The sequence below is a fragment of the Pseudomonas sp. NPDC096950 genome, from assembly GCF_044762525.1.
In the GTDB taxonomy this organism is placed as follows: Bacteria; Pseudomonadota; Gammaproteobacteria; order Pseudomonadales; family Pseudomonadaceae; genus Aquipseudomonas.
In genome coordinates this window covers 1-56170 of sequence record NZ_JBIWEL010000023.1, presented here as the reverse complement: position 1 = coordinate 56170, position 56170 = coordinate 1, and the positions used below count along the sequence as shown (strand labels likewise).

Below are 56170 nucleotides of genomic sequence, written 5' to 3'. Positions count from 1 at the left end.
TCTCCAACGATCCGTTGCTGCAAGGCCGGTTGTTTTCCTACACCGACACGCAAATCAGCCGACTCGGCGGGCCGAATTTCCACGAAATCCCGATCAACCGCCCGGTAGCTCCGTTCCACAACGGCCAGCGGGATGCGTTGCACCGCACCACCATCGACAAGGGTCGCGCGTCCTACGAGCCGAACTCGATTGACGGCGGCTGGCCGAAAGAAACGCCACCGGCGGCGCAGGATGGTGGTTTCGAGACGTATCCGGAGCGCATCGATGCGAACAAGATCCGTCAGCGCAGCGAGTCGTTTGGCGATCACTTTTCCCAAGCGCGGCTGTTCTTCAAGAGCATGAGCAAGCACGAGCAGGAACACATCATCGCGGCTTACAGCTTTGAGCTCGGTAAGGTTGATCGGTTGTGGATTCGTGAACGGCAGGTCAATGAGATCCTCGCCAACATCGACCTGGAACTGGCCAAGCGCGTAGCGCAGAACCTGGGGCTGCCGGCACCGAAGGCCGGCACGGTTGAAGTGCGTAAAACCTCGCTGGATCACTCCCCTGCCTTGAGTCAGGCCAACTTGCTACCCGAGAACATCAAGACGCGGAAAGTCGCGATTCTTGCGGCCAACGGCGTCGATGGCGCAGCGATTGATGCGCTGAAGAAAGCACTGGCCGCCGAGGGTGCCCACGCGAAACTGCTCGGACCGACGTCCGCGCCGGTCACGACGGCCGATGGCAAGTCACTGCCGGTGGATGCGTCGATGGAAGGCTTGCCGTCGGTGGCGTTCGATGCGGTGTTCGTGCCGGGTGGCGCGGCGTCGATCAAGGCGTTGAGCACCGATGGCGTGGCGCTGCATTATGTGCTGGAAGCGTACAAGCACCTGAAGGCGATCGCGTTGCATGGCGAGGCCAAGCAGTTGCTGGATGTGTTGAAACTGGAGGCGGATGCAGGGTTGATCGTTGGCGCGGATGCCAAGTTGTTCAAGGCGTTCTTTGCGGCGATTGGGCAGCATCGGGTTTGGGATCGGGAGCCTAAGGCCAAGGCGATTCCGGCTTAAGCCTTTTAGCGATCAGAAGGACGCCTTCGCGAACAAGCCCGCTCCACATTTGGAATGCATTTCAAATGTGGGAGCGGGCTTGCTCGCGAAGCTTTTCAGGGCTTACGCGGACTTAAAATCATCTGTGCAGGTATGTTGCGCAGAATATGCTTTTCCAGCGTCAGGTCGAACTCCGAATCCAGCTTCTTCACCCGTTTGGTCAGCAATGTGGCCAGCCAAGGGTAATCCTGGGTACGAGGGACCTGAAGGCTCACTTCACACCGGTAATTCACCACATCGGTGGCGATAGCATCCAGTTGCTTGCGAAGTTTCCCCATATCGTTGATGTTCAGCGCAATCGTCGTACTTTCAGCCGTTGGATCGATCACCTTCGCCCTCGGCCTGGCTTCGGCAGCCATCAGCGCTGCTTCGGCTTTATCCAGCTCTGCCTTACGGGCATTGACGATGGCGTTGTTGACTCCACCGGTCAGCGCTGGCGCCTTGGGCATCAACGCCCGGGCGCGGCTCAGCGCGGTGGCGGCAGCGTTTACGTCACCTTTTTGCAGCACGATCTGGCTGCGCTGCAGATAGGCTTCGGCCAGTTGCCGCTGGTATTGCACGAGGGATGGGTCGTTGGGCGACTCAGCCTGCAAGGCTGCCAATTGGTCTTCGGCGGTGGCCAACTCGCTGCTGGCCAGGTTTTGTTCCAGTTGTGCGATGGCCGTGGCCCGTGCATCGGGGACCTCAAGGGCCGCCGGTGGCGAGCTTTGGCAAGCGCCCAGCAGCAGAGAAAATGCGACAAGGAGCAGATAACGGGAGGCGAACGGCTTCATTCCTGCGACTCTCTATTTGCGCAAAAAACGAGCAAGTCTACACCCCTCGACGGGGCAGGACAAAACTCAGCAGAAACAGCGCGGCCGCCGTCACCACAATCGACGGGCCCGCCGGGGTGTCCTTGAACCATGACAACGCCAGCCCGCCACACACCGCGAGCATGCCCAGCAGGCTCGCGCCCAGTGCCATCTGCTCCGGCGAGCGGGCGTGACGTTGTGCCGCAGCCGCCGGGATGATCAACAGCGAAGTAATCAGCAACACACCGACAATTTTCATCGCCACGGCGATCACCACGGCGATCAGCAGCATCAGGGTCAGGCGTAACGCCGCCACCGGCAAGCCTTCCACCGTGGCCAACTCTTCGTGCACGGTGATCGCCAGCAAGGGGCGCCACAACGATACCAGCAACCCCAGCACCGCCGCGCTGCCGCCGAGGATCCAGGCCAGATCGGTCGGGCTGATCGCCAGCAGGTCGCCGAACAGATAGGCCATCAGGTCGATCCGCACTTCATGCATGAAGCTTAGTACCACCAGGCCCAGCGAGAGCGTGCTCGGTGCGAGAATTCCCAACAGCGTGTCGGACGCCAGCGGCTGACGCTGCTGCAAGGTCACCAGCAACACCGCCAGCAGCAAGCAGCCAACGGTGACGGCCACCGTGGGGCTGACATCCAGCAAGAAGCCCAAAGCCACGCCCAGCAACGCAGCGTGGGACAGGGTGTCGCCGAAATAAGCCATGCGGCGCCAGACCACGAATGAACCCAACGGGCCCGCGACCAGGGCCAGGGCCAGACCTGCAAGCAGGGCGTAGAGCAGAAAATCAGCCATGCTTGCAGCTATCTCCGTGAACGTGAGGTTTGGCCGACGGGGCCGCGCTGACCACCGAGCCATGCAGGTCATGGGCGTGGTCATGATGATGGTGATAAATCGCCAGGCTTTGTGCGTTCTTTCCGAACAGCTCGACGAAAGCCGGATCGCCGCTGACGTGTTCCGGGTGCCCGGAGCAGCAGACGTGGCGATTCAGGCAAACCACCTGGTCGGTGGTGCTCATTACCAGGTGCAGATCGTGGGAAACCATCAACACGCCGCAACCGTGACGGTCCCGCAGGCGCGTGATCAAGCTGTACAACTCGGCCTGGCCGGCCACATCGACGCCTTGTACCGGTTCGTCGAGCACCAGCAGTTCCGGCTCACGCAACAGTGCCCGGGCCAGCAGCACACGCTGCATTTCACCGCCGGAAACACTTTGCACCGGGCTGTCGATCACCTGTTCGGCGCCGACTTCCTTGAGTGCCGCCAAGGCCCGCGCCCGATCTACGCCCGGCACCAGGCGCAGGAAGCGCAGCACTGACAGCGGCAGGGTCGGATCGACGTGGAGTTTTTGCGGCATGTAACCAACGCGCAGCTTCGGTTTGCGCCAGACACTGCCGCTGTCCGGCTTCAACAGGCCAAGGACCGCGCGCACCAGGGTGGTTTTGCCCGCACCGTTGGGGCCGATCAGGGTCACGATTTGCCCCGGCTCGACACTCAAATCGATGTTTTCCAGCACGCTTTGCCCGGCAAACGTGACGGCGACCTGTTCCAGACGGATCAGCGCGTTGCTCATCAAGCCCCCTGGCAACCCGAGCAGAGCCCGACCACTTCAACGGTCTGGGCTTCCACGACAAATCCGACATCCTTGGCGCTGATTACAATCGCGTCGCTGATGGATTTCTGTTCCAGCTCGATGGCGGCGTGGCATTCGCGGCAGATCAGGAACTGGCCTTGGTGGGCGTGTTCGGGGTGATTGCAGCCGACGAAGGCGTTCAGCGAGGAGATGCGATGCACGAGGCCGTTTTCCAGCAGGAAATCCAGCGCGCGGTACACGGTCGGCGGCGCGGCGCGACGACCATCCTGCTCGCTGAGCACTGCCAGAATGTCGTAGGCACCCAGCGGTTTATGGCTTTGCCACACCAGTTCCAGCACCCGCCGGCGCAAGGCGGTCAGGCGCAGGCCTTGACGTGCGCACAGGGCATCGGCCTCTGACAATGCGCTATGCACGCAATGGGAGTGGTCGTGGGGACGGCTGGCAATCGGTGTTTTAGGCATGAGCGGCGACGAGTTTTGTGAGAGACGTTATTATGTTACCCGTTCTCGCCTCTTCGAGTGGTCATCGTGTCCCGACTTTTTTCTATCTTTGTCGCATTTGTCGCAAGTTTCCTGCTGATCGGATCGGCCCACGCCGAAGTCAAAGTGCTCACCAGCATCAAGCCGCTACAGCTGATTGCAGCTGCGGTGCAGGACGGCGTGGCGATTCCGGAAGTGCTGCTGCCGCCGGGTGCTTCGCCGCATAACTATGCGCTGCGCCCGTCCGACGTACGGAAGGTGCAGTCTGTGGACCTGGTGTACTGGATCGGTCCGGACATGGAAGGTTTCCTGCCCCGCGTGCTGAAAGGTCGTACGCTGCCAACCGTGGCCGTGCAGGACCTGCCGGGGATGAAACTGCGGCATTTCGCCGAAGATAGTCAGTCACACGCCGAAGATGCCGACGAACATGACCATGATCACCGCCCTGGCACTTTGGACGCGCATTTGTGGCTGTCGCCGGTCAATGCGCGGGTGATCGCCACGAAAATGGCTGCGGACCTGAGTGTTGCCGATCCCGAAAACGCCCCGCGCTATCAGAGCAATCTCAAGGCGTTCGATGAACGTCTGGATGCCTTGGACCTGCGCTTGAAGGCTCGTCTGGCGGGCATCGCGGGCAAACCTTATTTCGTATTCCACGAAGCGTTCGATTACTTCGAAGACGCCTACGGCTTGAAGCACACGGGCGTGTTCAGCGTTGCGGCCGAAGTGCAGCCGGGCGCCCAGCATGTCGCGGCGATGCGTACACGTTTGCAGGAAGTCGGCAAGACTTGTGTGTTCAGCGAGCCACCGCTGCGCCCGCGCCTGGCGGAAACCCTGGTGGCCGGCCTGCCGGTGAAACTGGCGGAGCTGGATGCGTTGGGCGGGTACACCCCGGCGACTGCCAAAGGGTATGAGCAGGTGTTTGAGAAGTTGGGGAATGATTTGGCGGGGTGTCTGGAGTCGTTGTGACCCGGACATTGGCGTTGCCCCTATTCGCGAGCAAGCCCGCTCCCACAAGGACGCATTAACCCTGTGGGAGCGGGCTTGCTCGCGAAGCCTTTAAAGGGCGAAAGGCAACGGCGTACTGACCTTCTGCCGCTGCGCCAGGCGCTGCTGGAACTCCATCGGGTCGTGAATCAACACGTCCTGCCCGGCGAACGACTCCGCCGCAATCAACCGCGACAGCCAAAACCGCACACACGCCACCCGCAGCATGGTCGGCCACAGCTCGGCCTCGGCAGCGGTGAATGGCCGCAGCGCCGCATACGCGCCCAACAAGGCCCGGGCTCGCGGACCGTCGATCACGCCTTGTTCGTCGGAACACCAGTCATTCAAGGCAATCGCCACGTCGTACAACATCGGGCCCGAACAGGCGTTGTAGAAGTCGATCAACCCGGTCAGGTGGGTGCCTTCGAACATCGCGTTGTCACGGAACAGGTCGGCGTGGATGTTGGCTCGTGGCAGCGCCAGAATTTTCGTCTTCTGCTGTGTGATTTCGTCCAATGCCCGTTGCAGCAGGTCGCTTTGCTCGGCATTCAGGTGCGAAAGCAACTGCGTGCCCTCCTCCAGCATCCAGTCCAGTCCGCGGTCAGTCTTGCGCTTGATCATGTTGGCCTGGGTCGCCAGATGCAGGTGGCCGAGCAGTTCGCCTACCTGGGCGCAATGCTGGGCGTTGGCGTCCTTGATGTGCTTGCCGGCCAGGCGTGGCTGCAACAGCGCCGGTTTGCCGGCCAGTTCACGCAAGGCCACGCCGTCGGTGGTGCGCAATGCGTACGGCACCGGCAGGTCGGCCTCATGCAGTACGTCCAGCAGTTCGATGAAGAACGGCATCTCCTGAACCGGTCCACGCTCGACCAAGGTCAGGACGAACTCACCCTGCTCCAGGCTGATAAAGAAATTGGTGTTTTCGCTACCGGCGGCAATCCCCTGGAAATCGAGCAGGCGGCCGAGCCCGTATGGGGCGAGAAAGGTTTCCAGCTCGGGCCGAGCCAGGGGGGTAAACACAGACATGGTTAAAAACTGCTCAGTTCGGGCGCCGCTATTAAAGCGGCGCCGATTAAAGTTAAGAAACTACTTCCAGGTAAAGATTTCCCACGCAGGAATCAGCATATCCGGCTGATCCGAGCGGATGTAATTCGCATCGGTCCCGTCCGCGCGCACCAGGAAATACGGAGGCCCAACCTTCGGCGTGACCTTGATGGCGTAAGTAAACCCGCCTTTCTTGTATTCCTGAATGACCTTGTCGCCTTCCGTGTGCGTGTTAATGGTGACTTCCGGCTCCGCCGACGGCGCGTCATCCGCCGCCATGACAGCCAATGGAACGGTTGCAAACAACCCAGCCAGCAACAGGCGATTTAGTGTGCGCATGATAACCTTGTCCCTTTGTCGTCAACGGTCCCGCTATTCTAGCGCCGGACCCGCCGAAAAGGTTGATCGTGCTCATGAGCCAAGCCCCCCTCGTCCTGGTGGACGGTTCTTCTTACCTGTACCGCGCCTTTCACGCGCTGCCACCGCTGACCACTTCCAAAGGCCTGCCGACCGGCGCGGTCAAGGGTGTGTTGAACATGCTCAAGAGTCTGCGCAAGCAGTACCCGGACAGCCCGTTCGCCGTGGTGTTCGACGCCAAGGGTGGGACCTTTCGCGATGACATGTACGCCGAATACAAGGCCAACCGCCCGAGCATGCCCGACGACATGCGCGTGCAGATCGAGCCGCTGCACCAGAGCGTAATCGCCCTGGGCTTCCCGTTGTTGTGCGTCGAAGGCGTCGAGGCCGATGACGTGATCGGCACCCTGGCCCGCAGCAGCGCGGCCGCTGACCGCCCGGTGGTGATCTCCACCGGCGACAAGGACATGGCGCAACTGGTCGATGGCCACATTACCTTGGTCAATACCATGACCGGTAGCGCGCTGGACGTGGAGGGCGTGAAGGAGAAATTCGGCGTCGCTCCCGAGCAGATCATCGATTATCTGGCGCTGATGGGCGATTCGTCCGACAACATTCCGGGCGTTCCGGGTATCGGTCCGAAGACCGCGTCTGGCCTTTTGGTAGGCGTGAATGGCGGTTTGACCGAGCTCTACGCGCAGCTCGACATCGTTCCAACCTTGCCGATTCGCGGCGCCAAGACCCTGCCGGCCAAGCTCGAAGAGCACAAGGAGATGGCATTCCTCTCCTATAAGCTCGCGACCATCAAGATCGACGTGCCGCTGGACATTGGCCTCGATGACCTGCAAATGGGCCAGCCGGATCACGACAAACTCGCCGAGCTCTACACCCTGCTGGAGTTCAAGAGCTGGTTCGAAGACAACCAGCGCGATGCCAAGCGCTCCGGCCAGGAAGTCGTCGCGCCTGTCGCTGAAGTAGCGGCCGTCGCGGCTGAACTCAAGTACACAACCATTCTCACCCAGGCGGATTTCGATCTCTGGTTGCAGAAGCTGAACGACGCCAAACTGTTCGCCTTCGATACCGAAACCACCGGTATCGATGCGCAACAGGCAAAACTGGTGGGCCTGTCGTTCGCGGTTCAGGCCAACGAAGCGGCCTACATCCCACTGACTCACTCCTACATGGGCGTGCCCGAACAGTTGGACCGCGACACCGTATTGCGGGCGCTGAAACCGATCCTCGAAGACCCGAGCAAGCTCAAGGTCGGCCAGCACGCCAAGTTCGACATGAACATCCTGGCCAACTGCGCCATCGGCGGTGATCAGAGTTGCGGCATCACGGTGCAGGGCATCGCCTTCGACACCATGCTCGAATCCTACGTGCTGGACTCCACCGCGACCCGCCACGACATGGACAGCCTGGCGCTCAAGTACCTGAATCACACCACCACCGGTTTTACCGATATCGCCGGCAAGGGCGCCAAGCAGCTGACATTCGACCAGATCGCCCTGGAACTGGCCGGGCCTTACGCCGCCGAAGACGCCGATGTAACTTTGCGTCTGCATCAGACCTTGCAGGCAAAGCTCAACGCGATTCCAAGCTTGAGCAAGGTCTTGAGCGAAATCGAAATGCCGTTGGTGCCGGTGCTGGCCCGGATCGAACGCCAGGGCGCGCTGGTCGATGCCGAGCTGCTGGGCATTCAGAGCGTCGAGCTGGGCAAGAAAATGGTCGAGCTGGAGCGTGAGGCGTATGCCATCGCCGGCGAAGAATTCAACCTCGGTTCGCCGAAGCAATTGGGCGCGATCCTGTACGAAAAGCTCGGCCTGCCCGTCCTTAGCAAAACCGCCAAGGGCCAGGCTTCAACCGCCGAAGCCGTGCTGGCGGAACTGGCCGACCAGGATTTCACGCTGCCCAAAGTACTGATGCAGTACCGCTCAATGAGCAAGCTGAAAAGCACTTATACCGATCGCTTGCCGGAGCAGATCAACCCGCGCACCCAGCGGATTCACACCTCGTATCACCAGGCTGTTGCGGCCACCGGTCGTTTGTCGTCCAGTGATCCAAACCTGCAGAACATCCCGATTCGTACCGCCGAAGGCCGGCGGATTCGTCAGGCATTCGTGGCGCCGAAAGGCTACAAACTGCTGGCGGCGGACTACTCGCAGATTGAACTGCGGATCATGGCGCACCTGGCCAAGGACGAAGGCTTGCTGCACGCCTTCCGCAACGACCTGGACGTGCACAAAGCCACGGCGGCCGAGGTCTTCGGGGTTGAACTGACAGAGGTCACCACCGACCAGCGGCGCAGCGCCAAGGCGATCAACTTCGGCCTGATCTACGGCATGAGCGCATTTGGCCTGGCCAAGCAGATCGGCGTCGATCGCAAGCAGTCCCAGGCGTACATCGACCGATATTTCGCCCGTTACCCCGGCGTGCTGGAGTACATGGAGCGCACCCGCACCCAGGCCGCCGAGCAGGGCTTCGTCGAAACCATTTTCGGTCGTCGCCTGTACCTGCCGGAGATCAACGCGAAAAACCCGGCCCTGCGCAAAGGTGCCGAACGCACCGCGATCAACGCCCCGATGCAAGGCACCGCGGCCGACATCATCAAGAAAGCCATGGTGGCGGTGGATAACTGGCTGACGTCGTCAGGCCTGGACGCCAAAGTCATCCTGCAGGTACACGATGAACTGGTGCTAGAAGTGCGTGAGGACCTGGTCGACCAGGTGCGTGAAGAAATTCGCGCGCACATGAGCAACGCCGTGAAGCTGGACGTGCCGTTGCTGGTCGAAGTCGGGGTCGGCAATAACTGGGATGAGGCTCACTGAGCCGTCTGAAAGACGACTTCTGCTGCGGCATAGTGCCGCGGCAGAAGGGCGAAGGGCGCTTAGTTCGAAAAATGCGCTGGGTTATTCCAAAGGCATTTGAAAAATTTCTGAACTAATCTGGTGAACTGCCACTCAGAGTTACTGAATGGCTGGTGAAGCCCTTCAATGCTCCTATGTTGTGTTAAGTGTTGGCAGATATCTGGACCCCGCCCTAGCGGTCCGGAACTTGAACCCCGGAACTTCCCCCTCCCCATACGAAGTCCGGGGTTTTTTTTGCCTGTAGAAAAGTCCTATTCAGCACTCGGGGCAATCTCAGCGCCCTTGTCCGCCAATTCCATCCAGCCTGCCAATACAGTGTAGGCGTCTTCCAGGCCCATGCGTTTTGGCGCCGAGAACAACTGGATGCTGATCGCATCACCCCAACCTTTACGAATATCCGCCTGCACCTTGAGCAGGACGTTTTTCGCCGCGCCGTAGGTCAGCTTGTCTGCTTTGGTCAGCAAAATGTGCATCGGCATGCCAGCGGCGACCGCCCAATCGAGCATCAGCAAGTCGAAGTCGGTCATTGGATGACGGATGTCCATCATCAGAATCAGACCTTTCAAACTCTCGCGACCGCCCAGATAAGCTTCCAGGTGACGCTGCCAGTGCAGCTTCAATGGAATAGGGACTTTTGCATAACCGTAGCCCGGCAGGTCGACCAGACGCCGATCATCGTCTAGCTTGAAGAAGTTCAACAACTGCGTGCGACCCGGAGTTTTCGAGGTCCGCGCCAGGCTGGCGTGAGTCAGGGTGTTCAGCGCGCTGGATTTACCGGCGTTGGAACGCCCGGCGAAGGCTACTTCAAAGCCTTCGTCGTCCGGACATTGGTCGACTTTGGCAGCGCTGAGCATGAAGGTGGACTGTTGGCACAGGCCGAGGATGGGGTTCTTGAGTTGCATGGGATTTCCGATGTGGGCGGCGCCGGGAATGGACGCGGCAAGCGGTGTCGTTTCCGTTTCAGTAGCGCCAGTATATAATGCCGCAGATTTTGTGTGCGCTTTGTCCCAGCGTAGGATGAAGTTCACGAGAGCGATTGACCTTGATTGCGCATTAGAACGCAGAACGCTCTCTACCCTGAAAAGGTCGTTTTATGACGAAATGGCTGCTAGCTGCCGGTGTCTTGATGCCGCTTTACAGCGCTCAGGCTACACAGGATCCGGAAGCTGTGTACAACCGTGTTTGTGGTGCCTGTCATTCCGGCCAACTACCCATGGCGCCTCAAAAGGGCGATCAGGAAGCTTGGACGCCGAGGTTGGCGAAAGGTATGGAGACGCTGGTGCAACACGTGACCCAGGGTTTCAAGGCGATGCCGCCGCGTGGTTTGTGCATGGACTGCAGTGCCGAGGATTACCAAGCCATCATCCACTGGATGAGCGAGTAAACCCGGCCCATAACTCTTTAACCCTTAGCCGTAGTTGGATTAGCTGATGAACAAATTGATCGTGAGTCTGCTGTTGACCGTGGGGATCTCCGGCGTTGCCCATGCTGCAGGTGATGCAACAGCTGGCCAGGCGAAAGCCGCAGTCTGTGGCGCCTGTCATGGCCCGGATGGCAATAGCATGGCGCCTAACTTTCCGAAACTGGCAGGTCAGGGCGAGCGTTATTTGAACAAGCAGTTGCACGACATCAAGTCCGGCAAACGCACGGTACTCGAAATGACCGGCCTGCTGACCAACCTGAGCGATCAGGACCTGGCCGATATCGCCGCCTACTTCGCCAGCCAGAAAGGCAGCGTTGGCGCCGCCGACCCTAAAGTCGTGGCTCGCGGTGAAGCACTGTTCCGTGGCGGCGACCTGGCCAAGGGCCTGCCCGCCTGCACCGGCTGCCATTCGCCAAATGGCGCGGGTAACGCAGCAGCCGGCTTCCCGCACCTGGGTGGCCAGCACGCTCAATATGTGGCCAAGCAACTGACCGATTTCCGCAAGGAAGAAGGTGGCCGCAGCAACGACGGCGACACCAAAACCATGCAGACCATCGCCAAACGCCTGAGCGACGAAGACATCGCAGCGGTGTCCAGCTACATTCAAGGCCTGCACTAAGACTGGTAAATCGGGCGTTACGCGAGGCGTACATCTCCTGCAACGTTAACGCTCTATTAATCCGTCGCAGCAAGTATAAAAAGGGTGGCTCAGGCCGCCCTTTTTTGTGGCCGCTGCCGTTACACTACAGAACTCAAGCCCGCCAGGACCTGTCTGAAAACAGGTCGCGCGAGGCGACCTAATTTGTCCAGGAGTAAAGCATGCGTAATCTGATCATCAGCGCCGCACTCGTCGCTGCCAGCCTGTTCGGCATGAACGTCCAGGCCGCCGAAGCACCCGCGGCGCCTTACGTCGAACTGACCAACCCGGTTCCAGTGGCTGTCCCAGGCAAGATCGAAGTCGTGGAGCTGTTCTGGTACGGCTGCCCGCACTGCTACGCTTTTGAGCCTGTGATCAATCCGTGGGTTGAGAAACTGCCTTCCGACGTCAACTTCGTGCGTATTCCAGCCATGTTCGGCGGCCCTTGGGACGCTCACGGCCAGATGTTCCTGACCCTGGAAGCCATGGGCGTCGAGAACAAGGTTCACGCGGCAGTCTTCAACGCGATCCAGAAAGAACACAAACGCCTGACCGATCCGCAAGAAATGGCCGAATTCCTCGCCACCCAAGGCGTCGACAAGGACAAGTTCCTGGCCACCTTCAACTCCTTCGCCATCAAGGGCAAGATTGTCCAGGCCAAAGAGCTGGCGAAGAAGTACGAAATCTCCGGCGTTCCAACCATGATCGTCAACGGCAAGTATCGCTTTGACGTGGGTTCCGCCGGCGGTGCCGAACAAGCCCTGCAACTGGCCGACAAACTGGTCGACAAAGAGCGAGCGGCTAACAAGGCTGCCGCCAACTAAGCGCGGCCCCTGCCATGCGCCGCTGGGGTACTGAACGCGTCGTTGGCCTGCATGAACCGCAGGTCAACACGCATCATCTGGAATCGACGGGCCTGCCCGCAGACAGCCGTCTGCGTTTGCTCAGCTTCAATATCCAGGTCGGCATCAGTACCGAGCGCTATCGGCACTACCTGACCCGTGGCTGGCAACACTTGTTGCCGCACACCGGGCGTGCCGACAACCTGCAAAAGATCGGCAATCTGCTGGGCGACTTCGATTTGGTCGCCTTGCAGGAAGCCGATGGCGGCAGCCTGCGATCAGGCTACGTCAATCAGGTCGAACACCTGGCCCAACTGGGCGCTTTCCCTTACTGGTATCAACAACTCAATCGCAATCTCGGTCGCCTCGGCCAGCACAGCAATGGCGTACTCAGCCGTCTGCGCCCGTGGGCGATTGAAGACCACCCGTTGCCGGGGCCCAAGGGTCGTGGCGCGATCCTGGTGCGTTTCGGCGAAGGTCCGGAGGCGCTGGTCGTCGTGATGATGCACCTGGCCCTCGGCGCCCGCGTGCGCAGCCTGCAACTGGCCTACATCCGCGAGTTGATCGGTGGTTACAAACACCAAGTGCTGATGGGCGACATGAATACCCACGCCAGTGACTTGCTGCAAAGCTCCCCGCTGCGCGACCTCGGCCTGCTGGCACCGCAACTGGAAGCGACGTTCCCTAGCTGGCGCCCGCAGCGTTGCCTGGACCATATCCTGCTCAGCCCGACCCTGACCCTGGAAAAGGTCGAAGTGCTGGCACATCCGATTTCCGATCACCTGCCGGTCGCGGTAGAGATTCGTCTGCCGGGTTCGCTCACGGCCGATGCATTCCCCGCGTTGAGTCCTGCCCCTCGCGGATCCCATGAATGAGCGACGAAGCACAGCGCTGGAAAGAGAAGTACCTCAAAAGCATTGAACAACAGGAGAAGCTCGAGCGTCGCTGGGATGCCCGGCTCGATCTGTTGCGTCGCGGGCTGGTGCGCAGCACCCTGGCCGCCGAGGGCACCGACCGCGCTGTTGACCTGTGCATGAAGGAAATGCGCGAAGTCGTGCGCACCGATGACATGGACGCCGGCCTCGCCGCGCTGCTGCCACGCCTGGAAAAAGCCGTACTCGACTCCGAACAGCGCCGCGAAACCCGGGTTGATCAAGTCAGCGCCGCACTGAATGCGCTGGTCACGCAGCTCCAGGCCCTGCCACTGCCCCGGGAAGTCAGCCGACCACTCAAGGCCTTCGCCAAGCAACTGGATGGACGCGTCGGCCAGGCTCGTGAGATTCCATTGCTGCTCAGCGAACTGAGCGGCTTGCAAGGCAAAGCCCTGAACCAATTGGAGAACCCTGCCGAACCCGGACGCCCAGGCTTGTTGCAGCGGTTGTTCGGCAGCCGGGAAGCGGAAGAGTCAGCGACACAGGTCGCTGCCCCCGCCGTACAGGCGCTGGCCCAACAACCCGTTTCTGCACCCGTTGCCGAGGCACCGCCACAAACGAAGGCCGAACTCGCCCCAGTCGCCAGCGCGCCGCAAACAAAGGCGCCAACAGCCGAAGTAGCGTCGACCGTCGCCATTCCGGAGCCACTGGCACCGCAGCCATCACCCGAGCCGGAGATTGTAGCGTTTGTCCCTACTGTCGTAGAGCCGCAGGCAGCACACGCCCAAACACCATCGCCACAGCCAACCCCTGAACATCCCATGGCACCGACGGCATCCACCATCGCGCCTGTCGTTGACGTTCAACCAGCCGTCAATCCAGACGAACTGATTCCGGCGGCCAATCCAGAAACACCGGTATTCCTCGATACCCTGCCCTTGCCTCCCGTCATGGCCCAGGCACTGGCCGCCATCGACCCGGAACACCCCGAGCAAGACATCCTCTATGCGCTGCCGGATTCACCGGAGCCTTCCTACAGCTCCGTGGCCACGCACATCGAAGAGACGCTGCTGGGCCTGCTCGACGACCTGACGCTACCGGAACGCCATCGCCCGCAAGCCGAAGCCATGCGCGAGCGTCTGCAAAACGGTTTGAACTGGTACGAGTTGCTACCGATCCTCGACGATCTGGCCACCTTGATGCTGGCGATCACCGACAGCGGCCAGCACGAATTCGAAGCGTACTTGCAGCAACTCAACGAGCGCCTCGAGTCGTTCCAGAGCAACCTGCAAGCCGCCAGCGCCGGCCATGCCGATAACCGCTCCGCCGCGCGGGAGATGGACACGCAGATTCGCGAGCAGGTCGACGGGCTGCAAACCAGCATGCAGGACGCGGCCGATCTGGAGGACCTCAAGCACGTTCTGGAAAACCATCTTGAAGGCCTGCTGGGCACTATGGATCAGCATCAGAAACAGCGGGATGAACGTGAGCAGGAAGTCGCCGCCCGCCTGCAAGGCCTGGCCGAGCGGGTTGCGCACATGGAGCAGGAAGCCCTGGGCTATCGCGAACACCTTGAAGAACAGCGGCAAAAAGCACTGATCGACCCGCTGACCGGCCTGCCTAACCGCGCGGCCTGGAGCGAACGGCTGGAGCACGAAATCGCTGAGTGGCAGCAACACGGCAACACACTGATGCTGGCCATGCTCGACCTCGACCATTTCAAACGCATCAACGATAACTACGGCCACTTGGCGGGCGACAAGGTGCTGAAGATCATCGCCAGTGTGCTGCGCAAACGCCTGCGCGGCTCAGACTTCATTGCCCGCTTCGGCGGTGAAGAGTTCGTGCTGTTGATGCCGTCGACGGTGCCGGCGGTCGGGACAAAACTGCTGGAAACCCTGCGCGCTTCGATTGAAGCCTGCCCGTTTCACTTCAAGGGTGAGCGAGTGACTGTCACCATTTCCATGGGGCTGGCGGCATTCAAACCTGGCGAACACAGCGATATGGTGCTTAAAAGAGCCGATCAGGCGCTGTACAGGGCGAAAAACGCCGGACGCAATCGCGTGGAACTGGGCTGACGGGCAATTGTTCCATTTTGTTTAAAGCGGCTCTTTTGCCATCATCGCCCGAGGCATTACGTTACACTGTTGCATTATCGTCTCGCGTGTACTGCCCTCTACCATGAAATTTCTTGCTCTCGTTGTGTCGCTTCTGCTGCTGGCCGGTTGTGCCAGCGGGCCACGTTTCGACACCAGCCACCCTTCTGCCAACTTCGACAGCCGCGTGCAGTTCGTGGTGGTGCACTACACCAACGCATCCCTGGAGCGTTCGCTGCAGTTGCTGACCCATGGCGAGGTCAGTGCTCACTACCTGATCGGTGATGACAAGGGCGCAACCATCTACAAACTGGTGGATGAAAACCTTCGCGCCTGGCACGCCGGGGAAAGCGAGTGGCAAGGCCGGACCTGGCTGAACTCCAGCTCCATTGGTATAGAGATCGTCAATCCGGGTTTCCGCGACACCCCGACGGGCCGCCTGTGGTATCCGTACAGCGAAGCTCAGGTGCAATCCTTGATCGTCCTGCTCAAGGACATCAGCAAACGCAATGGCATCAGCCCTCGGCATATCATCGGTCATAGCGACATCGCCCCGCTGCGCAAACTTGACCCTGGCCCGCTGTTCCCCTGGAAACGCCTGGCCGCTGAAGGCTTGGGCATCTGGCCGAACGAACAAGCCGTCGCCAACCGCCAAGTGCAGTTCGCGGCCGAGCTGCCGAGCATCGGCTGGTTCCAGGAAGAACTCGCGCGCCTGGGCTACGCGACGCCGCAGACGGGCGAACTGGATGTGGCGACGCGGCACGTACTGGCCGCCTTCCAGATGCATTACCGCCCTTCCCGATTCGATGGCACCCCGGATGCGCAAACCGCAGCCATGCTTCTGGTGCTCAATCAGACAAAATAATGACGCCCGCCCGACGGTCCGGGCTTTTTCTCAATCAGCAGCTATAACTCATTGGTAATTCTTCGGATGTTCCAAAATGGCTGCTACTCGAGAGAGGTTGCGTAGTTGGTTCTATCGCCCATGGTTTTTGGCGATGCTGGCTGCTGCCTTGAGCGCAACCCTGCTGATGGCCGGCAGTCTGTTTATCGCGATGAATCAGGTCGAGCAAAACGAAAGCCGGGAAATGAACGCCCAGGGCGAGCGCTTTCTCGCTCGTCTTGAGCAGATGTTCGGGCAACTGCGCGAAAGCCTGGATGACCTGGAAGCCCAGCCGCTGCGAACGTGCAACGATGAAATGATCGCCACCTTGCAGCAGATCAGCTTCAGCTACCGCTTCGTCTACGAAGCCGCATTTATGGAAGGGAACCGAATTTGCTCCAATCGCCCTCGCCAGGAAGGGCTGGCGATGATTCGACCGGCGGACCTCAGAGGTCCCACCTACAGCTACTGGCTGAACACCACCACCGAACCCGATGAAAACCGCGCCGCGCTGATGCTCAGTCGAGGCAATTTCCGCGTGGCAACCTCTCGCGGGCATTTGACTGACATGGTCGATCTCTCGCCGGGCAGCAGCCTGTTGGTGGTACTTGATCATGGGAAGCGGGCGATTCCGGTGTTGGGTGCCGACCAGGCCTGGCCACCCACGGAACCCTGGCCACCGACCAGCAGTGGTGCGCTGCAAGTGACCCAAACCCGGTTGATTTACCGCATGCCCACCAACAACCCGGAGTATCAGTTGGTGCTGATCACGCCGCGTACCGCCATGCATGTACCGACAGTCTGGTGGTGGCTGCTGCCGGCGAGCCTGGCGCTGGGCATTATCGTCGGCATCCTGGTGTTCCTGCTGGTGCGTCAGCGTCAATCGCTGGACGCAGAACTGCAAGGCGCGATACGCCGTGGCGAATTGCAGGTGTTGTATCAACCGATCTTCGACCTCGATAGCCGTAACTGCGTCGGTGCTGAAGCCCTGCTGCGCTGGCGCAGGCCGGACGGCACGCTGACCAGCCCCGATCTGTTTATCCCGATGGCGGAAAACACCGGGCAGATTCGCCAGATGACCGACTTCGTCTTGCAGCGCCTGCTTGAACAGTTGGGCCAACTGCTACGAGCCAATCCGCAGCTGTACATCTCGGTCAACCTCGCGGCTTGCGATGTGATGGTGCCGCGTATCGGCCAGGTGATGGCGCGACTGCTGACCTTGCACCGGGTCGCGGCCAAACAGATTGCCTTTGAGGTGACCGAACGCGGATTGGTCGACGTGGTGGTGGCCCGGGAAAACCTGCAGTCCTTGCGCGATGTCGGGCATCAGGTGCTGATCGATGACTTCGGCACCGGCTATTGCAGCCTGGCCTACCTGCAAACCCTGCCGGTGGATTGCCTGAAAATCGACAAGGCCTTTATTGATGCCTTGGGCCATGACGCCGCCAGCAGTGGCGTGGCACCGCACATCATTCACATGGCCCAGGCTCTGCAACTCAAGGTAATCGCCGAAGGCATCGAGCATGAAGCCCAGGCGGCGTTCCTGAGCAGCGAAGGCGTGAAGTTCGGTCAGGGCTGGCTGTTCGCCCATGCGCTGAGCGCGGTGCAGTTCATCGAACTGATTACCCGTGGTCGACGGCTGGCGGGCCGTCGTCTGGATGACGAAGCGTAAAAACGCGTTATACCGCCAGCGCCATGTAGAACTGCGTGCCCTGCCCCGGCCGCGAATAAACCCCCATCCGCCCGCCGTGCAATTGCACGATTTCCTTGCACAACGCCAGGCCGAGTCCAGCGCCGCCCTTTTTGCGGCCCACTTGTACGAACGGCTCGAAAATCCGCCCTTGCTGGCCGTAAGCGATGCCTTCGCCGTTGTCCTCGACGCTGATAATCACGCGCTCGCCGTGGCGTCGGGCCTGCAAACGGATCTGCCCGTCCTGGGCGGTGTGACGCAAGGCATTGTCGATCAGGTTGTCGAGCACTCGATCCAGTTGCGCCTGGTCCGCCTGCAAGCGCGGCAGCGGCCCCTGCACTTCCACCAGCAAGTCGATGCCCCTCTGCGCAGCCTCCCCGGCAAATCGACCTTGAGCCTGCTCCAGCAAGTCCTCGATGACGCACGGCCCAAGCGTCAGTTTCTGCAAGCCGTTCTGATAGCGGGAGAAGTTCAGCAAGTCGTTGATCAGCTGCATCAAGCGCTGCATTTCTTCGTTCACGGTATCGAGCAAGTCCGCTTCGCGGGAGTCCGGGGGAAATTTCGCCCGTTCGCGAAACAGGCCGAACGCCATGTGCATGCCGGTGACCGGCGTGCGCAATTCATGGGAAGCACGCAACACAAACTCACTGCGCACCCGTTCGAATGCCCGCTGTTCGGTGACGTCATGCAACACCATCACCGCGCCGAGAATATGCCCTTGGGTATGGCTGACCGGGGTCAGGCTGTAGGTCAACAGCCGCGACTCGCCATCGACTTCGACACTCAGGTCTTCCGGCGCCCGCTCCAGAGTGCCGCCACGCAAGACCAATTGCAGTTGTGCATCCAGCTCCGGACGTTCGAGCGCCGAACCCAACCCCTGGCCGAGACGGTCGGTGTCCCAGCCCAATTGACGCTGCGCCACCGGGTTAAGGTGTTCCAGATGCCCTTCGCGGTCGATCATCAGCAAGCCGTCGTCGATGCTGTCGAGCACCGCCTGCAAGCGCTGCTGACCGGCCAGCAACTCGTCAACATTGGTCGCCTGATGTTCGCGCAGGGCCTCGGCCATGATCCCGAAACGCTTGGTCAGCTGGTTCATTTCCTCGGCCGAGGAAATCGGCAGGGTCACTTCGAAATTGCCTTGGCCAATATTGTCCGCAGCCTGGGCCAGCGCCTCGATCGGCGCGCCGAAACGGCGGGCAATCGCATGGGCGGTGATGAAGCCGATGATCAGCACCGCCAGCCCGACTAACCCCAGCAGGCCAGCGATCAGCAGCGCCCGGTCACGGGCCTTGCGCTGGGTGTCGTTGATGTTGTCCAGCGCGCGCTTGTGTTCGGCAATCAAACCGTTGCGCAGCTGATTGAATTTGGCCGTGACGTCGTCGTTGCCCGTCAGTGCACGGGCAGGATCGTGGGACAGGTCCAGGGCCTGAAGAAAGCTCTGGTAATCGGCCTTGGCCTGCTGGAAACCATATTGGCCTTCCACGACCCCTTGCTCATGGGCGATGCCTTCATCGAGCAGTTCAAAGTAATGCTGCCTCGACGCTTCGAACTGCGCAGTATCCGGCTTTTCGCTGAGCATGATGATCAGTTGATCACCGAGGGTCTGGCGCAGTTTCAAGCCCAGGTCGAGGGTGACGAAGTTATTCCGGACCAGCACTTCCTGATTGCCCGCCATCTGCATCACGCTGATCAGCCCGAGCAACAGCCCGAGCAGCGCGACGGTGATGAGGGCGGAAATACTCAGGAACAGCCGGGTCCGCAACTTCATCGCCAGTTTCATCGGATGTTGCTCACAGGTTGTACTGCTTGCGTTTGCGATACAGGGTCGAGGCGTCGATGCCCAGCGTCTTCGCCGCCTGATCCAGGGTTCCGGCGGTGGCCAGCACGGCACCGATGTGGGCTTTTTCCAGCTCATCCAGACTCAGCGCGGCACCGACTCGCGGCGAATTGTTTGCCGGTTGTTCGGCCATGCCCAAGTGGCTGATCTCGACGCGCTCCTGCGGACAAATAATGCTCGCCCGCTCCACCACGTTACGCAGCTCTCGAATATTGCCCGGCCATCGATAGCTGAGCAGCGCTTCCCGGGCCTCATCGCTGAAACCCCGGGCCGGACGCGCGTATTCCTTGACGAAACGCGCCAGGAAACGATCGGCCAGGGTCAGGATGTCTTCGCTGCGTTCGCGCAATGGCGGCAGGTGCAAAGTGATGACGTTCAGGCGATAGAGCAAGTCTTCGCGGAAACGACCGTCCCGGACCATGTCTTCAAGATTGAGGTTGGTGGCCGCAAGAATCCGCACATCAGCGCGACGGGTGACCGGATCGCCGACCCGCTCGTATTCCTTGTCTTGAATAAAACGCAGCAACTTGGGTTGCAACGTCAGCGGAAAGTCGCCGATCTCGTCCAGAAACAACGTACCGCCATCCGCCTGATTGACCCGACCCAGCGTACTTTCACTGGCACCGGTGAAGGCGCCACGGCTGTGGCCGAACAGTTCGCTTTCCATCAATTCGGCGGTCAGCGATGGGCAGTTGATGGTCACGCAGGATTTCTTCTCGCGCTTGCTCCAGCCGTGAATCGCCCGGGCCAGTTCACCTTTACCGGTCCCGGACTCGCCGAGAATCAGGATATTCGCGTCGGTGCCGGCCACTTGGCGGGCCGTCTCAAGCACAACTTTCATGGCCGGGCTGTGGGAATCCAGCCCGTCCTTGGTTTTACGCACTTCGCCTTCGAGGGCTTCAAGACGCGCCGAGAGTTGGCGCACTTCCAGTTGCTTGGCGGTGGCCAGACGCAATTGATCCGGGCTGCAGGGTTTGACCAAGTAATCGGCGGCGCCGGCCTGGATCGCATCGACGGCGGTGTCCACGGCGGAATGCGCGGTGACGATAACAACCCGCATCCACGGCGCCTGAATGCGCATCTGCGCCAATACATCGAGGCCGTTGTCCTCACCCAGACGCAAATCCAGGAAGCACAGGTCGAACACCTGACGCTGCAACAGTGCATCGGCCTGGGCGGCGCTGTTGGCGGTGGCGACGGTATAGCCTTCGTCTTCGAGGCAATAACGGAAGGTACGAAGGATGGCGGACTCGTCGTCTACCAGCAGAATGCGGCCTTGATGCTCAGCGGCTGATTCCATTTTCCTACGCTCCTTACTGAATGATTTTGGTTAGGCCCGAGAAAATCGGGCAAGTTGCATGGTTGATTCTGATCCATTCCAGCCCCGGCAGTGTAGCTATCTGCTGCCCTTCTGGTTAATAGCCTGATTTCGTTGATTTTTTATCAAAAATCCAAGATTTCGGCGATTGCCTGCTTGAACCTCTGACATCCGCGCCCTCTTCGCAATTCAAAAAATTTGAAAGTTCCTCCGAATCTTTCGTGCATTACGCACGACCGTCAGGGCCCCATCGTGCAGGATGCGTGTGGAACGATTTTCATCACATATATAACCCGTTGATTTTATTGGGTTTTTTTCATGCGAAAAGCTGGCATGCAGACTGCAATAGTCTGATTAACGCAGGGCATTCATGGAATGAGCGCTCTTAACAAGACGACCACCCCGGTGGAGGAGCTACAGGATGAATCGCCAACGTGCCGCCCAACTGATCTCGCCACTGCATATCCAGCAGGGTTTGTTCGCGATGCTCGCCCTTTCGATCACGTTGATCGGCGGCCAGCAATTCGCCCGTTGGGAACAGAGCCAGCAGCCAGAGGCTCCACGCTTGTCGATTCAACACGCCACCCAGACCCACTTCAGCGCCGTCAGCAGCAACCTCGCGGACAGCGCCCCGATGCGAATGATGGACGTCGACCAGGCTCAGCCTGCGGATCAGATGCCCCGTCAGGAACGTTGGGTGTTCTAAAGAACCGAACTTGGCGCGACTGATGCGCCGGGAAAAGCACCACCAGACATACCTTTAAATAGAAACGTAAGGAGAATCACCATGTTGAGCTGGGCAATTACATTCTTGATCATTGCCATCATCGCCGCCGTACTGGGCTTCGGTGGTATCGCGGGCACCGCCACGGGTATCGCCAAGATTCTCTTTGTCGTGTTCCTGGTGATGTTTGTTGCTTCGTTCTTCTTCGGCCGTCGCGGTCGAGGCTGAATATGAGCGTTCTGTTTAAGACACTGGCAGCCGCCCTGCTTCTGGGCGGTAGTGCCATGGCGATGGCGGCCAATGATGGCCAGACGCGGGCCAACGAGTTGTTGAACTCGGACCCGCAGTACCGTGAAACCTGGACCAAAGTCGTAAAGAAGGAAGAACGACTGCCGGAATGGGTGATGAACCTCACGGGCGATGCCGAGCAAATGAATGCCGTCCAGGAGGATGGCGACAAGTATCTGGTCGGGCCACTGTGCGAAGCACAGAAGACGTGCCTGAACAAACGCTTGATCGTGGCATTCAGTTTCGACAAAAAGGACGCCTACGCGATGTTGGTCGAAGTGCCTGCGGGCTTGCCCGCCGACAAGTCACCCACGCGACATGCCGACTACCGCTTCCTCGGGAAGCCGAATCAGGGCATGCAGGACCTGTTGATGGAACAACTCAAGAAAGATCCGAACTGGTACTGAGTTTGAAACATGAGAGGAGCAGACTTGCTTCTTTCCAGTGCGCCACCCGAGGAAGGCAGGCGCATGACCAAGGGGTCGGGACGTTCTGACTGTTTCAGGGTCGGAGTGACCTACGGGCACATGGAGTGCTTGCGCAAGGGCCGGGTCAGGTCAGTAAAGCTGCGACGCAGGTTCGCCGGCCCCCAGAGGCTCGACGGACTTGCGGAGAGCTTCAACGTGCAAAACGTTGATCTAGAGCACTCCGTTCATTCCCCTCTGCTGCATATTCCCCGCAAAACCGTTTCGCGGTGTTTCTTCACGACCGTATATCGAGAAACCTCCGACTTTCGACGCGAGAGTTTTCGCTATCAAACGTAGGCTTTTTCCCAAGTTTTGCCATGAATTCAACTGTTTAAAAAATAACCAACCTGCTCTGAAATGGCCGGTTCACGGCACTTATGCCTGCCGAAATGTCGTATTCGAACCGGTTGGGACGCCAGTTTCATTTGAAAAAGCTCATGCCGATTCGGCATAGGGTAGGCGTTTACGGCATTAGACGTCGCTTCCTTGCATCGGAATAGTTGCGCCTTTTTTCGCCTGCCGAAGAGCCGTAAATACGCGCTTGCGGGCACCTTATACGGGGGCAGATGCACAGACTTTTCCGCCACTGAGCGTTCCAGTTCGCGCATCTGCCCGAGTCAAACTGAAGTAAGGGTAATGATATGAAGAAGGCAAAGCTTAGCCTCGCCTGGCAGATCCTCATCGGTCTGGTATTGGGGATTGCAATCGGTGCGCTGCTCAACCATTTCAGTGCCGAAAAAGCCTGGTGGATCAGCAACGTCCTGCAACCTGCGGGCGATATCTTTATCCGTCTGATCAAGATGATCGTGATCCCGATCGTCATCTCTTCGCTGGTGGTCGGTATTGCCGGCGTCGGCGACGCGAAGAAACTCGGGCGCATCGGTCTGAAGACCATCCTCTACTTCGAAGTGGTCACCACCATCGCCATCCTGGTCGGTCTGGTGCTGGCCAACGTGGTCCATCCGGGCACCGGCATCGACATGAGCACCCTGGGTACCGTGGATATTTCCAAGTACCAGGCGACCGCCGCCGAAGTTCAGCATGAACACGCGTTCATCGAAACCATCCTCAACCTCATCCCGTCGAACATCTTCGCGGCCATGGCCCGCGGCGAGATGCTGCCGATCATCTTCTTCTCCGTGTTGTTCGGCCTCGGTCTGTCGAGCTTGCAATCGGACCTGCGCGAACCGCTGGTGAAGATGTTTCAGGGCGTGTCGGAAAGCATGTTCAAAGTCACCCACATGATCATGAACTACGCCCCGATCGGCGTGTTCGCCCTGATCGCGGTGACCGTGGCCAACTTCGGTTTTGCCTCCTTGCTGCCACTGGCCAAACTGGTGGTGCTGGTTTACTTCGCCATTGCCTTCTTCGCCTTTGTGGTGCTGGGCCTGATCGCCAAGCTGTTCGGCTTCTCGGTGATCAAGCTGATGCGCATCTTCAAGGATGAGCTGGTGCTGGCTTACTCCACCGCCAGTTCCGAAACCGTGCTGCCGCGCGTGATCGAGAAGATGGAAGCCTACGGCGCGCCGAAAGCCATTTGCAGTTTCGTGGTGCCGACCGGTTACTCGTTCAACCTCGACGGTTCGACCCTGTACCAGAGCATCGCGGCGATCTTCATTGCCCAGCTCTACGGCATCGACCTGTCGATCAGCCAGCAACTGCTGCTGGTACTGACCCTGATGGTCACCTCCAAAGGTATCGCCGGCGTACCGGGCGTGTCCTTCGTGGTGCTGCTGGCCACCCTGGGCAGCGTGGGTATTCCGCTGGAAGGCCTGGCGTTCATCGCCGGTGTCGACCGCATCATGGACATGGCCCGTACCGCACTGAACGTGATCGGCAATGCGCTGGCCGTGCTGGTTATCTCCCGCTGGGAAGGCATGTACGACGACGCCAAGGGCGAGCGCTACTGGAACTCCCTGCCGCACTGGCGCAGCAAGGAAAAATTGCCGGCCGGTGAAATTTCCAAAGGCTGATGCAATATCCCTTGTGGGAGCGGGCTTGCTCGCGAAGAGGCCGGTACATTCAACATCTATGTTGACCGACCCACCGCCTTCGCGAGCAAGCCCGCTCCCACATTGGGCCTCTGCTCGCAGTAACAAACAAACCCCGGAGAAATCCGGGGTTTGTCGTTTCTGGCGACCCCGCTATCATTCGCGGCATTCTTCGGGGGATTTAACTGATGCTCAATGGCCTGTGGCTTGGCTTCTTCATCGTGGCAGCCGTATCGGCGCTGGCGCAGTGGTTGATCGGTGGCAATGCCGGGATCTTCGCGGCGATGGTGGAAAGTATCTTCGCCATGGCCAAGCTGTCGGTGGAGGTCATGGTCCTGCTGTTCGGTACCCTGACCTTGTGGCTGGGATTTCTGCGGATCGCCGAGAAGGCCGGGATCGTCGAGTGGCTGGCCAAGGCGCTGGGCCCGCTGTTCCTGCGCCTGATGCCCGAAGTCCCGGCGGGCCATCCGGCCATCGGCCTCATCACCCTCAACTTTGCCGCCAACGGCCTGGGCCTCGACAACGCCGCCACGCCCATCGGCCTCAAGGCCATGAAGGCGCTGCAAGAGCTCAACCCCAGTGACACCATCGCCAGTAACGCGCAAATCCTGTTCCTGGTGCTCAACGCGTCGTCCCTGACCCTGCTGCCGGTGACGATCTTCATGTACCGCGCCCAGCAAGGCGCGCCGGATCCGACTCTGGTGTTCCTGCCGATCCTGCTCGCCACCAGTTGCTCGACCATCGTCGGCCTGTTGTCGGTGGCGTTCATGCAACGTCTGCGCCTGTGGGACCCGGTGGTGCTTGCGTATCTGATTCCCGGTGCGTTGGCACTGGGTGGCTTCATGGCGCTGCTGGCGACGCTCTCAGCGACCGCGTTGGCCGGGCTGTCCTCGATCCTCGGCAACCTGACGCTGTTCGGCCTGATCATGATGTTTCTGATCATTGGCGCGTTGCGCAAAGTGAAGGTCTACGAAGCGTTCGTCGAAGGCGCCAAAGAAGGCTTCGACGTGGCCAAGAATCTGCTGCCGTATCTGGTGGCGATGCTGTGTGCCGTGGGCGTACTGCGAGCATCCGGCGCGCTGGACTTTGGTCTGGACGGGATTCGGCACCTGGTGGAGTGGGCCGGTTGGGACACGCGTTTCGTCGATGCGCTGCCGACCGCGATGGTCAAGCCGTTCTCCGGCAGCGCCGCCCGGGCAATGCTGATCGAAACCATGAAGACTTCCGGGGTCGACAGCTTCCCGGCGCTGGTGGCGGCGACGATTCAGGGCAGTACCGAAACCACGTTCTATGTATTGGCGGTGTACTTCGGCGCGGTGGGGATCCAGCGAGCGCGGCATGCGGTGGGGTGTGCGTTGCTCGCGGAACTGGCCGGGGTGCTGGGTGCGATTGGGGTTTGCTACTGGTTCTTTGGTTAACCACAAAACCACTGTGAAATAAAAAACCCTGTGGGAGCGGGCTTGCTCGCGAATGCGGTGTGTCATTCAGTATTGATGGTGACTGACACACCGCATTCGCGAGCAAGCCCGCTCCCACATTGGTTTTTGTGTGGGCCTCAGGGTCTGAGTGGCGGGGCGACTTTCTGCCCTTGTTCCACCGCCCAAGCCACCACCTGCGCCGTCAACTGATCGCTGGCCTGGCCAAACCCGGCCACCACCGACGGCACCTTCACATCGCTCAACGGCTGGCGCACTTCAAAGCGGTGGCTGGCGAGGATGCGCTGGTCATAACCGCGCACCAACAACGCATCCAGGCGAACCACCACGCTCGCGTTCGGGCCTTGGTACTCGGTCTGGAACGCTTGCAGGTTGCCGCCCAGTTCCAGATCCGCCTGGAAGTTGCTGTCATCGGTGCTCAACAACGACACCCGACCATCGCGCTGAAACCCATCCAGCAGACGATTACGCAACAACACCGGTGCCGGGTCACTCCAGCGCGAAGCCTTGTAGCTGCTGATCAAGTCACCCTGAGGAATCACGGCGATTTTCGGGCTGTTCAGTGCTTCGCTAGCCTGGGGCTTGGCCAGGCGCAGCGACCAGTGTTGCGGCGTGCCATGACTGGCCGCTGCGCCGCTCTGGGTCGAGGGCAAGCGATACACATCGGACGGCTCGGCCTTGGGCAAAATCGAGCACGCGCTGAGCAGCGCAAAACCGGCGAGGAGGGCGAGGTGAGTCAGCTTCATGGCGTGAATTCCTTGTTCTTGTCGCTGCCCAGCAGGTAACCGCTGGGGTTGGCTTCCAGTCGCTGGGAAATGGCCCGCAGCGAACTCAGGGTATCGCGCAGTTCACGCACCGCCGGCGCCAGGCCATTGAGGCCCTGCATGCCGCTGTTGAGGGAGTCCTGGTTGGTGGTCAGCAGTTTGTCGATGGTCGCGGTGGTCTGTTCCAGCGACTTCATCGCCTGTCCGGCGCTGCCGAACATCTGCTTGCCCTGATCGTTGAGCAAACCGTTGGCATTGCGCATCAGCGCGGTGGTTTGCTCAAGGGTGGCGCTGGCCTGTTTGCCAATCGAGGCCAGTTGCTGCATGGCCTGGCGGATATCGCCGCGCTGCTCGGCAATGGTGCCGGTGGTTTGCTCCAGGTGCTCGAGAGTCTGGCTGATGCGCTCAACGTTCTCCGCCGAAAACATCTGATTGGCGTTGTGCATCAGCGTGCTCACGCCCGCCATCAGGTCGTTACTGTCATTCAGCAGCCGGGCAATAGGCGAGGGCGCGGCGATGATGGTCGGCAATTCACCGTCCTTGCCACGCAGCTTGGGACTCTGCGGCGTGCCGCCACTGAGTTGGATGATCGACGTGCCCGTAATCCCGGTCAGCGCCAGTTTGGCCTGGGTGTCTTCCTTGATCGGCGTCTCGCCACCGAGGCGAATCCGCGCCAGCACCCGGCGCGGGTCTTTCGGGTCCAGGCGCAGGCTCACCACGTCGCCCACCTTGATCCCGCTGTACTGCACGGCGCTGCCCTTGGACAAACCGCTGACCGCCTCGTTGAAGACGATTTCGTAATCCTTGAACTCGGTGTCGACGCTGGACTTGGCCAGCCACAAGCCGAAGAGCAGGGCGCCCGCCACCACAATCACGGTGAACAGGCCGATCAATACATGATGGGCTCGGGTTTCCATGTCAGACCTCGTTTAGCTGTTGAGCGGCCGTCAGCGCCGCGCGGCCGCGAGGGCCATGGAAGTATTCGTGAATCCACGGATCGTCGGTTTCCGACACCTTGTCGATGGCGTCCGCCACCAGCACTTTCTTCTGCGCCAGCACCGCCACCCGATCGGTGATGGTGTAGAGCGTGTCGAGGTCGTGGGTCACCAGGAAAACGCTCAGTCCCAGGGCATCGCGCAGGGTCAGGATCAGTTGATCGAACGCCGCGGCGCCAATCGGGTCGAGGCCTGCGGTGGGCTCGTCGAGAAACAGGATGTCCGGGTCCAGTGCCAAGGCCCGGGCCAGTGCCGCACGCTTGATCATGCCGCCGGACAGGGACGCGGGGTATTTGTCCGCCGCCGACAACGGCAGCCCGGCCAGTGCCAGTTTTACCGCCGCCAGGTGCTCGGCGTCGGCGCGGCTGAGGCCGGCGTGTTCGATCAGGGGCAGGGCAACGTTCTCGGTCACGGTCAGCGAAGAGAACAGTGCGCCTTTCTGGAACAGCACGCCGAAGCGCCGCTCGACCATCGAACGCTCGTGTTCGGAGAGCGTCGGCAGGTTCTTGCCGAAGACTTTCACCACGCCTTCACTGGGCTGGCGCAAGCCGACAATGCTGCGCAGCAACACCGATTTGCCGCTGCCGGAGCCGCCGACCACCGCGAGGATTTCGCCTTTGTACAAATCCAGGTCGAGGTTCTCGTGCACGCTCTGGCTTCCAAAACGGTTGCACAGCCCACGGACTTCGATCACCGCCTCGGAGGGCGCTCGGGGTAGACGACTCACCAGCCTATCTCCATGAAAAACAGCGCGGCCACGGCATCCAGCACGATCACCACGAAAATCGACTGGACCACGCTGGACGTGGTGTGGGCGCCAACGGATTCGGCGCTGCCGCTGACTTTGAAACCTTCGAGACAGCCAATCGCGGCAATCAGGAACGCGAAGATCGGCGCTTTGACGATCCCCACCAGAAAGTGCTGAACGCCAATGTCGGTTTGCAGCAGTGAGAGGAACATCGCTGGCGAAATCCCCAGCGACACCGCGCACACCACGCCGCCGCCGACAATCCCGGAGATCATCGCCAGAAAGGTCAGCATCGGCAGCGCCACCAACAGCGCCAGGACCCGTGGCACCACCAGCAGCTCCATCGGATCGAGGCCGAGGGTGCGGATCGCGTCGATTTCTTCGTTGGCCTTCATCGAGCCGATCTGCGCGGTGAACGCACTGGCGGTGCGCCCGGCCATCAGGATCGCGGTCAGCAGCACGCCGAACTCGCGCAGGAAGGAAAACGCCACCAGGTCCACGGTGAAAATACTCGCGCCGAAACTCGCCAGCACCGTCGCCCCGAGAAATGCCACCACCGCGCCCACCAGAAAGGTCAGCAGGGCGACGATGGGCGCGGCGTCGAGGCCGGTCTGTTCGATGTGCGCGACCATCGGCGTGATGCGCCAGCGCTTGGGCCGGAGCAACCCACGGGCGATGGTTTCAAGGATCAGACCGACGAAGCCCAGCAGTTGCAAGGTGTCTTGCCACACCGCGTCAACGGCACGACCGATGCGGGTCAGCAGTTGAATGCCGACGCCGATTTCCGGTTCCTTGAGCGGAACGCAGAAATCGGTCAGCGAGCAATAGACGGTCTGCAGCAACGCGCGATCGGCGTTGGAGAGGGTGCATTCGGGGTGTTCGGCGGAGCGACCGAGTCGTTCGGAACCCAGCAACTCCACCAGCAACGAAGCGCCGGCGGTGTCGAGGGCGCCGAGGCCATTGAGGTCGATGTGGGTGCTGTCGTCGTACTGGCCGCGAAGCTTGTCGCCCAGGCGCTTGAGGTCAGCGTAATGGGCAAGCGTCCAGTCACCCGTGACCCGCAATTGTGCGGGGGTGTGCGAGGTGTCTAACTGGGCATTGCCGGCCATTGTGCTGCTGGTCATAAGCTCCGTGCTTGTTCGGCTGTTACACAGAGCTACGTAATAGCACGAACCGCATTACTTTTCTTTGGTCGGTGTGCTGTCCTTGACCACGAAGCGCAGCACGCCGATCACCTGGCCGTCTTCGGTCAACACGCGGACCTGCCATTTACCCACCGGGTTACCCGGGAAATTCTGCTTATGGGTCCAGGCTCGATAGCCTTCCTTGCGCCCGCCATGAATATCCAGCGGGATGCGGTCGACTTCCTGGCCGTTGAATTGCCACACGTGATAAATCCGCTCATCCAGACCTCGCGGGGCGTTGATCGCGGTGTAGGCATAGAGCCCACCGCCGCGAATCTGCTCGGCACTGACTTCATCCAGGCTATCGCCGGGAGTGCGGTCCTGCATTTCAGTGCTAATGGCGACGTCAGTCATCCACAACGTGGCCGGCGGCACCCACGAACGCAGCACCCAACCGAGTGCGCCGATGCCCAGCGTGATGCTCAGAATCGCCAGGGCGTTACGCACGGTGCGAATCGGGAAGATCGACGCCAGGCTCGGGAACGACAACAACACCGAGATGCCCAGGGCCAGTTTGAAGCTCTGGGACGTTGTCAGGTGCAGGATGACGGGCAGGGCGGTGAGCAGGGCGGCGAACAGCGTCAGGGTGTGCAACGCCAGGAACGCCCAACGCCGTGGGGCCAGCCATTTGTAGTAGAGCGGATCAGTGATGGAAATCAGCGCCGCGATGCTCAGCAACCCGGTGAAAAACAGTTGGCCGCTGTTCCAGGTGGTGGTGATGAAGAAAAACGGCAGGACGAAAAACAGGCTTTCCTGGTGGATCATCTGCGTCGCGTAACGCAGCAGCGGCTGGGGGATTTCGCGTTTAAACACGCGGGTGAACAGCTGCGTCAGGCTGTTTTCCAGCATCAGCCAGACCCAACTCACCAGCATGATGGTGGTGATCCAGGTCGCCAGACCCTGTTGGCGATCCACCAGCATGAAGCTGCCGACACCGGAGATGAAACCGCCGAGCGCGATGACCCCGGGATAGCGCTTCATCAATTCAAGGATGCGCTGGATGATAAGGGGCAGGGTTGGCATTCGGCGGTTCACACTATTCGTAGGAAAAATCCTCGACAGGGTAGCGCCGAGGGCCTTCTGTGGCGATCACATTTAGGCAACCACAAGACCAGAGCGAATGATGACCTGTGGCGAGGGAGCTTGCTCCCGCTGGGGTGCGAAGCGCCCCTAAAACCATTCACCGCGATTCGTCAGGTCAACCTTGCCAGCCGGTATTACGACTGCTGCGCAGCCGAGCGGGAGCAAGCTCCCTCGCCACAAAATCTCCAGCGCCATCAAATACGGTTACTTCCTGCGATGAACACGCCAGGCGAGCAACCCAAGAAGCACCAACCCGAACACCCCGGCAATCGCCCACAACAACTGGTCATCACTGATCAACGGCTTCTCGATCCGCAAATACCCCGGCTGCAGCAGCAACTCGCGCATGGCCTTGTTCGCTTCTTCCAAAGTCACGCCTTGCAGTTCCTTGGCCGGGTCGGTGAAGCGGCCGTCCTCGTAATCGCCCAGGGCACCCCAATAATAATCGGCCAGGGCGCTGTTACCTTGAACGGCCCACGACTGACGGGCGATGGCGGCTTGCTTGAGGCGGTCGAACGTCTCGACATCGAGGCCGTTTTTGAGCAGCTCGGCTTTCATGTCTTCCAGCACTTGCTCGGCTTCGGCGACGTTTTCCCGCTCAAGGTCGGCGTTCAGGCTCATGAAGCCGACACTGCCGAACAACTCCCGCTCGGCCCAAGGGCCATAGGACAAACCATGGGCCAGGCGCATCTGGCGATACAGCGCCCAATCCAGATAATCCTTGAGCAGGTCGAAAGTCTGGTCGGGCACGTCTTCCAGCACCGGTTCCGGCACCAGCCAGTGCAACTTGGCACCGCCGCCGACAAAACCGTGAATCAGACTGCGTTCGTGGGCGGCGCTGGCGTTGATTTCCGGCAGCGGCAAATGATCGGTGGGGTCGACCGCTTCAAGCGCACCATAAGCCCGTTCCAGATAGGCCGGCAGCAGTTTGTCGAGATCGCCGACCACGATCAGGGTCATGTTGTTGGGCGCGTACCAGGCCTTGCGCACCGTATCCAGTTGCTCGCTCGTCAGGTGACCGACTTCGGCACGCTCGGGGCATTTGAGGCCCAGTTCCACGGCGAGCTGATTGCTGGCGGTGTGGCCCAGGTCCTGACGATCCATCCAGCGCTGCAAGTGCGAGTAATGGCCGCCGTCCTCGCGCTCGACCACTTGCTTGGCGGCGTTGATCGCGTTGTCGTCGATGCGGGTCTGGGTCAGCAGCGCCAGCAGCAGGTCGAGGACCTTGCGCTGGTTTTTCGCCGGGGCTTCGATGACGAACGTGGTGTCGGCGTTGCTGGTGTAGGCGTTCCATTCGCCGCCCAAAGCCTGCATGCGCTCCTCCAAACCACCTTCGCCGCTCGCGTCGATACCGCTGAACAGCAAGTGTTCGAGCAAGTGCGGCAGCTCTTTGTCAGCGCATTTGAAGTCATCGAAACCGACGCCAACCACCAGGCGAATCGCCACATGCCCGCGATCGGTGCCGGGCTTGAGCAACAATTGCAGGCCGTTGGGCAGCGCATAGCCTTCGACCTGGAAACGGTCCAGGGCGAACGAAGGGAATGAACCGAGCAACAGACAGGCGAATAACAGGCAACGCATAACGAGCTTCCATACGGCTGATTGGAGATCCGTGTCGTCAGTCAGGGCCTCTTCGCGAGCAAGCCCGCTCCCACAAGGTAAATGTGGGAGCGGGCTCGCGAAGAGGCCTGAATGGCTGAACCACTGTTACTGACTGACCACAACCCCAGACGTTCAAGGCGAATGCGTGATGTCCGCCAAATCGTCAGCCGCCAGCGCCCCGGTATCGGAGGTTTCCAGGACCGCGTAGGCGCTGCTGCAAAACAGCGAATTCAAGCGTTTCATGTCGGCAATCAGCTCCAGGTGCAGCGAACTGGTTTCGATACTTTGCACGATCTTACGTTGCAATCGGCTGACATGCGCATGGGCCAAGCGGCGTTCCTGTGCGCGAAAGCGACGTTTCTCCCGCAGCAACTGACGCGCGCTTTCCGGGTCGCTGCTGAGGAACACCGACAACCCGAGGCGCAAATTGGAGATCAACTGACTGTGCAGCCCCGCCAGCTCTTCCAGGCCCACCTCGGAAAACGACCGGCGTTGCGAGGTCTTCTGCTGCTGGACCTTGCGCAGCATGCGTTCGATCAGGTCGCTGGCGAGTTTGAGGTTGATCGCCAGTTCGATGATTTCCGCCCATCGCCGACTGTCCTGATCGCTGAGGTCTTCCCGGGGCATCTGCGCCAGGTAGAGCTTGATCGCGCTGTAGAGCGCCTCGACGTCATCGGTGAGACGGCGCATTTCCTGGGTCACGGCAGTCTGTTTGCCGTGCAGTACGTCGAGCATGGCTTCGAGCATGTTGTCGATCAGGTCACCGATGCGCAGGGTTTCCCGGGCGGCGTTGGCCAGCGCCAGACTCGGGGTGACCAGCGCAGTGGCGTCGAGGTGCCGGGGCTTGGCCATGCCGTTGAGTTCCGGACGTTCGGGCAACAGCCACGCGCAAAGCTTGGCCATCGGTCCAACGCTCGGCAGCAGGATCAGGCAGCGCGCGGTGTTGTAGAGCAGGTGGAAGCCGATGACCATTTCCTGAGAGCTGAAATCCAGGCTGTCGATCCAGTGCACCAGCGGGTCGAGTACCGGAATGATCAGCAGCAGGCCGATCAGTTTGTACAACAGGCTGCCCAACGCCACCTGACGACCGGCCGCGTTTTGCATGCTGGTACTCATGAACGCCAGCACGCCGCTGCCGATATTGGCGCCGATCACCAGGCCAATGGCGACTGGCAGACTGATTACGCCGGCACCGGCCAGGGTCGCGGTCAGCAATACGGCCGCCAGGCTGGAGTAGGAAATCATCGCGAACAGCGCGCCGATCAGGGCATCAAGCAGGATGTCACCGGTCAGGGACGCGAAGATCACCTTCACCCCTTGGGCGTGGGTGATCGGTGCGGCGGCTTCGACGATCAGTTGCAGCGCCAGGATGATCAGCCCCAGGCCGATTGCCACCCGGCCCATCTGCCCGACCCGCGTCTGTTTACGCGACAGGAAGAAAATCACCCCGAGAAAGATCAGCAGCGGTGACAGCCACGACAGGTCAAACGTCAGCACCCGCGCCATCAGCGCCGTACCGACGTCGGCGCCGAGCATGGTGGCCAGGGCCGGGGTCAGCGCCATCAGGCCCTGGCCGACGAAGGAAGTAACGAGCATCGCCGTGGCGTTGCTGCTCTGGACCATGGCGGTCACGACGATGCCGGCGACGAACGCCAGCCCACGCTTGGACATGTTCTGGCCAATCACATGGCGCAGATTGGAACCGTAGACCCGCAGGATGCCGGTTCGGACGATGTGCGTGCCCCAGATCAGCAAGGTCACGGCGGAGAGCAAATTGAGCAGGGTCAGCATGCTGGGCCCCCTGTGGTGGTAGCGTCCCAAAGGGACAAGTTGACGGTACCGCGCGACGTTCTACGTTCTGTACTTAAGCTGTAGTTGGCTAACGGTCTGGGCGCCAGCATCGCATAGCTAAAGAAGTGATTGAAACAAAACTGTCATAAAAACAGCTTGATGCAATTGCACAAACCAATGTGGGAGCGGGCTTGCTCGCGAAAGCGTCGTATCAGGCGACATGGATGTCGACTGATATTCCGTCTTCGCGAGCAAGCCCGCTCCCACAGGGTACGCAGGGCTACAGCAATCGGGTTACTGACCCGGAATGTCCTTACGCAGTTTCACCGGGTCCTGCTGTTTCTTCTTTTTCGCAATCGCGGTGCGCATCTTGATGTTGATCGCTTCCACCGCCAGCGAGAACGCCATGGCGAAGTAGACGTAACCTTTTGGCACGTGCACATCGAAGGATTCGGCAATCAGTACCGTACCGACGATCAGCAGGAACGACAGCGCCAGCATTTTCAGCGATGGGTGCTTGTCGATGAATTCGCTGATGGTGCCGGACGCCCACATCATCACCAGCACGGCGACGATGATCGCGGCGACCATGACCGGAACGTGGGACACCATGCCGACGGCGGTGATCACCGAGTCCAGCGAGAACACGATGTCGATGATCGCGATCTGGATGATCGTGTAGAGGAAGTTGCCGCCCTTGCCACCCGGCTCTTCGTTGGTTTCGTCTTCGCCTTCCAGCGCGTGGTACATCTCTTGCGAGCTCTTCCACAGCAGGAACAGACCACCGAAGAACAGAATCAGGTCACGCCCGGAAATCCCCTGGCCGAACACTTCGAACAGGTCGGCAGTGAGGCGCATGACCCAGGTGATCGACAGCAGCAACAGGATCCGCGTGACCATGGCCAGGGCCAGGCCGAAAATCCGGGTGCGCTGCTGCATGTGCTTGGGCATGCGGCTGACCAGGATCGAGATCATGATGATGTTGTCGATGCCCAGGACGATCTCCAGGGCGGTCAGGGTGAAGAAGGCAACCCAGATTTCAGGGTTGGTCAGCCATTCCATGTGTATTCCTTTGAGCGAGTGTTAAACCACGAAGGGCCCGGGCTTCAAACCGCAAAGCCTGGACCCGTCGTGGTGAGTCTTGGGCTTATAGAGTGCTGAATACCGGAAAGATCCCCATCAGCAACGCTGCAACCAGTATGCACATGCACACCAACACTGCCCACTTGAGGGTAAAGCGCTGGTGGTCACCAAATTCGATACCGGCCAGGGCCACCAACAGGTAGGTCGATGGAACCAGCGGGCTCAGCAAGTGGACGGGCTGACCGACGATCGAGGCACGTGCCATTTCCACTGCGGTTATACCGTAGTGACTGGCGGCTTCGGCAAGTACCGGTAACACGCCGTAATAAAATGCATCGTTGGACATGAAGAAGGTGAACGGCATGCTCACCAGCGCTGTGATCACGGCCAGGTACGGGCCGAGGAAATCCGGGATCACCGCCAGCAGGCTTTTCGACATGGCATCGACCATGCCGGTGCCCGACAGGATACCGGTGAAGATACCCGCCGCGAAGATCAAGCCGACCACCGCCAGCACGCTACCGGCGTGGGCCGCGACGCGGTCCTTCTGCTGTTGCAGGCAAGGATAGTTGACGATCATCGCGATACTGAACGCCACCATGAACAACACCGGCAGCGGCAACAGGCCGGCGATCAGGGTGCACATCAGGGCAATGGTCAACGCGCCGTTGAACCAGATCAGCTTCGGACGACGGGCATCCGGGAACTGGGAAACGCTGATTTCGCTGTGGTCCACTTCGTCGCCGGCCAGGTGCAATTCACCCAGGCGAGCACGCTCGCGCTTTCCGTAGAAGTAGGCAATCGCCAGGATCGCCACGACACCGGCCAGCATTGCCGGAATCATCGGGACGAAAATGTCGGACGGATCCACATGCAACGCACTCGCGGCACGGGCCGTCGGGCCACCCCACGGGGTCATGTTCATCACGCCGCCGGCGAGGATGATCAGGCCGGCCATGATCCGCGGGCTCATGCCGATGCGGCTGTAGAGCGGCAGCATGGCGGCCACGCAGATCATATAAGTGGTCGCGCCGTCACCATCGAGGGAGACAACGAGCGCCAGAACGGCGGTGCCGACCGAAACTTTCAACGGGTCGCCCTTGACCAGTTTGAGGATCTTGCGCACGGCCGGATCGAACAGGCCGGAGTCGATCATCAGGGCGAAGTACAGAATGGCGAACATCAGCATCACGCCGGTCGGCGCAAGCTTGGTGATGCCTTCGAGCATCATCGGGCCGATCTTCGGCGCAAAGCCGCCGAACAGGGCGAAGATGATCGGGATAATGATCAGGGCAATCAGCGCGGACAGGCGCTTGGTCATGATCAGGAACATGAACGTGATGACCATGGCAAAGCCAAGGAAAGTCAGCATGGGAATACTCCAGGCGTAGCGCGGCTAGGGAATGGGCGAACCGGGTGGGGTCAGCGCAGAACGGGAAGCACAAGGCGTACGGGCGGAGTTGCAGCGAAGCGGCGGGTAGCAGAGGACATCAGAATCACCATTGTTGTTGTTAATTGGGCCGTGCGAGCGATAAAACACAGGCATTGGCCAACCGGTCTGTTGCCGGTAGTGGGGCGATCCTAATGGGGAAAGCTTTCATCAAGCTTTCGTTGCTGAAAGCATTGACCGGGCGTGCAACCGGTCGTCGGACGGAAGGTAAGCCGAGTTGAAGCATTCGCGAGCAGGCTCGCTCCCACAGGGGTACGCATTCCAATGTGGGAGCGAGCCTGCTCGCGAAGCGGTCAACACTGATGAGGAGTGAACACCATGCGCAAAATCCATACAGGCGGCTGTCATTGCGGACATCTGCGCTATCAATTCAGCGCTCCATTGCACGACATCGCCCACTGCCATTGCTCGATTTGTCGGCGGGTCAGTGGCGGCATCGTGACCACTTGGATCACCGTGCCCGCTTCAACGTTCGAATGGAAGGGCGGGATACCGGCGCGGTACGACTCTTCCGAACATTGCGCGCGATATTTCTGCCCGACCTGTGGGGCGCAGGTGGCGCTGATCACGCAGCTCAGCCCAGAGAGCATCGACCTGACTATCGCCACGCTCGATCATCCGGAAGACGCCCCGGCCGACCGGCACATCTGGACCGACAGCCGCTTGCCCTGGCTGCACCTGGACGAACATTTGCCCGGTGAAGCCGAGGAAATCATCTGATCAGAAAATAGACAGGTTCAGCGGGCGGATCGCGCCCATCCACACCGCGTGTTCGGTGTGGTCGAGCAGGTCATCACCGGTGTCCGGGTGCAGGAACACCACCAGGCCGTTGCGATTGAGCACCAGCCACGGCAGCACTTCGCCGATGAGTTCCGGGCCGAACGCCAGTTGGCAGCTCCAGTCCGGGTGCGGGCCGACCGGGCGTTCGTGTACGCGACCCATTTTCAGCGGGAACAACGTTGCCGCCTGCTCACACAAGGCCCGGGCCTGGTCGATGGTGGTGGCGTCGAAATAGACGTGGGCGTGGTAGCCCGTGATCTGTTGCATTTGAACCTCTCGAAATCCCGGTCGAACCCTCACCGTTTCCTACAGGTCACACGCCATATAGGTAGGAAACAAGGAACCCAGCCATGAAAAATGCCGAAACCCCGGTGGTGAAAGTGGTGCTCTATGGTGCCATGAGTAGCCTGGGCAGTGCGCTGATGGCTGAAATGCTGCGGCGCCAGCATGAAGTGATCGCGATTCTCGATGACCTGACGGCGCTGGCGCCACGACCGGGTCTGCGTACCAAGAACGGTGATCTGTTTGACGCTGAACGGGTCAAGCAAAGCGTGGCCGGTGCTTCAGCGGTCATCTGTTTACTAGACGCACCAGGGCTGCCGCTCAACAGCGAACAGGTGGAAAAAACCATCGTGCCCGGTCCGGTCGAGCAGGTTTTGGCGGTGGATGCGCTGATCGACGGCATGCAGGCCGCCCACATTGGCCGGTTGTTCGTGGTGGGGCATTTTGAAGAGCTCGACGAGCCAGAAATAGAGGACGACTTACAGCGCCACGCAGCCGAAGAAATCCTCGATGCCCTTCAAAACAGCGGATTGCAATGGACCCTGGTGGATGCCCCGCGCGGGGTGGCCGGGTTGACCATCGAGCATTTCAGTCAGGTCAGCAGCAGCCTGGAGACGGGTCTGGCCGAGCCGCTTGAGCGGTTGAACCGGGTCGCCGTCGGTATCGCTGATGAGTTGCGGTTGAATTTGCATCTCGGTGAGCATGTGAGTTTTGTGGCGGCGTCGGAACCGTAAAAGCTCGTGGCGTTCTCCCGTAGGAGCTGCCGAAGGCTGCGATCTTTTGCTTTTCAAACCGCAATCGAAGGAAACGGCAAACCGGTCAGCGACTGCGCGCTGCTGGCCTGTTCCGCCATCAACCAATCCACAAACTGCTGAATCAACACGCCCCGGCGTTTGCGTTGGGGCAACACCACGTAATAACCCAACCGGGAAATCACCGTGTCGGCAATCGGTCGACACAACAACCCCTGGGCCAATAAGTTATCCACAAGGTGCCGCCAACCAATCGCCACGCCCTGGCCGCCAATCGCGGCCTGGATCAACAAGGTGTAATTGTCGAACCGCAGTTGCCCCGGCGCTGGCGCTGAAGTGATCCCCAGTTCCCGGAACACGCCGCTCCAGTCGAACCAGTTGCTGCTGTTCTCACCGCGCAGATGCAGCAGCGGCAAATCGAGCAGGGACTGAACCGGCAGGGGCAGGGCGCGATCCTTCAATAACAGCGGACTGCACACCGGAAACACTTCCTCGCTAAACAGCCAATGGCTTTCGCCCTGTTTAAAGCGCCCGTCGCCGAACAGCACTGCCACGTCGATATCGGTGCGCAACATGTTGTGATTGCGTTCACTGGTGACGAGGCTGACATCCACCTGCGGATTCGCTTCATGAAAGCGGTGCAGGCGCGGCATCAACCAATAGGCGGCGAAGGCGAAATCCGTGGCGACTTGCAGCACTTCGTGGGATTGCTGTGCGCTGATCGCGTTCAATCCAGCGTCGATATTCTGCAAACCGAGCTGAACCTGCTCGAAAAGGATCATTCCCGTCTCGGTCAGTTCGATACCGCGATAGATCCGGTCAAACAGCCGAGTGCCCAGCTGTTCCTCCAACCGTTTGATCTGCTGGCTGATCGCCGGCTGCGTAGTGCCGAGCTCCACCGCCGCAGCGGTAAAGCTATGCTGGCGCGCCGCCGATTCGAAGGCACGCAGCAGATCGAGGGACAAATCACCGAGGGCGTCATACATAAGCTGTGCTTATCCTAGTCATTGCCTTGCGTGGGCTTTACCACAAAGAGCATGGCCTACATGCTCGGTCGCAGCACTCTCGCATAAATATTCACTATGGAATGCCGCGATCACATGAAGCGCAAGAATATTCTTTTCATCATGGCCGATCAGATGGCCGCGCCAATGTTGCCGTTCTACGGCCCTTCGCCCATCAAACTCCCGAATCTCAGTCGCCTCGCCGCCGAAGGCGTGGTGTTCGACGCCGCGTATTGCAACAGCCCGTTGTGCGCGCCGTCGCGGTTTACCCTGGTCAGCGGGCAATTGCCGAGCAAGATCGGCGCCTACGACAACGCGGCCGATTTCCCCGCCGACGTACCGACTTATGCCCACTACCTGCGTCGCCTCGGCTACCGCACCGCGCTGTCGGGCAAGATGCATTTCTGCGGCCCGGACCAGCTCCACGGCTATGAAGAACGCCTGACCAGTGACATCTACCCGGCCGACTACGGCTGGTCAGTGAACTGGGACGAACCAGACGTGCGCCCGACCTGGTACCACAACATGTCGTCGGTGCTGCAAGCCGGGCCGTGCGTGCGCACCAATCAGCTGGATTTCGACGAAGAGGTGGTGTTCAAGGCCCAGCAGTACTTGTTCGATCACATTCGCGAGGATGGCGATCAGCCGTTCTGCCTGACTGTGTCGATGACTCACCCACACGACCCGTACACCATTCCCAAAGCATTTTGGGATATGTACGACGACGCCGATATCCCGTTGCCTACAACGCCCGCGCAGACTGAACTCGACCCGCATTCCCAACGTTTGCTCAAGGTCTACGACCTGTGGGACAAGCCGTTGCCTGTGGATAAGATTCGCGATGCCCGCCGTGCGTATTTCGGCGCGTGCAGCTATATCGACAGCAACGTCGGCAAACTCCTGCAAACGCTCGAGGAAACCGGGCTGATCGATGACACGATTATTGTGTTCTCCGGCGACCATGGCGACATGCTCGGCGAGCGTGGCCTCTGGTACAAAATGCACTGGTTCGAAATGGCTGCCCGCGTCCCCCTGTTGATCAGTGCACCGGGGCAGTTCGGGCCGGGGCGGGTCAGCGCAGCGGTGTCGACGGCGGATCTGCTGCCGACCTTCGTCGAACTGGCCGGCGGATCGCTGGAGCCGGGGTTGCCGCTGGATGGCCGCTCGCTGGTTTCGCACCTGCAAGGGCAGGGCGGTCACGACGAGGTGTTCGGCGAATACATGGCCGAAGGCACCATCAGCCCGTTGATGATGATTCGTCGCGGCGCTTACAAATTCATCTACAGCGAAGACGACCCGTGTCTACTCTTCGACGTACACAACGATCCGCGTGAACAGGAAGAACTCAGCCAGTCGCCGCAACATCGCCAGCTGTTCGACGATTTTCTCGCTGAAGCCCGGGCCAAATGGAATATTCCGGCGATCCACCAACAGGTCCTCGAAAGCCAACGGCGCCGGCGTTTTGTTGCCGACGCCCTGACGATCGGCAAGCTGAAGAGCTGGGATCACCAGCCGCTGGTAGACGCCAGTCAGCAGTACATGCGCAACCACATCGACCTTGATGATCTGGAGCGCAAAGCACGTTATCCACAACCCTGCCAAAACCAATAATGTGAAGGGGAAGTCCATGCAAAGGTTATCCACAGTACTGACAGTCGGGCTTCTGGCCTTGGGCAGTGCATCGGTTTACGCCGATCAGAGCTGCGAGACGGTGAAAATGGCCGATCCGGGATGGAGCGACATCGCCGCGACCAACGCCATCACCGGGTTTCTGCTGGACGGCATGGGCTACAAGGCCAAAGTCGACACCCTCGCGGTGCCGATTACCTTTGGCGGTTTGAAGGATGGTCAGGTCGATGTGTTTTTGGGTAACTGGATGCCGGCGCAGCAGGGCTTCTATGACAAGTTCGTCGCCACCGGTGACGTCACGCAATTGGCGAAGAACCTCGATGGCACAGAGTTCACCCTGGCGGTCCCGGATTATGTGTGGGACGCGGGTGTGCATAACTTTGCCGACCTGAATAAGTACGCCGACAAGTTCGACAAGAAGATCTACGGCATCGGATCCGGCGCCCCGGCGAATATCTCGTTGCAGGACATCATCAAGAAGAACGACTTCGAACTCGGCCAGTGGAAGCTGATCGAGTCCAGCGAGCAGGCAATGCTGGCTGAAGTGTCCCGCGCCGTGAAGAAACAGAAGTTCGTGACCTTCCTCGGCTGGACCCCGCACCCGATGAACGTGCAGCTGAAAATGCATTACCTGAAGGGCGGCGAGAAATACTTCGGCGACACCGGCGCGGTTTATACACTGACCCGCAAAGGTTATGCACAGGCCTGCCCGAATGTCGGCAAGCTGCTTACCAACCTGAGTTTCACCCAGGAAATGGAGAACAGCATCATGGCCGAGGTGGTAAACAAGAAAGTCAGCAATGCTGACGCGGTGAAGGCGTGGATCAAGGCCAATCCGGCGGTATTGGATAAATGGCTGGATGGCGTGAAGACCGTGGATGGCAAGGATGCATTGGGGGCAGTCAAAGCCAAGCTTTAACCCCCATGTGGGAGCGAACTTGCTCGCGAATGCGGTGTGTCATTCAACATTGATGTCGACTGTCCTGCCGCATTCGCGAGCAAGCCCGCTCCCACAAGGTCTCGTCCTGCTACCCTCTGCGCAAACTCCCACCCGAGAGGACCCATGGCCTTCCCCAGCCGCCATTCACTCTTCCCTTTTCTGACCTGGTTGCCGCGCCAGACCCGCGCCAGTGTCGGCCGCGATTTGATCGTCGGCCTCAGTGGCGCGATTCTCGCGTTGCCGCAATCCATTGCCTACGCGCTGATTGCCGGTCTCCCACCGGAATACGGTTTATACGCCGCGATCATCCCGGTACTGATCGCCTGCCTGTGGGGTTCGTCGTGGCATCTGATTTGCGGTCCTACGGCGGCCATTTCCATCGTCCTGTACGCCAGCGTCAGTCCTCTGGCCGTGCCGGCGACCCAGGACTACATCACGTTGATCCTGCTTCTTACACTGCTGGCCGGCATTTTCCAGTGGTTGCTGGGCATGCTGCGGTTCGGCGCGCTGGTGAATTTCGTCTCGCACTCGGTGGTGCTAGGTTTCACCCTCGGTGCGGCGGTGGTGATCGCCATCGGGCAAATGCCGAATCTGTTGGGGCTGGACTTGCCCAACCAGGCCACGGCGCTCAACAGCCTGATGACCTTGCTCACTCACCTTGGGGCTGTGGATAAACCGTCGCTGGTACTGGGCCTGGCCACGGTGGTGGTCGGTATTGTTCTGAAACTGCTGCTGCCACGCTGGCCGACGCTGTTGATCACCCTGGTGTTGAGCGGTTTGCTGGTCTGGCTTTGGCCTGCGATGTTTGGCCATGTGAAATTGGTCAGCGCATTTTTCGGACGGTTACCGCCCTTCAGCGCGGTGCCGCTGGATCTGGAGTTGATTCTGCGCCTGCTTCCTAGCGCGGTGGCGGTCGGCATGTTGGGACTGGTTACCAGCCTGTCGATTGCCCGCTCCTTGTCGGCCCGTTCGCAGCAGTTGCTCGATGCGAACCAGGAAGTCCGCGCCCAAGGCTTATCGAACATGGTCGGGGCGTTTTTTTCCGGGTCGCTGTCAGCCGGTTCCTTTACCCGCTCGGGACTGAGCTACGAAGCGGGCGCCTGTTCGCCGCTGGCCGGGGTGTTCTCGGCGTTGTGGGTGGCGTTGTTCGCGATCTTCGGCGCCGGGTTGATCGCGCACATTCCGATCCCGGCCATGGCCGGCAGCATCCTGTTGATCGCCTGGGGGTTGGTGGACCATCGCGGCATCCGCGCCTTGCTGCGGGTCAGCCGCGCCGAATTTTTGGTCATGGCCCTGACCTGTGTCGCCACATTGCTGCTGGAATTGCAGACGGCGATTTATGCCGGGGTCCTGGCGTCGTTGTTTTTCTATCTCAAGCGCACTTCACAACCGCGAGTGCAGCATTGGCGCGACGGAGATGAAGACGTTCTGCGGGTCGGCGGCTCGATCTTCTTTGGCGCCAGCCACTACCTGCAAGTGCGCCTGCAACGGATGCACGGCACGCGAGTGGTGATCGAGGCGCAGCAGATCAACTTCATCGACTATTCGGGTGTGGAAATGCTGCACCAGGAAGCGCGGCGGCTACTGCGTCAGGATCGCAGCCTGACCCTGCGCGGCGCGCGGCCACCGGTGGTGGAGGAATTGAGGAAGCTGGAAGGGGCGCAGAAGTGCCCGATCCGGTTTGAGGATTGATCCGAAAGGGTGTTGAGGCCATTCGCGAGCAAGCCCGCTCCCACATTGGATTTGCAGACTCCACAGATCCAATGTGGGAGCGGGCTTGCTCGCGAAGCTTTTAAAGCGCCAGCTGCCGACGCAATTCAGCCAACACCGGCGCCGTATCCGGGCGCACTCCGCGCCACAGGAAGAACGCTTCCGCCGCTTGCTCGGCCAGCATCCCCAACCCGTCCATCACCACCACCGCGCCGTGTTCGCTGGCCCAGCGGCAGAACGAGGTCGGTTCCTTGCCGTACATCATGTCGTAGCACAACGTCCTGCCCGGTTCGATCAAACTTCCGGCAATCGGCGGTACATCGCCTGACAGACTGGCGGACGTCGCGTTGATGATCAGGTCCACCGGCTCCTGCAACCAGTCGAAACCGCTGGCGGACACCGGCCCCAGATCAGCAAACAGTTGCGCCAGCAACTCGGCTTTTTCCACCGTGCGGTTGGCGATGATCAGCGACGCCGGTTGTTCCGCCAGCAATGGTTCCAGCGCACCACGCACCGCGCCGCCGGCCCCCAGCAACAGGATGCGTTTACCCTTGAGGCTGAAATGGGCGTTGACCGTCAGGTCCCGCACCAGTCCGGCGCCGTCGGTGTTGTCGCCCAACAACGTACCGTCGGCCAGTTTGCTCAGGGTGTTGACCGCGCCGGCCCGTTGCGCCCGCGCCGTCAGGCTGTCGGCCAGGCGATAGGCGTCTTCCTTGAACGGCACGGTGACATTCGCCCCACGGCCTTCAACGAAAAATGCCCGGGCAAAGTCGGAAAAGTCATCGAGCGGCGCCAGCGAAGTGCTGTAGTCCAAATGCTGCCCAGTCTGCTCGGCAAACAGACGATGAATCAGCGGCGACTTGCTGTGGCCAATCGGGTTACCGAATACGACATAACGATCCATCAGGATTCCTCTCAGGCCTTGGCCAACCAGTCGCGATCTTGCAGGAAGTACTCGGTCAGGCGCGCTTCTTCGCTGCCCGGTTCGGCTTTCCAGTCGTAGCCCCAACGCACTTGCGGCGGCAGGGACATCAGGATCGACTCGGTACGCCCGCCCGATTGCAGGCCGAACAAGGTGCCACGGTCGTAGACCAGATTGAACTCGACGTAACGACCACGGCGGAATTCCTGGAATTCACGCTGCTGGGCGGTGAACGCATCGTTCTTGCGGCGCTGAACGATCGGCAGGTAGGCCTCGATGAACGCGTCACCGATGGCGCGCATGAAAGCGAAGCTGGTGTCGAAGTCCCACTCGTTCAGGTCATCGAAAAACAGACCGCCGATGCCCCGAGGCTCGTGGCGATGCTTGATGTGGAAATAGGTGTCGCACCAGGCCTTGTAGCGTGGATAAACGTCCGGCCCGAACGGCGCGCAGGCTTTTTCGGCGACTCGGTGCCAGTGCACACAATCCTCTTCATTGCCGTAGTAAGGGGTCAGGTCGAAGCCGCCGCCAAACCACCAGACCGGTTCTTCACCTTCTTTTTCAGCGATGAAAAAGCGCACATTGGCGTGGGACGTCGGCACATGGGGGTTGTGTGGGTGCATCACCAAAGACACGCCCAACGCTTCGAAGCCGCGCCCGGCCAATTCCGGCCGATGAGCGCTGGCGGACGGTGGGAGACCGCTGCCAAAGACGTGGGAAAAGTTGACGCCGCCCTTTTCGATCACTGTGCCGTTTTCGATGACCCGGGTGCGACCGCCACCGCCGGCAGGGCGGGTCCAGGCGTCTTCGACGAAGCGCGTGCCGCCGTCCTCGATTTCCAGAGCGGCGCAAATGCGGTCTTGCAGGTCGAGCAGGTAGGCTTTTACGGCCTCGGTGCGGGTCGTCATGTCATCACCTTGAATCGGGCAAAACTACGCGGCGCGCCATGGGAGCAGGGGCCGGCGCAAATGGGCGCGTAGCATAACATTGCTGTCATGCCTGCCGCAGTTGACGGGGATCAAGCTTAGGAGTCCGATAGGGAGCTTCGTAAAAAGACATTAGGAGAAGGCAGATGGCAAAGCGTATTCAGTTCCGCGCCCATGGCGGCCCCGAAGTACTCGAGTATGTCGATTACCAACCCGCCGAGCCGGGCCCGCACCAAGTTCGCGTCACCAACAAGGCCATCGGCCTGAACTTCATCGACACTTATTTCCGCAGCGGCCTCTATCCGCCGCCTGCCTTGCCGTCGGGCCTGGGCTCGGAAGGCGCGGGCGTGGTGGACGCGGTGGGCAGCGACGTCACTCGCTTCAAGGTCGGCGATCGCGTGGCCTACGGCAGTGGCCCGTTGGGAGCCTACAGCCAGGTTCACGTCTTGCCGGAAGCCAATCTGGTGCTGCTGCCGGACGCCATCAGCTTCGAACAGGCTGCCGGCGTCATGCTCAAGGGCCTCACCGTGCAGTACCTGTTGCGTCAGACGTATGAACTCAAGGGCGGCGAAACCATCCTGTTCCACGCGGCGGCGGGCGGTGTCGGTTCCCTGGCGTGCCAATGGGCAAAGGCGTTGGGCGTGAAGCTGATCGGCACCGTCAGTTCAGCGGAGAAAGCCGCACTGGCCAAGGCCAATGGCGCCTGGGCGACGATCGATTACAGCTACGAAAACGTCGCACAACGGGTGCTGGAATTGACTGACGGGAAAAAAGTCCCGGTGGTGTACGACGGTGTAGGCAAGGACACCTGGCTGACGTCGCTGGACAGCGTCTCGCAAAGAGGCCTGGTGGTGAGCTTCGGCAATGCGTCCGGTGCGGTGGACGGGGTGAACCTGGGGATTCTGGCGGCGAAAGGTTCGCTGTACGTGACCCGGCCAACCCTGGGGACTTACGCCAACAACGCCGAGAACTTGCAGCGCATGGCGGATGAACTGTTCGAGATGATCATCAGTGGCAAGTTGACGGTGGACATCAGCCAGACGTTTCCATTGGCTGAAGCGGCGAAGGCGCAGACCGAGATGTCGGCACGGCGGACCACCGGTTCGATTGTTTTGTTGCCCTGACAGACGCCTTCGCGAGCAGGCTCGCTCCCACAGGGGAACGTATTCCAATGTGGGAGCGAGCCTGCTCGCGAATGGCCGCGCCGCGGTATCAGCCCTGGCGCACCACATGCCCGGTCGCCAGGTCCCGAATCACACTCGGGTTCTTGCGCCCGCCCAGATTGCCGCCCAGCACCAGATCCAGCTGCCCGCGGAAATACTGCTCGATGCGAATCCGTGTACGCGCCGCCGGCCGACCCTGTGGGTTGGCAGAGGTGGACACCAATGGCCCGACCAACGCACACAAGTCCCGCACCAACGGGTGATCGCTGACCCGCAGCGCCACGGTTTCATGCACGCCGGTAATCCATTGCGGCAACTGATTCTGGTGCGGCACCAACCACGTGTTCGGCCCCGGCCAAGTGCTGGCCATGCGGTCCAACCACAGTTCCGGAAAATCCTCGAAGAGGAAGTCGAACTGGCGGATGTTGTCGGCCACCAGGATCAGGCCCTTATCCACTGACCGGCCCTTGAGCATCAGCAGACGATCCACTGCCTCTTCGTCCCACGGGTCGCAACCCAGGCCCCAGACGGCTTCGGTTGGGTAGGCAATTACCGCTCCTGCGCGAATTGCTTGTGCGGCTTGTTGCACCCGCCAGCTGTTGACCATGAAAAACTCTCCGGAATAAGGCTCTGCGCAGTTTACCGATCTTCCTTATAAAACCTAGCTCACCCGCGCAAACCAGCGTCCGCTTTCGCACACCGCCCGGCCATCCATTTCCAGTTCCGTCAACGCCGCCAGCACTTTGGGCAAAGTCCAGCCACTGCTGAGTGCCAATGCTTCGCTGGTGTGGGGCGCGGCGTGCAGCAACATCAGCAACGGATGCGTCACCTGCGGTGTTTCAGTGGACAACGGCAACTGCTGCCAGCCGCGCAAGGCTTCAAGGATGTGCTCGATGGTTTCCACCAGCATTGCGCCATCGCGGATCAGTTGATGACAGCCCTTGGCGCCAGGGTGATGTATCGATCCGGGAATCGCATAAACCTCGCGACCTTGCTCCGCTGCCAGCCGGGCGGTGATCAACGAACCGCTGGCGACACTGGCCTCGACCACCAGCACCCCAAGGGATAAACCGCTGATGATCCGGTTGCGCCGGGGGAAGTTGCTGGCGGTCGGGCCGGCGTCCAGCGGGAACTCCGAAAGCACCGCGCTGCCCGAGGCAATCATGGCGTCCGCCAGTCGTCGGTTGCGCTGTGGATAAAACTTTTCAAGTCCCGTGCCAAGTACCCCGACCGTTCGCCCGCCAACATCCAAAGCGGCCCGATGCGCGGCAGTATCAATGCCCAGGGCCAGGCCGCTGGTAATGACGAATCCGGCACCGGCCAGGGTGCGGGAAAACGCAGCGGCAGTGTCCATGCCCGGCCTCGATGCGCGGCGACTTCCGACCATCGCCAGTTGCGGTTTTTCCAGAATGCCCGGATCCCCGGCGGCAAATAACAGCGGCGGTGCATCGCTGATTTCCGCCAGCAACGCCGGGTACTCGGGCTGGTCCCACATCAGCAAATGCTGGCCCGGACGCTCTAGCCAGGCCAATGCATGGCTCGCGCCGTCGCGGACTTCGCTTGCACGTCGCGCCTCGGCACTCGCCGCTGGCAACCCCAGCGCACGCCAGGCACTGGCCGGCGCGCTGATGGCTTTTGACGCCGAGCCGAAGGCTTCGAGCAGTTTTTTAAATCGCGCCGGCCCCAGGTCGGGCAAGCGATGCAGACGTAAACGCGCCTCCAGTTCCGCAGGGGAAACCGGGGTAAAAGCAGAGAGCGACATGGATCATCCTTGATCGTTATGAGCCCCGTTCAAACGGGAATAAGCTGTGGATAACTCTGTTGGTAACTTGTGGAGCAGGCTAAGGATTTCGCACCTTGTCCAGCACGGCCAATGAGCGCGATGCGTTGAGGACCAACCCGTAACTAAGTTTGTCGTAAGTGCGGAAAACCATCAGCAAACCGGCGCGCTCATCAGGGATTTTCAACGGCTGGCCGGTGACCCGGTCGCGTACGGTTTCACCGGTCTTCATCACCACCAGCACGTTGCCTTCGGCTAATCCGTCCCGTTGCCCCTTGTTCAGCGTGACCACGTCCATTGCGCCAATCTGCGTGACGCCCCGTGGCACATCGATGATCAGGCCGTTGATGTCGGTTTTCGGCGCGCTGGGCATAAAGGTCGAATTGATCGCTCGTTCTTCGCCGCTGAACAAACGGTCGCCGAGGCGCACTTCCTGGGTGGTGCGTTGCAGCGCCAGGGTGGCGACATCGCCTTCGGTCGCGACAATTTCGCCGCCGCCAATGTCGTCGGCGTTGATCCCCAGGAACTCCTTGCTCTGCGGATCGGTGTAGACCTTGCCCTGGCGGAAGATGCCGTACACCGGCTGGTTCGGGTCGAAATGCCCGCGGGCGAAGATGCGGTCACCGGTGCCGCTGAGTACCCGTTCGGCATCGCCGGCGACAATGTAGGGCGCCTTGTCGAAGTCCTCGACCTTGTCGACGATGCGGTTGCTCAGCAGAAAACTGTTGATCGATTGCAGTGGAATGCTCGGGATCGCATCGGCCACCGGGCTGCTGCGGATCCGTGGCGAGAGCTTGATGGTGCCCCGGGATTCGCCGCGATTGAGGGTCAGGCGCGGTTGGCCGTTGACGTAAGTCAGTGTCAGCAAATCACCCGGATAGATGAGATTGGGGTTCTGGATCTGCGGATTGACCTGCCACAGCTCGGGCCATTTCCACGGTTCACGCAGGAATTTGCCGGAGATGTCCCAAAGTGTGTCACCCCTTACCACTGTGTATTGCTGCGGAAAACCTTCCTTGAGTTGCACTTGCCCGTGCGCCAAACCGGCCGAGGCCAGAAGGAGCAAGGCGAGTAGTGATTTCCTCATGCGGTGAATCCCTTTATTATGTGCGTTCGCGTAAAACGCCAGAGCCCCCGTGGCTCGCTCCTGGCTCTTGTCAGAGAAAGGAGCTACGTTTTACAACGGTAGCCTGCATCTTCGGACCCGCCAGGCCATCGACCCGACTTTACCTCACATGTGCAGCAATTAAGCTTATGGCCATTTTAGACATCCTCGAATTCCCCGACTCGCGCCTGCGCACTATCGCCAAACCTGTGGCCGTAGTGGACGACGAAGTGCGTCAGTTGGTCGATGACATGTTTGAAACAATGTATGAAGCGCCAGGCATCGGCCTCGCCGCGACCCAGGTCAACGTGCACAAACGTATCGTCGTGATGGACCTCTCCGAAGACCGCAGCGAACCGCGGGTGTTCATCAACCCCGAGTTCGAAACCCTGACGGACGAGATGGAGCAATACCAGGAAGGCTGCCTCTCTGTGCCGGGCTTCTACGAAAACGTCGATCGCCCGCAGAAGGTCAAGATCAAGGCCCTGGACCGCGACGGCCAACCTTACGAACTGATCGCCGAAGGCCTGCTGGCCGTGTGCATCCAGCATGAATGCGACCACCTCAACGGCAAGTTGTTCGTCGATTACCTGTCCAATCTCAAACGCGACCGAATCAAGAAGAAACTGGAAAAGCTCCATCGCCAGAACGCTTGATGCCCTCCTTTCAAAGGCTTGCTGCGGCAAGCCTTTTTCTTTTGCGACTGCTTTGTAATAGAGAGTTTCCATGACTGAGCCACTGCGCATCGTCTTTGCCGGCACCCCGGAATTCGCCGCCGAACACCTCAAGGCCCTGCTCGCCAACCCTTACGAGATCGTCGCGGTCTACACCCAACCGGACCGTCCGGCGGGCCGCGGGCAAAAACTGATGCCGAGCCCGGTCAAGCAGTTGGCTCTGGAAAACAATATCCAGGTTTTACAGCCGCCGACCCTGCGCAATGAAGACGCCCAGGCTGAGCTGGCCGCACTGAAACCGGACTTGCTGGTAGTGGTCGCCTACGGCCTGATCCTGCCGCAAGCGGTGCTGGATATTCCGCGCCTGGGTTGCATCAACAGCCACGCCTCGCTGCTGCCACGCTGGCGCGGTGCGGCGCCGATCCAGCGCGCCGTCGAAGCGGGCGACAGCGAAAGCGGCGTGACCGTGATGCGCATGGAACTGGGCCTCGATACCGGGCCGATGCTGTTGAAAGTCACCACGCCGATCACCGGCGAAGACACCGGCGGCAGCCTCCACGACCGTCTGGCGGAAATGGGCCCGCCTGCCGTGGTTCAAGCGATTGCCGGTCTCGCCGCCGGCACGCTGGAAGGCGAAGTGCAGGACGACAGCCTCGCCACCTACGCGCACAAATTGAACAAAGACGAAGCACGCATCGACTGGAGTCGCCCGGCGGTTGAGCTGGAACGCCTGGTCCGCGCCTTCAACCCATGGCCGATCACCCACAGCACCCTGAACGGCGAAGCGCTCAAAGTATTGGCCGCGAACCTCGCCGAAGGGCAGGGCGCACCGGGGGAAATCCTCAGCGCCAGCAAGGACGGCTTGATCGTCGCCTGCGGTGAGCAGGCCTTGTGCCTGACCCGCCTGCAATTGCCCGGCGGCAAGGCGCTGAACTTCAGCGATTTGTTCAACAGCCGTCGTGAGAAATTCGCCGTCGGCACCGTGCTCGGTCAAGTGGCGGACGCTCAATGAACCCGCGTCTGGCCGCCGCCAAGGCACTTGCCGCAGTCCTGAACGGAAAAGCCTCGCTCAACAGTTCATTGCCGACGCAAATGGACAAGGTCGAAGACCGCGATCGCGGCTTCACCCAAGACCTGGCGTTTGGCACCGCGCGCTGGCAGCCGCGTTTGTCGGCGCTGGCGGCCAAGTTGTTGCAGAGGCCGTTCAAAGCCGCTGATGCCGATGTCGAGGCCTTGTTGCTGGTTGGCCTCTATCAACTGCTCTACACCCGCGTCCCGGCCCACGCCGCCATCGGCGAAACCGTCGGTTGCGCCGACAAGCTGAAAAAGCCCTGGGCCAAAGCCTTGCTCAACGCCGTGCTGCGCCGCGCCCAACGGGAAAGCGAAGCGCTGCTGGCGGAGCTGGAGCACGACCCCGTGGTGCGCACCGCCCACCCACGCTGGCTGCAAAAATCCCTGAAGGCATTCTGGCCTGAGCAGTGGGAAGCCATTTGCGCGGCGAACAACGCGCATCCGCCGATGATTCTGCGGGTCAACCGTCGTCATCAGACTCGCGATGCGTATATCGGCTTGCTGAGTGAAGCCGGCATTGCCGCCAGCCCCTGCGTTTACAGCCGCGACGGCATCATCCTCGACGCTGCCGCCGATGTGCGCAGCCTGCCGGGCTTTGCCGAAGGCTGGATCAGCGTGCAGGACGAAGCCGCGCAACTGGCCGCTGACTTGCTGGACCTGGCGCCGGGCCAACGGGTGCTCGACGCCTGCTGCGCGCCGGGCGGCAAGACCTGCCACATCCTTGAAGCCGAGCCTGCATTGGCTGGCGTCGTGGCCGTGGACCTGGAAGCCAAGCGCCTGGTGCGGGTGCGGGAAAACCTCGCACGCCTGGGCCTGAGCGCCGAACTGATCGCCGCCGACGGCCGCGACACCGCGAACTGGTGGGACGGCAAACCGTTCCAGCGCATCCTGCTGGACGCGCCATGCTCGGCCACCGGCGTGATCCGTCGTCACCCGGACATCAAGTTGACGCGCCAGCCTGACGACATCGCCGCACTCGCCGTGCTTCAGGGCGAGTTGCTCGACGCCATGTGGATAACTCTGGAAGTCGGCGGGATTCTGCTTTACGCCACCTGCTCGACATTGCCGACCGAGAACACCGAAGTCATCGAAGCCTTCCTCGCCCGCACGCCGGGCGCCCGTGAGCTGGACCTCGCCACGACGGCCGGGATCAAACAGCCCCATGGTCGCCAATTGCTGGCCCAGGAGGGTGGTCACGACGGGTTCTACTACGCCAAGTTGATCAAGATTGCCGCCGCGCGCGGTTAAACGGATTTCAAGGGAGTGACTGGATGAAAATCATCATCCTCGGCGCGGGGCAGGTCGGCGGTTCGCTGGCGGAACATCTGGCCAGCGAAGCCAACGACATTACCGTGGTCGACACCGATGGCGAACGCCTGCGCGACCTCGGCGATCGGCTGGACATCCGCACCGTGCAGGGCCGCGCGTCGTTCCCGACCGTGCTGCGCCAGGCCGGCGCCGATGACGCCGACATGCTGGTCGCCGTGACCAACAGCGACGAAACCAACATGGTTGCCTGCCAGGTTGCTCACACCCTGTTTCACACCCCGACCAAGATCGCCCGGGTCCGCGAAGCCGCGTACCTGACCCGCGGCGGGCTGTTCAACAACGACGCGATCCCGGTGGACGTGTTGATCAGCCCGGAACAAGTGGTCACCAATTACATCAAGCGCCTGATCGAACACCCCGGCGCCTTGCAGGTGATCGACTTCGCCGAAGGCAAGGCGCAACTGGTGGCGGTGAAGGCTTACTACGGCGGGCCATTGGTGGGTCAGCAACTGCGGCAGTTGCGCGAACACATGCCCAATGTGGAAACCCGCGTCGCAGCGATTTTTCGCCGTGATCGACCGATCCTGCCCCAGGGCGATACGGTTATTGAGGCCGATGACGAAGTGTTTTTCATCGCGGCCAAGGCGAATATTCGCGCGGTGATGAGCGAAATGCGCCGTCTCGATGAAACCTACAAACGCATCGTCATCGCCGGTGGAGGGCAGATCGGTGAACGCCTGGCCGAGGCCATCGAAAGCCGTTACCAGGTGAAGATCATCGAGATGAACCCGGCGCGCTGCCGCTACCTCTCGGACACCCTAGACAGCACCGTGGTGTTGCAGGGCAGCGCGTCGGACCGCGACTTGCTGCTGGAAGAGAACATCGCCGACGCGGATATCTTCCTGGCCCTGACCAACGATGACGAAGCGAACATCATGTCGTCGTTGCTGGCCAAACGACTGGGCGCGAAGAAGGTGATGACGATCATCAACAACCCGGCCTACGTGGATTTGATCCAGGGTGGCGACATCGACATCGCCATCAGCCCGCAACTGGCGACCATCGGCACCTTGCTCGCCCACGTGCGCCGTGGCGATATCGTCAGCGTGCACTCACTGCGGCGCGGGGCGGCGGAAGCCATCGAGGCGATTGCCCATGGCGATGCGAAGTCGAGCAAGGTAATTGGCAAAGCCATCGAGAACATCGGTTTACCGCCGGGCACCACGATTGGCGCGATCATTCGTGATGAACAAGTGATCATCGCCCACGACGACACGGTGATCGCGGCGGGGGATCATGTGATTCTGTTCCTTGTGGATAAAAAGCATATTCGGGATGTGGAGAAGTTGTTTCATGTCGGGTTGAGCTTCTTTTGATCCAGCATTTGCGTTGACTGGACTGACCTCTTCGCGAGCAAGCCCGCTCCCACAGGGGATCTCGGTCGTACACAAAACTGTGGCCACTGAATATCCACTGTGGGAGCGGGCTTGCTCGCGAAAGCAATCTCACAGAATCAGATGAACCCCTGACACACCTCAACAAGGAATCCACCGATGATCGAATCCCTGGAAAAAATGCTCGCCAAGGGTGTGGATAACTCATTGCTGCGCTTCGGCTTGGGCAAGGGTTATCTTGATCTTGGGGACAACGCCAAGGCGGCCGAGCATTTCCAGCGCTGCGTCGAGTTCGATCCGAAGTATTCGGCGGCCTGGAAGCTGTTGGGCAAGGCGCATCTGGCGTTGACGGACTTTGCAGCCGCGCGTCAGGCGTGGGAGCAAGGTCTGGAAGCTGCCCGCGCCCATGGCGACAAGCAGGCAGAGAAGGAAATGACGGTGTTTCTGAAGAAGCTTGAGCGTCAAGCCCACTGATCAGAGATAGCGCAGGCCAATCCCTTCGGCATCCACCAACACCACTTCCATGCGGACTCGCGGCGCGCCTGTGGGTAAGTCCTGCACCTGACCATAGACCACCGCGCCCTTGGGCAACGCTGACAGGCTAGGATGCTTGACGTAGACACCCGTCGTCGAAAGATTGCGAGTCTGGCCAAGGCATTCGCCGAAGCTTTCGTGGCTGATCTTGATGCGAAATGATTTGCGGAGTTCGGACATCTTCTGCGCCCTTAAATGAACGGTTGTGGATAACCTTGGCCGCAAGGTTATCCACAGATCATGCCAATCGACTCAATACCAGCGTTCTTCACCCGGTGGACGCTTCTTGAAGCGCTTCATGCTCCACATGTACTGGCTCGGATACGCCCCGACATAGCGCTCCACGACTTTGCTCATCGCGGCGCAGGATGTCTCGGTATCCGTGCTGTACATGGCTTCCGGCGCAGCTTCGAGGATGACTTTGTACCCTGAACCGTCCGGCAGTCGCAGGGCATGCAGGAACACGCCGACCGCTTTGCCGCCCGCCAACATGTTTGGCACGAATTTGCTGGTCAGCGCCTGGGTGGCGAAGAACGGCACGAAGATCCCGGCGGATTCGGCCGGTTCCGGGTCAGCGGGGATGCCCACTGCACCACCTTTGCGCACTTCCTTAATCACACTGAGGATGCCTTCCTTGGTGGAGGCCGCCACGCGGTTGCCCAATTGCACCCGTTGCTTGCGCAGCAAATCGTCCACCGCTTTCAACTTCGGCGGCCGATAGAAAATGATCGGTTTGCACTGGCTGCAATAGAAGTGGTTCAACACTTCCCAATTGCCCAGGTGGCTGGTGATGCCGACCACGCCTTTGCCGGACGCCAACGCGTCCTTCAGCACGTCGAGGCCTTCGACTTCGCGCACCAGGTCGATGGAACGCTGGGCCGGCCAGATCCACGCGCAGGCGCTTTCAGTCAGGGACTTGCCGATGTCCTTCAGGCTCTGGCCCACCAGACGCTCGCGTTCGGCGGCGTCCATGTCCGGGAAGCACTTGGCCAGGTTGATCCGCACCACGTCGCGGGAACGGTTGGGGGTTTTCCACATGACCCAGCCAATCGCCGAGCCCACCGCTTGCACTGCTCGCCACGGAAGCAAGGCAAACAGCCGCAGAGCGCCTACCAGCAAGGCGCCTTTAAACTTATCCACAGGTCACTCCTGATCTTGTGCTGTGTGCGAGGCGGCCATTCTAACCGCCGTTCGCCAGCGTCGCGTAGCGATCGCAATCCCGGGTGTGGTCCATGACCATGCCCGAGGCCTGCATCAGCGCATAACAAATGGTCGGGCCGACGAAGGTGAATCCGGCCTTTTTCAGGCCTTTGCTCATCTCCACGGCGACCGGCGTGACCGCCGGCACTTCGCTGCGATCCTTGAAATGATTGATCACCGGTTTGTCGCCGACGAAGGACCAAAGAAACTTCACCGGGTCCTCCAGCGCCAGCCAAGCCTGGGCATTGCGCCGGGCCGCGTTGAGTTTGAGGCGATTGCGGATGATGCCGGGGTCGAGCATCAATTCATCGATTTCGGCGTCGCTCATCTGCGCCACGCGCTGTACGTCGAAGCCGAACAGCACCTCGCGATAACGCTCACGTTTGCGCAGCACGGTGATCCATGAGAGGCCGGCCTGGAACCCTTCGAGCAAAAGCAACTCGAACAATCCCTGCGCATCGCGTAGCGGCGTGCCCCACTCCTGATCGTGATAAGCCATGTACAGCGGATCTTCGGAACACCAAAAGCAGCGTGGCATAAGGCTCCAGGGGGCGTGCGCAGCAACGAATCGGGTATACTCCCGCTCTTTAAATCGCAGCCCAAGAAACAGTTGAATT

At 60.5% G+C, this 56170-nt stretch carries 54 protein-coding genes (1 of these 54 cut by a window edge); 26 read left to right on the top strand and 28 right to left on the bottom strand.

Going from position 1 to position 56170, the window contains the following annotated elements:
- On the top strand, nt 1–1046 hold the 3' end of the coding sequence (katE, locus tag ACIQY3_RS27135) for a catalase HPII (RefSeq protein ID WP_403025951.1). Its footprint begins 1093 nt before the window's first position; 1046 of the gene's 2139 nt are visible here — the last part of the coding sequence; its start codon lies off the left edge, out of view; the stop codon is at nt 1044–1046.
- A 95-nt stretch (nt 1047–1141) separates the two neighbouring features.
- Here katE and ACIQY3_RS27130 read toward each other — a convergent pair whose 3' ends face one another.
- Genes ACIQY3_RS27130 through zur form a run of 4 tightly spaced genes read right to left on the bottom strand, consistent with a single transcriptional unit; the run spans nt 1142 to nt 3944 of the window.
- On the bottom strand, nt 1142–1858 hold the full coding sequence (locus ACIQY3_RS27130) for a PA5502 family lipoprotein (protein WP_403025949.1): 717 nt from the start codon (nt 1856–1858) through the stop codon (nt 1142–1144).
- Between the two features lie 37 nt (nt 1859–1895).
- Nucleotides 1896–2684 (bottom strand): zinc ABC transporter permease subunit ZnuB, encoded by a 789-nt coding sequence (znuB, locus tag ACIQY3_RS27125; protein ID WP_403025947.1) that lies wholly within the window; start codon nt 2682–2684, stop codon nt 1896–1898.
- Nucleotides 2677–3462: a zinc ABC transporter ATP-binding protein ZnuC gene (znuC, locus tag ACIQY3_RS27120; RefSeq protein ID WP_054048000.1), complete on the bottom strand. Its 786-nt coding sequence runs from the start codon at nt 3460–3462 to the stop codon at nt 2677–2679. Before znuC ends, znuB begins: the two co-directional genes overlap by 8 nt.
- A complete protein-coding gene (zur, locus tag ACIQY3_RS27115) occupies nt 3462–3944 on the bottom strand; it encodes a zinc uptake transcriptional repressor Zur (RefSeq protein WP_123408492.1) in 483 nt (160 codons plus the stop codon). The genes znuC and zur overlap by 1 nt, the downstream gene beginning before the upstream one ends.
- A 66-nt stretch (nt 3945–4010) precedes the next feature.
- Here zur and ACIQY3_RS27110 point away from each other — a divergent pair, with 66 nt between their 5' ends.
- Nucleotides 4011–4931: a zinc ABC transporter substrate-binding protein gene (locus ACIQY3_RS27110; protein ID WP_403025944.1), complete on the top strand. Its 921-nt coding sequence runs from the start codon at nt 4011–4013 to the stop codon at nt 4929–4931.
- 90 nt (nt 4932–5021) lie between these two features.
- On the opposite strand, the gene ACIQY3_RS27105 is transcribed toward ACIQY3_RS27110, so the two are convergent.
- Nucleotides 5022–5972, bottom strand: coding sequence for a homoserine kinase (locus ACIQY3_RS27105; protein ID WP_403025942.1), 951 nt, complete (start codon nt 5970–5972; stop codon nt 5022–5024).
- 60 nt (nt 5973–6032) lie between these two features.
- Entirely contained in the window at nt 6033–6329 is a 297-nt protein-coding gene (locus ACIQY3_RS27100; RefSeq protein ID WP_054048006.1) for a DUF2782 domain-containing protein, read from the bottom strand.
- Between the two features lie 74 nt (nt 6330–6403).
- On the opposite strand from ACIQY3_RS27100, the gene polA reads away from it, so the two are divergent.
- Nucleotides 6404–9175: a DNA polymerase I gene (gene polA / locus ACIQY3_RS27095; RefSeq protein WP_403025939.1), complete on the top strand. Its 2772-nt coding sequence runs from the start codon at nt 6404–6406 to the stop codon at nt 9173–9175.
- A 290-nt stretch (nt 9176–9465) separates the two neighbouring features.
- Here polA and yihA read toward each other — a convergent pair whose 3' ends face one another.
- Nucleotides 9466–10116, bottom strand: a complete 651-nt coding sequence (yihA, locus tag ACIQY3_RS27090) for a ribosome biogenesis GTP-binding protein YihA/YsxC (protein WP_054048010.1) — start codon at nt 10114–10116, stop codon at nt 9466–9468.
- Nucleotides 10117–10307: 191 nt separating this feature from the next.
- Between yihA and ACIQY3_RS27085 the strand changes: the two genes are divergently transcribed.
- From ACIQY3_RS27085 to ACIQY3_RS27055, 7 genes are all read left to right on the top strand, one after another.
- A complete protein-coding gene (locus ACIQY3_RS27085) occupies nt 10308–10598 on the top strand; it encodes a cytochrome c5 family protein (protein WP_054048012.1) in 291 nt (96 codons plus the stop codon).
- A 46-nt stretch (nt 10599–10644) separates the two neighbouring features.
- The gene (locus tag ACIQY3_RS27080) at nt 10645–11256 is read left to right on the top strand and encodes a c-type cytochrome (protein WP_403025935.1); all 612 of its coding nucleotides are present in this window, start codon (nt 10645–10647) and stop codon (nt 11254–11256) included.
- Nucleotides 11257–11456: 200 nt separating this feature from the next.
- Nucleotides 11457–12098 carry a thiol:disulfide interchange protein DsbA/DsbL gene (locus ACIQY3_RS27075; protein WP_054048016.1) on the top strand — a complete coding sequence of 214 codons (642 nt, stop codon included), beginning with the start codon at nt 11457–11459 and terminating at the stop codon, nt 12096–12098.
- 14 nt (nt 12099–12112) lie between these two features.
- Nucleotides 12113–12991 carry an endonuclease/exonuclease/phosphatase family protein gene (locus ACIQY3_RS27070; protein ID WP_403025931.1) on the top strand — a complete coding sequence of 293 codons (879 nt, stop codon included), beginning with the start codon at nt 12113–12115 and terminating at the stop codon, nt 12989–12991.
- A complete protein-coding gene (locus tag ACIQY3_RS27065; RefSeq protein ID WP_403025928.1) occupies nt 12988–15066 on the top strand; it encodes a diguanylate cyclase in 2079 nt (692 codons plus the stop codon). Before ACIQY3_RS27070 ends, ACIQY3_RS27065 begins: the two co-directional genes overlap by 4 nt.
- 103 nt (nt 15067–15169) lie before the next feature.
- Nucleotides 15170–15949: an N-acetylmuramoyl-L-alanine amidase gene (locus ACIQY3_RS27060; RefSeq protein ID WP_403025925.1), complete on the top strand. Its 780-nt coding sequence runs from the start codon at nt 15170–15172 to the stop codon at nt 15947–15949.
- 76 nt (nt 15950–16025) lie between these two features.
- Entirely contained in the window at nt 16026–17639 is a 1614-nt protein-coding gene (locus ACIQY3_RS27055) for an EAL domain-containing protein (RefSeq protein ID WP_403025923.1), read from the top strand.
- 7 nt (nt 17640–17646) lie between these two features.
- On the opposite strand, the gene ACIQY3_RS27050 is transcribed toward ACIQY3_RS27055, so the two are convergent.
- Complete coding sequence (locus ACIQY3_RS27050; protein WP_403025920.1) at nt 17647–19437, bottom strand: KinB sensor domain-containing domain; 1791 nt, start codon at nt 19435–19437, stop codon at nt 17647–17649.
- 10 nt (nt 19438–19447) lie between these two features.
- Nucleotides 19448–20794 carry a sigma-54-dependent response regulator transcription factor AlgB gene (gene algB, locus ACIQY3_RS27045; RefSeq protein ID WP_403025918.1) on the bottom strand — a complete coding sequence of 449 codons (1347 nt, stop codon included), beginning with the start codon at nt 20792–20794 and terminating at the stop codon, nt 19448–19450.
- A 439-nt stretch (nt 20795–21233) separates the two neighbouring features.
- Here algB and ACIQY3_RS27040 point away from each other — a divergent pair, with 439 nt between their 5' ends.
- The 5 genes from ACIQY3_RS27040 to ACIQY3_RS27020 all read left to right on the top strand — a co-directional run bounded on the left by ACIQY3_RS27040 (nt 21234) and on the right by ACIQY3_RS27020 (nt 25700).
- Nucleotides 21234–21518 carry a hypothetical protein gene (locus tag ACIQY3_RS27040; protein WP_403025916.1) on the top strand — a complete coding sequence of 95 codons (285 nt, stop codon included), beginning with the start codon at nt 21234–21236 and terminating at the stop codon, nt 21516–21518.
- Between the two features lie 81 nt (nt 21519–21599).
- Nucleotides 21600–21764 (top strand): DUF1328 domain-containing protein, encoded by a 165-nt coding sequence (locus tag ACIQY3_RS27035; RefSeq protein WP_008002172.1) that lies wholly within the window; start codon nt 21600–21602, stop codon nt 21762–21764.
- A 2-nt stretch (nt 21765–21766) separates the two neighbouring features.
- Entirely contained in the window at nt 21767–22231 is a 465-nt protein-coding gene (locus ACIQY3_RS27030) for an inhibitor of vertebrate lysozyme family protein (protein WP_403025913.1), read from the top strand.
- Nucleotides 22232–22932: 701 nt separating this feature from the next.
- Nucleotides 22933–24264, top strand: coding sequence for a glutamate/aspartate:proton symporter GltP (gene gltP, locus ACIQY3_RS27025; RefSeq protein ID WP_054048036.1), 1332 nt, complete (start codon nt 22933–22935; stop codon nt 24262–24264).
- A 206-nt stretch (nt 24265–24470) separates the two neighbouring features.
- A complete protein-coding gene (locus tag ACIQY3_RS27020) occupies nt 24471–25700 on the top strand; it encodes a nucleoside recognition domain-containing protein (RefSeq protein ID WP_403025911.1) in 1230 nt (409 codons plus the stop codon).
- Between the two features lie 137 nt (nt 25701–25837).
- Here ACIQY3_RS27020 and ACIQY3_RS27015 read toward each other — a convergent pair whose 3' ends face one another.
- The 9 genes from ACIQY3_RS27015 to ACIQY3_RS26975 form a co-directional block, all read right to left on the bottom strand.
- On the bottom strand, nt 25838–26464 hold the full coding sequence (locus tag ACIQY3_RS27015) for an ABC-type transport auxiliary lipoprotein family protein (protein ID WP_403025909.1): 627 nt from the start codon (nt 26462–26464) through the stop codon (nt 25838–25840).
- The gene (locus ACIQY3_RS27010; protein ID WP_403025907.1) at nt 26461–27399 is read right to left on the bottom strand and encodes an MlaD family protein; all 939 of its coding nucleotides are present in this window, start codon (nt 27397–27399) and stop codon (nt 26461–26463) included. The genes ACIQY3_RS27015 and ACIQY3_RS27010 overlap by 4 nt, the downstream gene beginning before the upstream one ends.
- 1 nt (nt 27400) lies before the next feature.
- Nucleotides 27401–28204, bottom strand: coding sequence for an ABC transporter ATP-binding protein (locus tag ACIQY3_RS27005; protein WP_054048044.1), 804 nt, complete (start codon nt 28202–28204; stop codon nt 27401–27403).
- On the bottom strand, nt 28201–29349 hold the full coding sequence (locus ACIQY3_RS27000) for an MlaE family lipid ABC transporter permease subunit (protein WP_403025905.1): 1149 nt from the start codon (nt 29347–29349) through the stop codon (nt 28201–28203). Before ACIQY3_RS27000 ends, ACIQY3_RS27005 begins: the two co-directional genes overlap by 4 nt.
- 54 nt (nt 29350–29403) lie before the next feature.
- Nucleotides 29404–30432: a DUF5924 family protein gene (locus ACIQY3_RS26995; RefSeq protein WP_403025903.1), complete on the bottom strand. Its 1029-nt coding sequence runs from the start codon at nt 30430–30432 to the stop codon at nt 29404–29406.
- A 264-nt stretch (nt 30433–30696) separates the two neighbouring features.
- Nucleotides 30697–32073: a M16 family metallopeptidase gene (locus ACIQY3_RS26990; protein WP_403025901.1), complete on the bottom strand. Its 1377-nt coding sequence runs from the start codon at nt 32071–32073 to the stop codon at nt 30697–30699.
- 153 nt (nt 32074–32226) lie between these two features.
- Nucleotides 32227–33885 carry a Na/Pi cotransporter family protein gene (locus tag ACIQY3_RS26985; RefSeq protein ID WP_403025899.1) on the bottom strand — a complete coding sequence of 553 codons (1659 nt, stop codon included), beginning with the start codon at nt 33883–33885 and terminating at the stop codon, nt 32227–32229.
- A 294-nt stretch (nt 33886–34179) separates the two neighbouring features.
- Nucleotides 34180–34947: a TerC family protein gene (locus ACIQY3_RS26980; RefSeq protein ID WP_403025897.1), complete on the bottom strand. Its 768-nt coding sequence runs from the start codon at nt 34945–34947 to the stop codon at nt 34180–34182.
- Between the two features lie 85 nt (nt 34948–35032).
- Nucleotides 35033–36340: a CitMHS family transporter gene (locus ACIQY3_RS26975; RefSeq protein WP_054048056.1), complete on the bottom strand. Its 1308-nt coding sequence runs from the start codon at nt 36338–36340 to the stop codon at nt 35033–35035.
- Nucleotides 36341–36736: 396 nt separating this feature from the next.
- On the opposite strand from ACIQY3_RS26975, the gene ACIQY3_RS26970 reads away from it, so the two are divergent.
- Complete coding sequence (locus tag ACIQY3_RS26970; protein ID WP_403025895.1) at nt 36737–37138, top strand: GFA family protein; 402 nt, start codon at nt 36737–36739, stop codon at nt 37136–37138.
- On the opposite strand, the gene ACIQY3_RS26965 is transcribed toward ACIQY3_RS26970, so the two are convergent.
- Nucleotides 37139–37465: a DOPA 4,5-dioxygenase family protein gene (locus tag ACIQY3_RS26965; protein WP_403025893.1), complete on the bottom strand. Its 327-nt coding sequence runs from the start codon at nt 37463–37465 to the stop codon at nt 37139–37141.
- Nucleotides 37466–37548: 83 nt separating this feature from the next.
- Here ACIQY3_RS26965 and ACIQY3_RS26960 point away from each other — a divergent pair, with 83 nt between their 5' ends.
- Entirely contained in the window at nt 37549–38214 is a 666-nt protein-coding gene (locus ACIQY3_RS26960; RefSeq protein WP_403025891.1) for an NAD(P)-dependent oxidoreductase, read from the top strand.
- Between the two features lie 53 nt (nt 38215–38267).
- Here the strand turns inward: ACIQY3_RS26960 and ACIQY3_RS26955 are convergent, their stop codons facing one another.
- Nucleotides 38268–39218, bottom strand: coding sequence for a choline sulfate utilization transcriptional regulator (locus ACIQY3_RS26955; RefSeq protein ID WP_403025889.1), 951 nt, complete (start codon nt 39216–39218; stop codon nt 38268–38270).
- A 114-nt stretch (nt 39219–39332) separates the two neighbouring features.
- Here ACIQY3_RS26955 and betC point away from each other — a divergent pair, with 114 nt between their 5' ends.
- From betC to ACIQY3_RS26940, 3 genes are all read left to right on the top strand, one after another.
- Nucleotides 39333–40847 carry a choline-sulfatase gene (gene betC, locus ACIQY3_RS26950; protein ID WP_403025887.1) on the top strand — a complete coding sequence of 505 codons (1515 nt, stop codon included), beginning with the start codon at nt 39333–39335 and terminating at the stop codon, nt 40845–40847.
- Between the two features lie 16 nt (nt 40848–40863).
- On the top strand, nt 40864–41784 hold the full coding sequence (gene choX, locus ACIQY3_RS26945; RefSeq protein WP_403025885.1) for a choline ABC transporter substrate-binding protein: 921 nt from the start codon (nt 40864–40866) through the stop codon (nt 41782–41784).
- 144 nt (nt 41785–41928) lie between these two features.
- The gene (locus ACIQY3_RS26940; protein WP_403025883.1) at nt 41929–43497 is read left to right on the top strand and encodes a SulP family inorganic anion transporter; all 1569 of its coding nucleotides are present in this window, start codon (nt 41929–41931) and stop codon (nt 43495–43497) included.
- Between the two features lie 100 nt (nt 43498–43597).
- Here the strand turns inward: ACIQY3_RS26940 and aroE are convergent, their stop codons facing one another.
- On the bottom strand, nt 43598–44419 hold the full coding sequence (gene aroE / locus ACIQY3_RS26935; protein WP_403025881.1) for a shikimate dehydrogenase: 822 nt from the start codon (nt 44417–44419) through the stop codon (nt 43598–43600).
- Nucleotides 44420–44430: 11 nt separating this feature from the next.
- Nucleotides 44431–45345, bottom strand: coding sequence for an oxygen-dependent coproporphyrinogen oxidase (hemF, locus tag ACIQY3_RS26930; RefSeq protein WP_403025879.1), 915 nt, complete (start codon nt 45343–45345; stop codon nt 44431–44433).
- A 164-nt stretch (nt 45346–45509) separates the two neighbouring features.
- Here hemF and ACIQY3_RS26925 point away from each other — a divergent pair, with 164 nt between their 5' ends.
- A complete protein-coding gene (locus ACIQY3_RS26925; RefSeq protein WP_403025877.1) occupies nt 45510–46487 on the top strand; it encodes an NADPH:quinone reductase in 978 nt (325 codons plus the stop codon).
- Nucleotides 46488–46575: 88 nt separating this feature from the next.
- Here ACIQY3_RS26925 and ACIQY3_RS26920 read toward each other — a convergent pair whose 3' ends face one another.
- The 3 genes from ACIQY3_RS26920 to ACIQY3_RS26910 form a co-directional block, all read right to left on the bottom strand.
- Entirely contained in the window at nt 46576–47133 is a 558-nt protein-coding gene (locus tag ACIQY3_RS26920) for an L-threonylcarbamoyladenylate synthase (protein ID WP_403025875.1), read from the bottom strand.
- 54 nt (nt 47134–47187) lie between these two features.
- Nucleotides 47188–48288 carry a DNA-processing protein DprA gene (gene dprA, locus ACIQY3_RS26915; protein ID WP_403025873.1) on the bottom strand — a complete coding sequence of 367 codons (1101 nt, stop codon included), beginning with the start codon at nt 48286–48288 and terminating at the stop codon, nt 47188–47190.
- 79 nt (nt 48289–48367) lie between these two features.
- Nucleotides 48368–49393 (bottom strand): LysM peptidoglycan-binding domain-containing protein, encoded by a 1026-nt coding sequence (locus ACIQY3_RS26910; protein WP_403025871.1) that lies wholly within the window; start codon nt 49391–49393, stop codon nt 48368–48370.
- A gap of 167 nt (nt 49394–49560) precedes the next feature.
- On the opposite strand from ACIQY3_RS26910, the gene def reads away from it, so the two are divergent.
- The 5 genes from def to ACIQY3_RS26885 all read left to right on the top strand — a co-directional run bounded on the left by def (nt 49561) and on the right by ACIQY3_RS26885 (nt 54293).
- Complete coding sequence (gene def / locus ACIQY3_RS26905; RefSeq protein ID WP_046056612.1) at nt 49561–50067, top strand: peptide deformylase; 507 nt, start codon at nt 49561–49563, stop codon at nt 50065–50067.
- 70 nt (nt 50068–50137) lie between these two features.
- Nucleotides 50138–51097, top strand: a complete 960-nt coding sequence (fmt, locus tag ACIQY3_RS26900; RefSeq protein ID WP_403025868.1) for a methionyl-tRNA formyltransferase — start codon at nt 50138–50140, stop codon at nt 51095–51097.
- Nucleotides 51094–52404 carry a 16S rRNA (cytosine(967)-C(5))-methyltransferase RsmB gene (rsmB, locus tag ACIQY3_RS26895; RefSeq protein WP_403025866.1) on the top strand — a complete coding sequence of 437 codons (1311 nt, stop codon included), beginning with the start codon at nt 51094–51096 and terminating at the stop codon, nt 52402–52404. The genes fmt and rsmB overlap by 4 nt, the downstream gene beginning before the upstream one ends.
- Nucleotides 52405–52427: 23 nt before the next feature.
- Complete coding sequence (gene trkA, locus ACIQY3_RS26890; RefSeq protein ID WP_054617161.1) at nt 52428–53801, top strand: Trk system potassium transporter TrkA; 1374 nt, start codon at nt 52428–52430, stop codon at nt 53799–53801.
- Between the two features lie 177 nt (nt 53802–53978).
- A complete protein-coding gene (locus ACIQY3_RS26885) occupies nt 53979–54293 on the top strand; it encodes a tetratricopeptide repeat protein (protein ID WP_403025863.1) in 315 nt (104 codons plus the stop codon).
- Here the strand turns inward: ACIQY3_RS26885 and ACIQY3_RS26880 are convergent, their stop codons facing one another.
- The 3 genes from ACIQY3_RS26880 to tag all read right to left on the bottom strand — a co-directional run bounded on the left by ACIQY3_RS26880 (nt 54294) and on the right by tag (nt 56091).
- Nucleotides 54294–54533, bottom strand: coding sequence for a PilZ domain-containing protein (locus ACIQY3_RS26880; RefSeq protein WP_403025861.1), 240 nt, complete (start codon nt 54531–54533; stop codon nt 54294–54296).
- Nucleotides 54534–54605: 72 nt separating this feature from the next.
- Nucleotides 54606–55493, bottom strand: coding sequence for a lysophospholipid acyltransferase (locus ACIQY3_RS26875; protein WP_403025859.1), 888 nt, complete (start codon nt 55491–55493; stop codon nt 54606–54608).
- A 40-nt stretch (nt 55494–55533) separates the two neighbouring features.
- The gene (gene tag, locus ACIQY3_RS26870) at nt 55534–56091 is read right to left on the bottom strand and encodes a DNA-3-methyladenine glycosylase I (RefSeq protein ID WP_403025857.1); all 558 of its coding nucleotides are present in this window, start codon (nt 56089–56091) and stop codon (nt 55534–55536) included.
- Nucleotides 56092–56170: the final 79 nt, after the last annotated feature.

Excerpts from the sequence above, each read along its gene's own strand:
- ACIQY3_RS27065 (WP_403025928.1), top strand. The coding sequence starts at position 12,988 with ATGAGCGACGAAGCACAGCGCTGGAAAGAGAAGTACCTCAAAAGCATT.
- algB (WP_403025918.1), bottom strand. The coding sequence starts at position 20,794 with ATGGAATCAGCCGCTGAGCATCAAGGCCGCATTCTGCTGGTAGACGAC.
- ACIQY3_RS27060 (WP_403025925.1), top strand. The coding sequence starts at position 15,170 with ATGAAATTTCTTGCTCTCGTTGTGTCGCTTCTGCTGCTGGCCGGTTGT.
- zur (WP_123408492.1), bottom strand. The coding sequence starts at position 3,944 with ATGCCTAAAACACCGATTGCCAGCCGTCCCCACGACCACTCCCATTGC.
- rsmB (WP_403025866.1), top strand. The coding sequence starts at position 51,094 with ATGAACCCGCGTCTGGCCGCCGCCAAGGCACTTGCCGCAGTCCTGAAC.
- polA (WP_403025939.1), top strand. The coding sequence starts at position 6,404 with ATGAGCCAAGCCCCCCTCGTCCTGGTGGACGGTTCTTCTTACCTGTAC.
- ACIQY3_RS26990 (WP_403025901.1), bottom strand. The coding sequence starts at position 32,073 with ATGCGTTGCCTGTTATTCGCCTGTCTGTTGCTCGGTTCATTCCCTTCG.
- znuC (WP_054048000.1), bottom strand. The coding sequence starts at position 3,462 with ATGAGCAACGCGCTGATCCGTCTGGAACAGGTCGCCGTCACGTTTGCC.
- ACIQY3_RS27015 (WP_403025909.1), bottom strand. The coding sequence starts at position 26,464 with ATGAAGCTGACTCACCTCGCCCTCCTCGCCGGTTTTGCGCTGCTCAGC.
- ACIQY3_RS26910 (WP_403025871.1), bottom strand. The coding sequence starts at position 49,393 with ATGAGGAAATCACTACTCGCCTTGCTCCTTCTGGCCTCGGCCGGTTTG.
- ACIQY3_RS26920 (WP_403025875.1), bottom strand. The coding sequence starts at position 47,133 with ATGGTCAACAGCTGGCGGGTGCAACAAGCCGCACAAGCAATTCGCGCA.
- ACIQY3_RS27105 (WP_403025942.1), bottom strand. The coding sequence starts at position 5,972 with ATGTCTGTGTTTACCCCCCTGGCTCGGCCCGAGCTGGAAACCTTTCTC.
- ACIQY3_RS26980 (WP_403025897.1), bottom strand. The coding sequence starts at position 34,947 with ATGGAATGGCTGACCAACCCTGAAATCTGGGTTGCCTTCTTCACCCTG.
- ACIQY3_RS26925 (WP_403025877.1), top strand. The coding sequence starts at position 45,510 with ATGGCAAAGCGTATTCAGTTCCGCGCCCATGGCGGCCCCGAAGTACTC.
- yihA (WP_054048010.1), bottom strand. The coding sequence starts at position 10,116 with ATGCAACTCAAGAACCCCATCCTCGGCCTGTGCCAACAGTCCACCTTC.
- ACIQY3_RS27010 (WP_403025907.1), bottom strand. The coding sequence starts at position 27,399 with ATGGAAACCCGAGCCCATCATGTATTGATCGGCCTGTTCACCGTGATT.
- ACIQY3_RS26885 (WP_403025863.1), top strand. The coding sequence starts at position 53,979 with ATGATCGAATCCCTGGAAAAAATGCTCGCCAAGGGTGTGGATAACTCA.
- ACIQY3_RS27040 (WP_403025916.1), top strand. The coding sequence starts at position 21,234 with ATGAATCGCCAACGTGCCGCCCAACTGATCTCGCCACTGCATATCCAG.
- ACIQY3_RS27100 (WP_054048006.1), bottom strand. The coding sequence starts at position 6,329 with ATGCGCACACTAAATCGCCTGTTGCTGGCTGGGTTGTTTGCAACCGTT.
- ACIQY3_RS26965 (WP_403025893.1), bottom strand. The coding sequence starts at position 37,465 with ATGCAACAGATCACGGGCTACCACGCCCACGTCTATTTCGACGCCACC.
- ACIQY3_RS27055 (WP_403025923.1), top strand. The coding sequence starts at position 16,026 with ATGGCTGCTACTCGAGAGAGGTTGCGTAGTTGGTTCTATCGCCCATGG.
- tag (WP_403025857.1), bottom strand. The coding sequence starts at position 56,091 with ATGCCACGCTGCTTTTGGTGTTCCGAAGATCCGCTGTACATGGCTTAT.
- hemF (WP_403025879.1), bottom strand. The coding sequence starts at position 45,345 with ATGACGACCCGCACCGAGGCCGTAAAAGCCTACCTGCTCGACCTGCAA.
- ACIQY3_RS27075 (WP_054048016.1), top strand. The coding sequence starts at position 11,457 with ATGCGTAATCTGATCATCAGCGCCGCACTCGTCGCTGCCAGCCTGTTC.
- gltP (WP_054048036.1), top strand. The coding sequence starts at position 22,933 with ATGAAGAAGGCAAAGCTTAGCCTCGCCTGGCAGATCCTCATCGGTCTG.
- ACIQY3_RS27035 (WP_008002172.1), top strand. The coding sequence starts at position 21,600 with ATGTTGAGCTGGGCAATTACATTCTTGATCATTGCCATCATCGCCGCC.
- ACIQY3_RS26955 (WP_403025889.1), bottom strand. The coding sequence starts at position 39,218 with ATGTATGACGCCCTCGGTGATTTGTCCCTCGATCTGCTGCGTGCCTTC.
- dprA (WP_403025873.1), bottom strand. The coding sequence starts at position 48,288 with ATGTCGCTCTCTGCTTTTACCCCGGTTTCCCCTGCGGAACTGGAGGCG.
- ACIQY3_RS26940 (WP_403025883.1), top strand. The coding sequence starts at position 41,929 with ATGGCCTTCCCCAGCCGCCATTCACTCTTCCCTTTTCTGACCTGGTTG.
- betC (WP_403025887.1), top strand. The coding sequence starts at position 39,333 with ATGAAGCGCAAGAATATTCTTTTCATCATGGCCGATCAGATGGCCGCG.
- ACIQY3_RS27130 (WP_403025949.1), bottom strand. The coding sequence starts at position 1,858 with ATGAAGCCGTTCGCCTCCCGTTATCTGCTCCTTGTCGCATTTTCTCTG.
- ACIQY3_RS26970 (WP_403025895.1), top strand. The coding sequence starts at position 36,737 with ATGCGCAAAATCCATACAGGCGGCTGTCATTGCGGACATCTGCGCTAT.
- ACIQY3_RS27020 (WP_403025911.1), top strand. The coding sequence starts at position 24,471 with ATGCTCAATGGCCTGTGGCTTGGCTTCTTCATCGTGGCAGCCGTATCG.
- ACIQY3_RS27050 (WP_403025920.1), bottom strand. The coding sequence starts at position 19,437 with ATGAAACTGGCGATGAAGTTGCGGACCCGGCTGTTCCTGAGTATTTCC.
- ACIQY3_RS26995 (WP_403025903.1), bottom strand. The coding sequence starts at position 30,432 with ATGCCAACCCTGCCCCTTATCATCCAGCGCATCCTTGAATTGATGAAG.
- znuB (WP_403025947.1), bottom strand. The coding sequence starts at position 2,684 with ATGGCTGATTTTCTGCTCTACGCCCTGCTTGCAGGTCTGGCCCTGGCC.
- choX (WP_403025885.1), top strand. The coding sequence starts at position 40,864 with ATGCAAAGGTTATCCACAGTACTGACAGTCGGGCTTCTGGCCTTGGGC.
- ACIQY3_RS26975 (WP_054048056.1), bottom strand. The coding sequence starts at position 36,340 with ATGCTGACTTTCCTTGGCTTTGCCATGGTCATCACGTTCATGTTCCTG.
- ACIQY3_RS27070 (WP_403025931.1), top strand. The coding sequence starts at position 12,113 with ATGCGCCGCTGGGGTACTGAACGCGTCGTTGGCCTGCATGAACCGCAG.
- ACIQY3_RS27030 (WP_403025913.1), top strand. The coding sequence starts at position 21,767 with ATGAGCGTTCTGTTTAAGACACTGGCAGCCGCCCTGCTTCTGGGCGGT.
- ACIQY3_RS26960 (WP_403025891.1), top strand. The coding sequence starts at position 37,549 with ATGAAAAATGCCGAAACCCCGGTGGTGAAAGTGGTGCTCTATGGTGCC.
- ACIQY3_RS27000 (WP_403025905.1), bottom strand. The coding sequence starts at position 29,349 with ATGACCAGCAGCACAATGGCCGGCAATGCCCAGTTAGACACCTCGCAC.
- aroE (WP_403025881.1), bottom strand. The coding sequence starts at position 44,419 with ATGGATCGTTATGTCGTATTCGGTAACCCGATTGGCCACAGCAAGTCG.
- fmt (WP_403025868.1), top strand. The coding sequence starts at position 50,138 with ATGACTGAGCCACTGCGCATCGTCTTTGCCGGCACCCCGGAATTCGCC.
- ACIQY3_RS27085 (WP_054048012.1), top strand. The coding sequence starts at position 10,308 with ATGACGAAATGGCTGCTAGCTGCCGGTGTCTTGATGCCGCTTTACAGC.
- trkA (WP_054617161.1), top strand. The coding sequence starts at position 52,428 with ATGAAAATCATCATCCTCGGCGCGGGGCAGGTCGGCGGTTCGCTGGCG.
- ACIQY3_RS26880 (WP_403025861.1), bottom strand. The coding sequence starts at position 54,533 with ATGTCCGAACTCCGCAAATCATTTCGCATCAAGATCAGCCACGAAAGC.
- def (WP_046056612.1), top strand. The coding sequence starts at position 49,561 with ATGGCCATTTTAGACATCCTCGAATTCCCCGACTCGCGCCTGCGCACT.
- ACIQY3_RS26985 (WP_403025899.1), bottom strand. The coding sequence starts at position 33,885 with ATGCTGACCCTGCTCAATTTGCTCTCCGCCGTGACCTTGCTGATCTGG.
- ACIQY3_RS27080 (WP_403025935.1), top strand. The coding sequence starts at position 10,645 with ATGAACAAATTGATCGTGAGTCTGCTGTTGACCGTGGGGATCTCCGGC.